Genomic DNA, 56,962 nt, shown 5'->3' on the forward strand with positions numbered 1-56,962 from the left:
CGCCCCGGTCAGTTGCCAATCCCCGGCTTTCAATGTGCGCAAATACCCGTGTTCGGCCTCGAAGTGTTTGAGGAACGAGTGCGCCCGGTTGAGCAGCACGTTGTCTTCGATCAGCTCGAATGCCTCGAGTTGATAACGCCTGTGGGGCTTGCGTTGCGTGGGCGTGAGGTTGGCGAGCAGTCCAAAGCGCTTGCGCGAGTCGAGCAGGTGCCGGTTCAGGTGCTGCGTGGCCAGTTCGACGGAGCCGAAAACCTGCAAGCCATCGGCGGGCGTCCATAGGATTCCCAGGCCCGAATAAGGCGTATCCAACCCGCCGCGCTCGGTCAGCAGAAAACAATTGGCCAGGGGCAGGGAGACTGTTTCACCGTCTGCGGCAGCGGCCAGCTTCAACGCATAGACATCGGGGCGAAAGCCTTTGACCCCCATGCGTTGCTTGCGGTCCGGGTAGGCGGGGTCGTAGGCAAAAACGCTGCTGATGAGATCGCGGGCGGCTGGCGGCAAGGTTTCATTGAGCTCCCTGAGCTCGGCCTCCGCCCGTATCCCCAGGGAAAAAACATTGCTCAGTTTCGGTAGCAGACCCCTCAGTTCGTTACGCAGTGAAACTTCGTTGGACAGCGGCAGTTGCATGAACTCGCTATTGAAGGCGTCTTCGACACTGGTATAGCTCTTGACCTTTCTCTCCAGCGTATCGGCCAGGAAGTTGGACGGTCGCAGATTCCCGTAAAAAGCCGGTTGCGTGCCCCAGTGTCCGTTGGTTTTCTGATCCAACAGGCTTCGGTTGATCAAGGCGCGTATGTCCAGCGCTTTGTCGACGAGGGCGTGGATGTTCACCTCGCCTTGGCGGGACATTTCCAGTGCGTAATGCAGGTTGTCCAACTGTTTGCCAATGACGGCCCCAGCCAAAGCGTCGGAGACGGGCAAACTCACCGATTTGCCCGACATTCTAGGCTCGTCCAGCCGTAGGAAACGGTTGCGTTCCTCCAGGCTCAGAAGGCTATAGAGCGCTTCTTTGCGAGCGGCGTTGGGTGGGTTATCGAGCAGCGCATCCTTGAAGCCCAGATAGTTGTCCACTTTCTGCAGGCCGTGGCTGGGGGTATAGAGGTAGTGGCCTTTGCCGCTGATCATCAAGGCGCCAGCGAGCTCTACGTAGAGCGGCTCATATTCCCAGAGACGAACCGTTTCGATGAACAGGAGCGGTTCGTCCGCCCGGGAGGGCCTGAACAGTCGCAGCAGTTCCCGGCTTTGCGTTTCGGTCAACTGCCGTTTTTCCCGTTGGATGAGAATGGTTGCCCGCAGCGAATCCTGGATGACCTGGGACAGAAACTTTCGGCGAGAAATATGGAAAGGCCCCGTGGCGTCCCAATAGCTCCCGAGGCAGTGGCTGAGCTTGGGAATCAGGTTTCTGGCAGTGCCCCTCAAGATGCTTTCCCACTGCTGGGTATTCTGGGGGGATGCGTTTATCCCAGGGTGAATGAAATCGACGTCATGCCCGGAGGGCCGCCCCTGATTATGAAAGTAGATCAGCACCGCATCGGCCAGCGAGAGGTTTCTGGTCACCTGGTGTGCCTTCGGATCGCCCATGCTGACACCGGTGCTGAATGTCACACGCGCCTGCTTATGATCAAAGTTCGACAGCACTTCACTCAACACCTCGTCGAGCATCGAGGTCAGTGAGGGCAATTTGATCAGTTCATCCACCATGGCCGCGGCATTGAGGTTTTGCGCATGCTCAATGGACTCGACCTGGGTTTTGAAGACATCACCGGTGATGGTCTGACGGGTCTTTGTGAGGGTATTTGTGCTGTTCAGTTCGGCGCGCTGGGAGATCGACAGGAGCCGAAACAGGTCGTCACGCTCTGTCGGGTTCTTCAGCATCGCCTCGACCTGCTGGTCGAGAGATTCAGGGCTGTCGAATTTTGTGAGACCACCCAGCGGCGTGTAGAGGAACGCAGGTGGGGTGTCTGACGCGGCGGCCGTTGGCAAGGTGCTGAGGGTAAAGCAGCCGGCCAGCGGGATCGGGGCCTTGCCCTCGGCTTGCAGGAGAATCGTTTCGACGCACATCGCGGGTGTCTGTGCGGCGCGCAGGGCATGGCTGGACAGGGAAGTGTGATGCAGCCAATCGAGGTCGGCCTGCGTCAGCTCGTGGGGTTCGGTCAACTCGTCCAGGCGCTTGGCGGCCAGTACTGCGGGAAATAAGAGTGGCGTAGTCTCAGTGGTCATCTTTGCTTCTCGATCGGGGCGCCGCAAGGCGGGACACCCGTGGATGAAGCAACCAGACTAAGAAACGACGAATGCGCCAAGGTGGTACATAGTTACCGCACACAGGGCTGCAAGCCTGCCAGGCTGAGAGAGCACCGGGCAGGCTTTGCTCCCACGATGAAGCAGTGTTTAATCACTGGGCTGGTTTCTACGCTGTTGCTACCTCCAACAATCACTCTGGAGCTTCAGATGTCTGCGCTATCCGATCATGCTGGTTCGTCAACCCTGTCCTTTGATGCTTTGGTGAGCCTGCTGGAGAAGATTTTCCTGCGACATGGCACGTCGCCCGAAGTCGCCCGGACCCTGGCCGCAAACTGCGCTGGAGCCGAGCGCGACGGAGCCCACAGCCACGGAGTGTTTCGCATCCCGGGTTATGTCTCGACGCTGAACAGCGGCTGGGTCAACGGTATGGCCGTGCCGGCGGTTGAAGATGTCGCGTCAGGGTTTGTAGCGGTGGATGCCGGCAACGGGTTTGCCCAGCCAGCCCTGGCCGCCGCGCGTCCTTTGTTGGTGGCAAAGGCCCGCAGCGCCGGCATTGCGGTGTTGGCCATTCGCAACTCCCATCACTTCGCCGCCCTTTGGCCGGATGTCGAGCCGTTTGCCTACGAAGGCCTGGTGGCGTTGAGTGTGGTCAACAGCATGACCTGTGTGGTGCCCCATGGCGCGGACCGTCCCTTATTTGGCACCAATCCCATTGCCTTCGCCGCGCCACGGGCCGACGGCGAGCCGATTGTCTTCGATCTGGCCACCAGCGCGATTGCCCATGGCGACGTCCAGATCGCTGCACGCAAGGGCGAATTGTTACCACCGGGCATGGGCGTGGACAGCCTCGGCCAGCCGACCTGCGATCCAAAGGCGATTCTCGAAGGTGGGGCGCTGCTGCCGTTTGGCGGGCACAAGGGGTCGGCGCTGTCGATGATGGTCGAATTGTTGGCCGCGGCCCTGACCGGCGGCAATTTTTCCTTCGAGTTCGACTGGAACAATCATCCCGGGGCCAAGACGCCGTGGACCGGCCAGTTACTGATTGTGATCGACCCGAGCAAGGTCGCCGGCCAAAGCTTTGCCGAGCGTAGCCAGGAGCTGGTCAGGCAGATGCATGGCGTTGGACTTCGGCGGTTGCCGGGGGATCGTCGGCATCGCGAACGCAGCAAATCCAATGAGCAGGGGATTGCGTTGGATGAACAGACGTTGGTGCAATTGCGGGAGCTGGCGGGATTGTAGAACCCGCTTCGCATGAGGCCGAGGGAACTGTGGCGAGGGGATAAATCCCCTCGCCACAGATTCTGTGTTCATTCAGGCCACAGATTCTGTGTCCATTCGGATTTTTGCCATACGCTCAACGCCTTCCGAGCAACAAACCCACCACCAGCCCGAAACCGGCGGAAATCGCCACGGTTTGCCATGGATGACCGCCGATGTAGATTTCAGTGGCGTCGACCATCGGCCGGGTGCGCTCCCGGACATCGGCGACTGAGTCCAGGGCCTGTTGCAGTTTCTGGGAAATCTGGCCCCGCAAGTTTTCAGCGTCTTCGCCGACCAGGGAAGCACTGCTCTTGAGCAGCTTTTCCGATTCTTCAATCAATGCCTTCAGTTCGCTGAACGCTTGATCCTTGATTTGCTCTCCGTTTGCTTGCACGGTGCTTTTGCGAGCCATTGAGATACTCCTTGTTGAGGATGGCAGTGAACAATGGAGTGTTGCGCGCGTGCAAAAGTTGCAGCATGTGGCGCTGGCAGCACATCCCTTCATAAATCGTGGTTAAGCCGTTTCTCCGCAAGGTGTAAGATGGCGCCTATTTACGCAACAGGTAATTCCAATGAGTTTCAATCTGGCTGACAGACCCCTGGCCGAGCGCGCCGCGCTGGAAGACGAAAAATCCCGACTCTTTGAACTGTGGCAAAACAACCTGGGCAAGGCCAAGGGCGATGCTGCCCGGCTGTTTGGCGAGCGCTCCAAGCGCAAGGGCAAGTGGTCTGAGTGGGTGCGCGCCGAACTGGACGGCATGTCGCCGCCGGAGTACGCCAACATGGTGCGCAGTGAAGTCAATCGCCTGATGGCCGCCAACAAGTAAACCCTACGTGAAGGTGGCAACAATGGCCTCGCGAACCTTGCCCACGGCCGGGTCCATTTGTGTGTGGGTTCGCCACCCCAGTTCGATGGGATAACGCGGCAAGGCGAGGGGGCAGGGCAGCAATGCCAGGCCGCTGAGCGAAGCGATGGCCCGGGCGGCATGGGCCGGAATGGTCGCCACCGCCTGGCTGCCCTTGAGCAGGAACGGCAGCGCGGCAAAATGCGTCGTCGAGGCGCACACCCGCCGGCTCAGACCAAGCCCGGCCAGTCCCTCGTCGGTGATCCCGATGAAACCGCCCGACGACACTAGCAAATGTTCGCGGGCTACGAACGCTTCCAAAGACAGGCTCTGCTGGCCCTCCGTCAGGCTGGCCGGGTCCACCAGACAGGCGTAGCCCCCTTCGCCCAATACCTGGCGGCTGAGCAACCGTTCTGCGAAACCACCCGCGGTGATCGCCAGGTCGAGACTGCGCTCCATCAGGGCCCGGCCGACGATCTGGCTATGGGTCTGGCGAAAAATCAAGCGCAGCCCCGGCGCACGTCGCGTCACTTCCTCGATCAAGCGCCGCCCATGGGCAATCTCGAAATCATCGGACAGCCCGACGATGACCGAACGGCCCTCGTAATGGCTGACGTGCGGGTCGACCATCGCCAGGCTCTGGCGACATTTGTCCAGTGCGTCGCTGATCACCGGTTTCAGCTGGTTGGCCCGCAATGTCGGCGCCAGGCCGCGCCCTGTGCGCACGAATAATTGATCGTCATAGAGGTTTCGAAGCCTGCGCAGGGCTGCGCTGATGGCCGACTGGGTCACGCCCAGGCGTAACGCGGCGCGGCTGGCGCTGGATTCATCGTGCAAGGCTTCGAAGGTCTTGAGCAGATTGAGGTCGACGTCGGCGATATTCATAAGGCTCATATCATTTAGCAGTATCTGGGGCTTTATTCATGATCGGCCGACGCCTGAGAATCAGCAACACCTGATGATCAAGGAGTTAAAAGACCATGCCCAAATCCATTGTGGCCGCCCTGCAAATCGGCTCGCTGCCCGACGGCAAAAGCGAAACCCTGGCGCAGATCCTTTCCTACGAAGACGCCATACGCCAGGCCGGCGCCCAGTTGGTGGTGATGCCCGAAGCGCTGTTGGGCGGGTACCCCAAGGGCGAGGCTTTCGGCACTCAGTTGGGTTACCGCCTGCCGGAGGGGCGCGAGGCGTTTGCCCGTTATTTTGCCAATGCCATTGACGTGCCCGGCGTCGAGACCGAGGCGCTGGCCGGGCTGTCGGCCCGTACCGGGGCGAGCCTGGTGTTGGGCGTCATTGAACGTGCCGGCAGCACGCTGTACTGCACGGCGCTGTACTTCGAGCCCGAGGCCGGCCTGGTGGCCAAACACCGCAAGCTGATGCCCACCGGCACTGAGCGGTTGATCTGGGGCAAGGGTGACGGCTCGACCTTGCCGGTGATCGACAGCCAGGTCGGGCGTGTGGGCGCTGCGGTGTGTTGGGAAAACATGATGCCGCTGTTGCGCACCGCGATGTACGCCAAAGGCGTGGAGGTTTGGTGTGCGCCGACGGTGGATGAGCGGGAGATGTGGCAGGTGACCATGCGCCACATCGCCCACGAAGGCCGTTGCTTTGTGATCAGCGCCTGTCAGGTCCAGGCTTCGCCACAGGCATTGGGCATCGACGTCGCCCATTGGCCGGCCGAGCGTCCGTTGATCGCCGGTGGCAGTGTGATTGTCGGCCCCATGGGGGATGTGCTGGCCGGACCGCTGAAAGGCTCGGCCGGGTTGCTGACCGCCGAAATCGATACGGATGAGCTGGTGCGGGCGCGTTACGACTATGACGTGGTCGGGCATTACGCTCGGCCGGACGTGTTCGAACTGGTGGTGGACGAGCGGGCCCGGCCCGGTGTGCGGTTTACCGCCTGATCACCAAGTCGCTGCGGAGCCTGGCAAGTCGAGGGTGCCGCGGTCGACGAAGCGCATGGTGCCGAACAATCCTCCCGCCAGTTTGCCCTTGAGTACATAAGGCAGGTTATTCAGGCTTTGGGTCTGGCTCAGGCCCAGGGTCTGACGCAGCACGGAAAAGGCTGAAATGCTCACCGGCACGCTCAGCACCGCTTCGGAAAATCGTGGAATGGAACCGGCCTGGTCACTGACCCCCGAGGCCAGCGTCCGGCCATTGACCTCCAGGTCCAGGGCCACGCCGTTGTAATCGATGGCGGTTTCGTTGGGGTTCTGCAAGCGCAGCTTCACGGCGAAGCGCATCTCCAGCTCCTGGCTGGGCAATGGCTCGATGCCGACTACGTTGATGTTCAGCGGATCACGGTGCGGGAAGAGGGCGCAGGCGCTCAAACTGAGCAGCATCAGGAATAGGGACAAGTCGAGGATTCTGCGCATGGATAAACTCTCAAAAAGTGGAGAAAAACTCGGGAAACGATTGGGTACGATAACCCCTGTGGCGAGGGAGCTTGCTCCCGCCCGGTTGCGCAGCAACCGTAAAAACTTGGGGCCGCTACGCAGCCCAGCGGGAGCAAGCTCCCTCGCCACAAAAACGCATGTCGCATGGATCATGCTACAGGGTAAATGGCTCCTGACACTTTCTGACACCAGCCTCTGCTAATCTGCGTCAACTTTTTCCTTCCGGATTGCCCATCGTGTCGCGTACCACTCGGCTGCTTACGTTGCTGCAAGTCTTGCGGGGCAAGCGCTGCCCGGTCACCGCGGCGACCTTGGCCGGCGAGCTGAAAGTGTCCGAGCGCACGCTGTATCGTGACATCGCCGAACTCACGGCCCTGGGCGCGCCGATCCAGGGGGAGGCGGGTATTGGGTACGTGTTGCGCAGCGGGCTGTTCCTGCCGCCGCTGATGTTCACTGCCGATGAAATCGAGGCCATTGTGCTGGGCTTGCGCTACGTCGATCAGCGTGGCGATGAGGTGTTGGGCAAGGCCGCCGCCGATGCGTTGGCGAAGGTCGCGGCGGTGCTGGCTCCCGACGTCCGGGACGCCCTGCGCAACCCCACGGTTCTGCCGGGTCCGCCAGGGTATGGTTATCCGCAGAATACAGTGGAACTGAATGTGTACCGCCAGGCCATTCGCACCCAAGCCAAGTTGCACATTGATTATGCCGACGTGAACAAAGTCCCGAGCCAGCGATTGATCTGGCCGCTGGCCCTGGGCTTTTTCAATGAGGCACGGGTGGTGGTGGCCTGGTGCGAATTGCGCGGCGCCTATCGGACCTTTCGCACCGACCGGATTGCCTCTGCCACCGAGCAGGGCGAGCGCTATCCCGGCAGACGCAGTGACTGGCTGCGAGCCTGGTTCAAGCTGATGAAGTTGGATGAATCCGGGCGCTTCACTCCTGACAAAAACTGACACAGGGCTGTTCTAGCATGGTGCCAGATCGATAAAACAAGGAGCCTTGCCATGTCCAATCCCGTCTCTTCCCTGGCCCCGGCCATCGCCGGTTACATTGCGGCCGCCAATGCCCGTGACAGTTCGGCGGTGACGCGGTTCTTCGCCGAGGATGCCCACGTGTTCGATGAAGGCCAGCATCGGGCCGGTACCCAGGCCATCGTCCAATGGATGGAAGACACAGCCCGGCGTTTTCAGCCACGGGTGGAAGTGCTCAATGTGCAACAGCGCACTGGCAAGGTGTTGGTGCAGAATCTGATTTCCGGGACCTTCCCCGGCAGCCCGCTGGAGTTGCGCTATACCTTCCGGCTTGATGAGCAGGGGAAGATCAGTCGGTTGGATATCTCGGTTTAGCGTTTACATTTTTTACAGGCGAACGCTGTTGTGGCGAGGGAGCTTGCTCCCGCTGGGCTGCGTAGCGGCCCCAAGCTTTTGCGGTTGCTGCGCAACCGATCGGGAGCAAGCTCCCTCGCCACAGGGTTACGCGTTGTTTCATAGCGTCGGTGTGATCGCTCACTTCAACGACATGGCATACTCCCCACCTTCGTTTTCCGGACCTGGGCCGTATGACTTTCGACTCTCCCTTGAGTGCCTGGCAGCACGCCATCGAACACCACGGTTTCGTTCAGGACGAAGCCCAGGAGTTGGCCATCATGGCCCTGGAGCAATGCCACCAGGCGTTGCACGAGGGCCGCAAGTCGATCAAGGGCGTTTACCTCTGGGGCCCGGTCGGCCGCGGCAAGACCTGGCTGATGGACCGTTTCCACGAAAGCCTCAAGGTGCCGGCTCGCCGCCAGCACTTTCATCATTTCATGGCCTGGGTGCACCAGCGCTCGTTCCAGCTCACCGGCACGCCGGACCCTTTGCAAGCCTTGGCCCGGGAGTTGAGTCGAGAGGTACGGGTGCTGTGTTTCGACGAGTTGTTTGTCAGCGACATTGGCGATGCCATCATCCTCGGCCGTCTGTTCCAGGTGATGTTCGAGCAAGGCATGGTGGTGGTAAGCACGTCCAACCTGCCGCCGGAGGAGCTTTATGCCAACGGCCACAACCGTGAACGCTTTGTGCCGACCATCACCGCGATCAAGCAGCACATGCAGGTCGTGCCGGTCAACGGATGGCAGGACCACCGCCAGCACCCGGGCACGTTGCAGCAGCGCTACTGGCTGCGCGACCCCGGGCAGGCCGACCCGTTGGCCGATGTCTTCCGCCAGTTGACAGCAGGGCAGAAACTGAGCGGCGAGCCGGTTGAAGTCGGTCATCGTCTGATTGAGCCGATCCAGGCCAGTGACGCGGTGCTTTGGAGCCGTTACCCGGATCTGTGTGAGCAACCGTTCTCGGCCCTGGATTTCATGGCCCTGTGCGACCGTTTCAAGGTCATCCTGCTCAGTGACGTGCCCAACCTGAGTGCCGAGCAGCGTGAAGGGCGCATTGCCCGTGGCACGGAAGACGGTGTCGAGCGGGTTGTGGCCGGGGATCGCGAGCTGCCGCAACTGTCGGTTCACGACGACGGCGTACGGCGTTTCATCGCCCTGGTCGACGAATGCTATGACCGCAAGGTGCCGCTGTACCTGTCGGCCCAGGTGCCGATGGATGAGTTGTACACCGAGGGCTATCTGCAATTCCCGTTTCGCCGTACTCTCAGTCGCCTTCAGGAAATGCAATTGCAACGTTTTGGTCAGCCCAACTGACCTGTATCCCGTATCCCGCCGACAGACTCAAGCCGTCGGTACTAACGAAGTGAGATGGAAGGTCATGGAAGAAGCCAAGGACATCCTTGTACTGCAAGCCAGCTACACCAACCCGGTCCACGCTGAAGCGATCTGTCATGTGCTCAATGGCTATGCGGAGGATCCGATGGGGGGTGGTCATTCGTTGCCGGCGGAGGTGTTGCTGCATCTGCCCGAGGAGTTGGCCAAGCGCCCCCATGCGTTTAGTGTGCTGGCGTTCGTCAATGGCGAACCCGCGGGGCTGGTTAATTGTTTCGAGGGGTTTTCAACTTTTGCTTGCCGGCCACTGGTCAATATCCATGATGTGGCGGTGATGAAGGCTTTTCGCGGGCTAGGGCTGAGCCAGAAGATGTTGCAAAAGGTCGAGGACATTGCCCGCCAGCGCGGTTGCTGCAAGATTACCCTGGAGGTGCTTGAGGGTAATGCCGTGGCCCAGGGGAGTTATGCCAAGTTTGGTTTTGCCGCGGGCATGTTTGACCCGGCCCATGGGCGCATGCTGTTTTGGACGAAGCCGCTTTGAGAGCTTGATGCTTTTGGGCTTTTAGGTTTGTGTGTATATCCGTTTTTTCGGTAACGGCGGCTGGCGGTTCCGCCCTTACGGCGGGTCACTTTCGAAAAGCGCGAAAGTAACCAAAGCGCTTTTGCCCCACCACTCGGTGCCTCGCCTAGGCTCGGCATGCCCGAACGCAGGCATTGCTCCGTGGGCCGCCGCGAAGGGCCATCCATGGCCCAGCGCGGCTATCCCGGCATCCATGCCGGGATGCCCACTACGCAATGCCTGCGTTCGGCCAGCGTGGTTAATGGGGCGTTGAGATCAAGATCAAGATCTAAAGCAAAGCAGAGCGGGGGTATGTCCAGCATCTATGTGGCTGTACCACTGCTATCGCGAGCAAGCTCGCTCCCACATGGGGTTGTGGATGTTCGCGGCATCTGCAAACGGCACAAAAAACTGTGGGAGCGAGCTCGCTCGCGATGAGGCCAGCCCGGCCGACATCACCGTAAACTGACCCTTCCGCTTTCGCGAGCAAGCTCGTCCGCGAGGTGCTCCCGGCTATTTCTGCACAATCTCAGCCACCGGCGCCTTAGGCTTCATCAAGCTGAAATCAATCAGCCCTTTATGCTGGCTTTCATAAGGATTGCCAATCAACAGCGGCCGAGCCTTGAAGTCATCACTGATCAGGCTCTTGCTACGGTCCAGCTCATCAAAGCTCAAGCCCGCCATATCTGCCCAAGTGTGGATCAGGTGAGAGCTGCTATAGGGCCGTGACAGGTCGCCGGCAAAGCTCCAGTCGTGGCTTTCGCGCCACTTGGGCGAGGCCCAGGCCATGAACGGAATGGTGTACATCGGCGCGGTCGGCTTGGCTTCGTTGCGGCCCAGGGTGTTATGGCCCAGCGAATCGAACACGTCTTCACCGTGGTCCGACAGGTACAGCAAGAAACCATCCGGGTCAGTCTTGGCGAAGTCCTTGATCAGGCTGGACACCACGAAATCGTTGTACAGCACCGCGTTATCGTAACTGTTATAGGTCGCGACTTGATCGTCACGTACGCCTGCCGGAACGCCCTGGCGGTCGGTGAATTTGTTGAAGGTCGGTGGATAGCGGTACTGATAGCTCATATGGGTACCGAGCAGATGCACCACGATCAATTTGCGCGGGGCGCTGTCGGCCAAGGCTTTGTTGAACGGCTCGATCACGTCGCCATCGTACTGCGCGGCGTTCTGGTTGCGGTTGTTGTTCAGGTACACCTGCTCATCGGCCTGTTGAGAGAAGGTCGTGAGCATGGTGTTGCGCTTGGTCATGGTCTGCTGGTTGGTGATCCAGAAAGTCTTGTAGCCGGCCTGTTTCATCATGCTCACCACCGATGGCGTGCTCAGGTACAGATCCGGGTTCTCCTCGTCAGCGAACGTCAGCACCTGCTGCAAGGCTTCAATGGTGTAGGGGCGCGGAGTGATGACGTTGTCGAAAACCGAAAGCTGGTCCTTGAGCTTGTCCAGCTCCGGTGTGGTTTCCCTCGGATAGCCGTAGAGGCTCATGCGCTGGCGGTTGGTGGATTCGCCGATGACCAACACCAGGGTTGCCGGCTGGTTGGCCATCGCGTCCTTGAGGTTGCTCAGTGGCTTGATCTTGCTGGCGCTGTGGAGCATGCCTTGCATGTTTTCCAGCTGCTCGCCGTAGCGACGATAAGCCACCAGCATCTGCCACGGCACCGCCGGCTCGATGCGATCTTCGAATTTCTCCAGGCCGCCAGCGAAGGTACCGGCGCGCAGGGTTTGCTTGATCAGCGGATAGCCAACCACGGCCACTACGATCACGACCGCTGCCACCCAGGCCCGGCCTCGGGGCAGGTACACCGGACGCAGGCGAGTCCAGAGCCAGTACCCAACAGCGGTGTGGGCCAGGAAGGCGGCGACCATCCACCAGGCAAAATATTGAGTCATGTACTCGCCAGCTTCAGAGACGTTCGACTCGAACATGATGAAGATGACGCTTTGGGAAAATTCCTGCTGATAGATGAAGAAATAACCCAGGCTGGCCATGGAGCAGGCCCACAGCACCACACCGATCAACGCGGCGAGTACGCGCGTGCGGGTGGGAAATAGCAGCATAGGCGCGAGCCACACGGCACTCATCACGAACGCCTGGCGAAACCCCGTGAAGCCGGAAGTGTCGGTCAGCAGAATGAGCAGTTGGGTAATGCCCGAGAAATACCAGAAAAACAGAAACAGCCAGCCGAACCCGGCCCAGTCGAAACTTTGCGCAGTCGTTTTGCTGCGTTTGAACAAGCTCATCAAGCGCTCCAGCCTTCATTGGCGAAGCCTTTGGCACCCGATTGGCGTCCATAGGCATACGCCGAACTATCTTAAGAGGCCGGGAGTATCGCGGTAGGGGTGTGAAAACTTTGTGAGTTTTTTTGATACAAATTGATGGCTCGGGCGCGAATCGCCCAGAGGAATTTATCTGCGGTGGGGGGGATTTCTCTGTGGCGAGGGGATTTATCCCCGTCGGGTTGCGCAGTAACCCCGATAGGTCGCTGACCAGACCAGACTGGCAGGCCAAATCAAACACGCAGGCTCGGGACCGTTAGGCGGTCCAGCGGAGCGGTGCGACGTTTCGCTGAATTCTCTCGCCAAACGTGCGCATATCGAGCGTGCATGGAAGTGACACCGATGTAGCCGGGGTCACTTCCCGATGCCGTGCCTCTGGGGCGGAGTTACCGAGCCAGCACCTGGCTTTGGTGGGGTAGCTGTGCGTGCTGCAACTGCATGCGCAACTGCATCACTTCATCAAGCAGTAGATCACGCTCTTCCTTCAGTAAGCGTAATTCGTCGCGACGAATGGTCACATAAAGGGTTTGGGGAGGACGTGCGGTAACGACAGGGCCCATTGCTCACCTCGCAAATGGCTACATCAACTATAGAGATGTCGCCAGCTTTTTGGTCGACACCTCTACTATCGGCGCCGATTCTGATTTCTTTTGCTTGTGATTGGAACTTTTTTATTTTTCATGGTCGCTGTGTCTTCGGCCGGATCTTGAGCGTTATCCCTTGTGATCGCCCGAATTACCCGGAAACTATGCAGCAATGCTCTGGACTAACCTCCATTAGTCGATAGTGTTAAATCTTTGACACACCTTTATTTGTAGTAGGGAGCATCAGTACATGCAACTCGGGATTATTGGACTGGGCCGCATGGGCGGCAATATTGCGCGGCGCCTGATGCTCAATGGGCACACCACCGTGGTCTATGACCGCAACGCGGCGTTCGTCGAAAACCTGAGCCAGGAGGGCGCTACCGGTGTGGCGGACCTGCCTGCGTTGGTCGCCGGCCTCGAGAAACCGCGGGCGGTCTGGGTCATGCTGCCAGCCGGTGCACCCACCGAAGACACCATCAATGCCCTCAGCGAATTGCTTGAGCCGGGTGATGTAATCATTGACGGCGGCAACACGTACTACAAGGACGACATTCGTCGTGCCCAGGCCTTGTTGGAAAAGGGCCTGAGCTATATCGACGTCGGTACCTCCGGCGGCGTCTGGGGCCTGGAGCGCGGCTACTGCATGATGATTGGCGGTGACGCCGAAGTGGTGAAGCGCTTGGACCCGTTGTTCGACAGCCTGGCCCCTGGCATGGGCGATATCCCGCGTACCCGCGACCGCAAGTCTGACGATGACCGTGCCGAACGCGGCTATATCCATGCGGGCCCTGCGGGCGCCGGGCATTTTGTGAAGATGATTCACAACGGCATTGAGTACGGCATGATGCAGGCCTTCGCCGAGGGTTTTGACATTCTCAAGACCAAGTCCAGTGAAAGCCTGCCAGCGGAACAGCGTTTCGACCTGAATGTCGCCGATATCGCCGAAGTTTGGCGACGCGGCAGCGTGGTTTCGTCATGGTTGCTGGATCTGACCGCCGACGCGTTGGCCAGCGATCCGAAACTGGACGGTTTTTCCGGTGAGGTCGCCGACAGTGGAGAAGGGCGCTGGACCATCGAGGCGGCCATCGAGCAAGCGGTGCCGGTTCCGGTGCTGTCCAGTTCGCTCTTTGCCCGTTTCCGTTCGCGCCAGCAAAGTACCTATGGCGACAAAATGCTCTCGGCCATGCGCTTCGGCTTTGGCGGCCACGTGGAGACGCCGAAAAAATGACCTCGATCGGCAGCAAATCCAAGGCAGAACCCGCGCCGCCGACCACGCTGTTCCTGTTTGGCGCCCATGGTGATCTGGTCAAGCGTCTGCTAATGCCGGCGCTTTACCACCTCAGTCGTGACGGTTTGCTGGGCGATGGGCTGCGGATCATCGGAGTCGACCACAACGCCATCAGCGATGTGGACTTTGCCAAGAAACTCGAGGACTTCATCCGTCACGAAGCGGCGAACAAGGGCGGCGATGCCGACCGAGCGCTCGACCCGCTGCTGTGGGCCAAATTGGCCCGGGGCATCAGCTACGTCCAGGGTGATTTCCTCGATGACAGCACGTACCAGGCGCTGGCGGCGAAAATCGCCGCCAGCGGCACCGGCAATGCAGTGTTCTACCTGGCGACCGCGCCGCGCTTTTTCAGTGAAGTGGTCAGCCGCCTTGGCGCGGCCGGGCTGCTTCAAGAGCAGGAGGATGCCTTCCGGCGCGTGGTGATCGAAAAGCCGTTCGGCTCCGATCTGCAAACCGCCGAAGCACTGAACGCTTGCCTGCTCAAGGTCATGAGCGAGAAACAGATTTATCGGATCGACCATTACCTGGGCAAGGAAACGGTGCAGAACATCCTGGTCAGTCGTTTCTCCAACAGCCTGTTCGAGGCGTTCTGGAACAACCACTACATCGATCACGTACAAATCACCGCCGCCGAAACCGTCGGCGTGGAAACCCGTGGCAGTTTTTATGAGCACACCGGCGCCCTGCGGGACATGGTGCCCAACCACTTGTTCCAACTGCTCGCGATGGTGGCCATGGAGCCGCCGGCCGCCTTTGGCGCAGACGCGGTGCGCGGGGAAAAAGCCAAGGTGGTGGGGGCGATTCGGCCCTGGTCAGTGGAACAGGCGCGTGCCAACTCGATACGCGGTCAGTACACCGCCGGTGAAGTGGCTGGCAAACCGGTCAACGGTTACCGCCAGGAAGCCAACGTGGCCGCCGACAGCAGCACCGAAACCTACGTTGCCCTCAAGGTCATGATCGATAACTGGCGGTGGGTGGGCGTGCCGTTTTACCTGCGTACCGGCAAACGCATGAGCGTGCGGGACACGGAAATCGTCATCTGCTTCAAACCGGCACCCTACGCGCAGTTTCGCGACACCGAAGTCGACGAATTGCAACCTACCTACTTGAGAATCCAGATTCAACCCAATGAAGGCATGTGGTTCGACCTGCTGGCCAAACGGCCGGGGCCGGCACTCGACATGGCGAATATTGAATTGGGCTTTGCCTATAAGGACTTCTTCGAAATGCAGCCGTCCACGGGTTACGAAACCCTGATCTACGATTGCCTGACCGGCGATCAGACACTGTTCCAGCGCGCCGACAACATTGAAAACGGCTGGCGTGTCGTACAACCATTCCTCGATGCCTGGCAGCAGGACGCCACAGTCCAGCCCTACAAGGCCGGGGAAGACGGTCCATCGACCGCCAATGACTTGCTGACCCGCGATGGCCGCGTCTGGCATGGCCTCGGATGAGTGATCAGTTGAAGCACCCCATCCGCTTTTTGCTCAGCGACATGGACGGCACATTGCTGCTGCCCGACCACAGCCTCAACCAGCGCACCATCGAAGCCGTTCGCTCATTGCGTGAGGCCGGTGTGCTGTTCAGCCTGGCCACTGGGCGTCCGCCCCGGGCCATGTTGCAGCAGATCGAAGCCCTGGGCGTCGACCTGCCCACGGCAGCGTTCAATGGCGGTACGCTGGTGCATCCGGACGGCAGTTTTCTCGCCGTCCATTACCTGCCACCTGAGGCGGCCCTGACCACCCTGGCGTTGTACGCCGATCAACCCGGGATCGAGGTCTGGGTATTTGCCGACGGCGACTGGCTGGTGCGTGACGCCAACGGTCCGATGGTGCCGGTGGAAACCCGCGGCCTGGGCTATCCGCCAGTGCAGGTCGAGAGCTTCGAGCCCTACCTGGAACGAATCGACAAGATCGTCGCCACCAGCGCCAATACGGATTTGCTGGTTGAGCTGGAGGCCCGTTTGCACCCGCTGCTCAAGGGCCAGGCCCAAGTGTCGCGTTCGCAACCGATCTACCTGGACGTGACCGCGATGCAGGCCAACAAGGGCGAAGCGCTGTCGACCCTGGCGAAGTTCCTGGGGGTGCCGCTGGAGCACACGGCGGCCATGGGCGACGGTGGCAATGACCCGGCGATGTTCCATCGCGCGGGCTTGTCGATTGCCATGGGGCAGGCGGAGGAGGCGATCAAGCGTCAGGCCGATGTCATTACTGCAGCCGTTACCGAAGATGGCGCGGCCCTGGCGATCGAGCGGTACATTCTGCCGAAATAGAATGCCCTGGCTTTTGTGGCGAGGGAGCTTGCTCCCGCTGGGGCGCGAAGCGCCCCTCAAGCCAGCGAGTCCTATGTGTCAGGCTTCAGATTGCAGCGATGAGGGCTGCTGCGCAGCCCAGCGGGAGCAAGCTCCCTCGCCACGGAGGGCATTCCTACAGCCAGTACGTCACCGCATACCAGCCCAAGCCACCCATCACCACGGTGTAGGGCAAGGCCATCCAGACCATCCGGCCATAGGACAGGCGAATCAGCGGTGCAATCGCCGAGGTCAGCAGGAACAGAAACGCGGCTTGTCCGTTCGGCGTGGCGACGCTGGGCAGGTTGGTACCGGTGTTGATGGCCACCGCCAGGGTTTCGAACTGTTCGCGGCTCATGTGCCCGGAGACGAAGGCCTGCTTGACTTCGGTAATGTAGATGGTCGCGACGAACACGTTGTCGCTGATGGCCGACAGCAGGCCGTTGGCAATGAACAGCATGCCCGGTTGTTGATCGGCGGGCAGGGCCAGGACCCATTGAATCAACGGCGTGAACAGCTGCTGATCATGAATGACCGCCACCACCGCAAAGAACACCACCAGCAACGCGGTGAACGGCATGGCGTCCTTGAACGCATTGCCGAGCCGGTGCTCGTCGGTGATGCCGGTGAACGCGGTGATCAGCACGATGACCATCAGGCCGATCAGGCCGACTTCGGCGATGTGCAGCGCCAGGCCCACGATCAGAATCAGCGCGGCAATACCCTGGACGATCAGGGCCGCACGTTGACGTGAGGTGCGTTCGCGATTGTCCTGCTCGGCGTAGTCGGCCAGGACCGCGCGTACGTTTTCCGGCAGCAGCGTGCCATAACCGAACCAGCGCAGCTTTTCCAGCGCCACGCAGGTCACCAGCCCGGCTATCAGCACGGGTATTGAAACGGGCGCAACCTTCAAAAAGAACGCCAAGAAATGCCAATCCATCTCATGGCCGATCAGCAGGTTCTGCGGTTCTCCTACCAAGGTGCATACGCCGCCCAACGCGGTGCCTACGGCGCCATGCATCAGCAAGCTGCGTAGAAACGCCCGGAACTGATTGAGATCTTCATGATGACGCGACGGCAGGTCGTGGTCCTCATCGACGTCGCTGTCCTGGCGCGGATCATTGCCCGAGGCCACACGGTGGTACACCGCATAGAAGCCCACCGCGGCGCTGATGATGACCGCTGTGACCGTCAACGCATCCAGGAACGCCGACAGGAAGGCCGAGAGGAAGCAGAACATCAACGACAGCATCGCTTTGGAGCGCACACCCAAAAGCAGCCGGGAGAACAGAAACAGCAGCAGATCCTTCATGAAGTAAATCCCGGCCACCATGAACATCAGCAGCAGGATCACCGGGAAGTTATGCAGCAGTTCGTCGTACAGCGCCTTCGGAGTGGTCATGCCCAGCAGCAAGGCTTCGACCAGCAACAGTCCGCCGGGCATCAGCGGGTAGCATTTCAGGGCCATGGCGAGGGTGAAGATGAACTCCACGACCAGCATCCAGCCGGCAACCACCGGGCCCAGGGTCCACAGCACCACGGCATTGAGAATCAGGAAGGTGACAATGCACGCCTTGTACCAGCGCGGTGAATGCCCAAGAAAGTTGTGCGCGAAAGCCTGAGCCATTGAACCGGACATCGGCTGCTCCTTTTAATTAGAAGCGCGCAACTTGCCGTAAGAAATGCGGAATATCAAGCGTAGGAATAAATACCGCCACCCGTGGCAATTCGGCTTAGGCCCAATACCGTGTAACCACCGCTCGATAACTGCCATGGAGCGAATAGCCCCCTGCCAGGATTTTCCCGTCAGCCTGCACGGCGACGGAGGTGGCGGTGTCCAGGCTGTAGCCGAGTCGCGTGCGAACCCAGCCTTCGCCCAGGCCAAAGTCGGGGTCGAGCCTGGCGTCTGGCAGGTGCCGGGCCAGAATGAAATCGGCCTCGATGCCGCCGATGGTGGCGCCGACGGTCACCAGTTTTCCGTCCGGCTGAACCTGGGCGGCGGTCCATTGGCTGGCGTTGTGTCCGATCTCCAGGAGCCGGCATTGGCCCTGGTTGCTGTGACGGTCGGGTTTGCCGTCCTGGCGCACTTTGAAGGACAGGCAGTGCATCGGATCGCGGCTGCTGCCGAACGCCTGCAAATCTCCGTTTTTATGCTGGACGACCTGGCTGATCATGACGCTGTGCCCTTGCGTCATGATCGACAGAATACCGTCCTCGCCGAAGCTGTCATCGAGTTTGCCGTTGGGGTCGTAGCGGGCCATCAAGCCATGTTGGGGCAAGTCGATGGCGCCACCCACCACGATGTTGCCATCGGCCTGGAGTGTCAGGCAGCCCAGCCAGGTGTTTTTCAGTAAGCGCCGGACCATCACAAAGCCGCGACTGTTAAACGAGGTATCCAATGCGCCATCGGGCAACAACCGGATCAGGACGCCGACATGGTCAGACAGTTGGTAATGATGGTTGGCCAGCAGGAGTATCCGGCCATCGGCCTGCACGCACATGTCACAGGCTTCAAGACCCGGTACGCCGGGTGGTAACCATGGGTCGCGCAGGCCTTGGGAGAGATTGCCGCAGAGCCGGATGACCTGTCGCCCGGCGTTGCCGAAGCTTTGGACGGCACGGCCCTGGGGATCGAACAACGCCAGGGCTGGAAGGGTGTGGTCGGTGCTTTCGTAATGCAGGCCTGACAACAAGATATGCCCGTCGGGCAGTTCAATCACTTTGCCCGCGGTTGCTTCGAAGTCGTGTTCAAAAGAGCCGATTACGCAGCCGCAGGTGCCGAAGTCCGGGTCGGTCGAGCCGTCGTGATTAAGCCGTGCCAGCCCGAACCGGCTGCCGTGGGCCGTATCGACCCTGGCCGCCACCAGAATCCGTCCGGCGTGGTCGATGGTCAGCCCCGTGGTCAGGCTTGAGGTGCTATCGGCGAAATGAATCCAGGCTTTACCGCTACCGGCAAAGCCTGGATCAAGTTGCCCGGCCTGAGCTGCAGGCAAAGGGAGCGCAAACGCGGATTGATCTAGCATGCATGCCTCTCCTTGCGCGTCGACCAGCCCGGAAGGGCGCGACGACTGCATGAGGGCAACATTCAATCCTTGAACGAGACAGTGCACAACTGTCAGGTTCTACAGAAACAGGGGCGATTCGTGCCATAACGATGGCTTTTCGACCCAATACCAAGTCTTCAATCAATAACAGGCTTCTATCGCCGTGTTATTCAGGCATGGACCACGATTGCAGTTTGTAACCTTCCTGGCTTAATTCAGCACGGGCCTGTTTCAACAGGTTGGCCAATTGAGCGGGGTCGGTATAGGCGCTGCTGGGAATCTGAGTGCGGCCAATATGAGTATTGGTGCGGTCGATGACGGTCAGGCTCAGTTCGCCGTTACCGTCTTGTGGAGCCCAGGCCACGCATTGGAAAGGACGGAATGCGCGGTCGGCAATCAAAAGAGCTTCGTTGATACGGAGCGGGGCGTTCATGGCATTTTCTCTTAAGTGTGCCCAATCAAATGATCTGCCGTCGGTTGGGCGTACCGTGCGGCTGGTTACTTGTACTGATGTCCGCAACAGGGGGGCAGGTCACACAATCTTTAAATAAATTTCGACTTTCTTTCAGACAAGGCTCGCGGGCTTTTGTTTGAAAGCTGCATGAAAGATTTAACGGGCAGTAACTAACGAACGCTTGCTTATAACCGTTTTAGGGTCATCTCGATAATCAATTGATACAAGGATGTGTCAAGTTCTTGCTACTGTTACATTCAGGTTCGCCAAAGGACTGTTTCTACTCATATTTCTTAATTTTGGCGCCAAGGATCAGTCATGATCGAAGCCAGTACGTCCCGCCGTCTGCTCGTGGTCGATCCTTGCGATGATTGTCATCGCCTGTTGCCGGGTTTACGTGCCATCGGCTGGGACGTCGACAGCTGCTCGCTCGAACATGCCGGTGATCGAACCTGCGATGTGGGGCTCTTGCGGTTGCAACCTTTTCACCTGGAGCGCCCGGAAGCGGTCAAGGAATTGATCAGCCGCAGCGGCACCGAGTGGATCGCTGTGCTCAGCCAGGAAGTGCTGCGCCTACAAAACGTGGGTGATTTTGTCTGCGAATGGTTTTTCGACTTCCATACCTTGCCGTTCGACGTTTCCCGGGTCCAGGTAACGCTGGGGCGGGCGTTTGGCATGGCCCGCTTGAGGGGGCAGGGCTCGATTCACATCGATCAGCCCGAACATGAATTGCTGGGCGATAGCAAACCGATTCGCGAGTTGCGTAAGTTGCTGAGCAAACTGGCGCCTGCCGAGTCGCCGGTGTTGATTCGCGGCGAGAGCGGCACTGGTAAGGAGCTGGTGGCGCGCACACTGCACTTCCAGTCCCATCGTCGCAATAAACCGTTCATTGCCATCAACTGCGGGGCCATCCCGGAACACCTCATCCAGTCCGAGTTGTTCGGTCACGAAAAGGGCGCCTTCACCGGCGCTCACCAGCGCAAGATCGGGCGAATTGAAGCAGCCAACGGTGGCACCCTGTTTCTGGATGAAATCGGCGATTTGCCGTTGGAGCTACAGGCCAATCTGCTGCGCTTTTTGCAGGAGAAACATATCGAGCGGGTCGGTGGTAGCCAACCGATTGCGGTGGATGTACGGATATTGGCGGCCACTCATGTGGATTTGGAGGCGGCCATCGAGCACAAGCGTTTCCGCGAGGATCTCTACTATCGCCTGAACGTATTGCAGGTAGCGATGGCGCCATTGCGTGAACGCCATGGCGACCTGTCGATGCTGGCCAGTCATTTTTCCCATTTCTACAGCCAGGAAACCGGCCGCCGGCCTCGAAGTTTCAGCGAAGATGCGTTGGTGGCGATGGGCAAGCATGATTGGCCAGGCAATGTACGGGAATTGGCCAACCGCGTCCGTCGCGGCCTGGTGCTGGCTGAAGGGCGACAGATCGAAGCCCGCGACCTTGGCCTGGCCAGTCAGCACGGCGTCGTTGCACCGATGGGCACCCTCGAGGACTACAAGACCCGCGCCGAGCGCCAGGCGTTGAGCGATGTGCTCAATCGACATAGCGACAACCTGAGTGTGGCGGCCAGGGTGCTGGGTGTGTCCCGGCCGACTTTTTATCGTCTGCTGCACAAGCATCAAATTCGCTAAGCCAAGCCTGCCTTGCACATTCCATAAATGTGGGAGCGAGCTTGCTCGCGATAGCGGTCGTTCAGTGACGTGATTGTGACTGATACACCGCTATCGCGAGCAAGCTCGCTCCCACAAGGGCCTTGTCAGGCCCTGACCTTGCGCTAGAAGTAATACGGAAACTTCAGGCTAAAGGTGAAATCTGGCGCATCGTCGGTCAGCCCGATGGACAGGTTGGGCACGATGGTCAGGTTGTCGCTGGCTGCCACGGTCATGCCGATGTTGAAGTAGCCGGCATTGGCGTCGCTGGAGACCACCGATTCCCAATCCCCGCCGTCCTGCTTGAGCTTGCTTTTCTTCTGTATCAGGTCGGAAACCGAGAACGACATGCTCATCTTCTCGTTCAAGGCAAAGGCGATGCCCGCGCCAAGCTGGAAGCTGTCGCCGATGCGCACCTTGCCCGGTATCTTCTGGTTGACGGTTGAGCTGATGTCGTCGAACGACTCTTCAAGGTTATGGGTATAGGACAGGGTGCCGAACAGCACGGCCGGGTCGAAGGTCTTGACCAGCGAGAGGCCGGGGGTGATCGACCAGACGCCGTTGCCGGTGGGCAGATCGTCAGGCACGAACAGGTTGGTGTTGGCCTGGGATTGGCGCAACTTGATGCCAAACGGCTCCTCGCCGGTAGGCGCCTTGACGCGCAGGGTGACCACCGCGTCCGGGGTGTTGATCGATTCATCCATGAACTTGTAGGCAACGCCGAAGTTGACGTCGCCGATGGTGGGATCGCGGGTAACGGTTTCTTCGCTGGTGACGCCGGCGGCTCCATTATTGGCGCCTCCCGACTGGTAGGTGGATTCGCGGTAGACCACCGGCACGTTAAGGTCGAACTGCCAGCGATTGTCGAAGTTGTAGCGGCCGGTCAGGTCCAGCGTCCAGGTGTCGGCCTTGATCCGGTCCAGGTTGATGTTGCCCAGGAAAATCGAATCCAGGGCCAGGAAACCGTTGAGGATCAGTTGCCGCGTGTCGTAGCGCGAATAGGTCACGCCGGTTTCAAAGCTGAATTTACCGCCGCCAAAGAAGCCGCTGGCCTCGTCATAGAGGTTAGAAACGCTCTGGGCCGGTTGAGAATCATCGGCCAGGGATTGCCCATAGCCGCTGCCGCCGGCGGCTGCCGCACCGCTGCCGGCCACGGTCTGGTTGCCTTTCATGTCGGCTGGGGATTTGGCCAGGCGCTTGGGCGGTGGAGCGGCGGGTTGATCCTCCACCTGGCGGACCCGCTGTTCGAGCACCGCCAGGGCTTTTTGTTGGACCTCGTATCGTTGCTTGAGCTCGAGTAGTTCCTGTTTCAGGGCCTCGATGTCAGCGTCCGGTGCCGCTTGCAACACGGTCGCCGGGAACAACGTGCTTAAACATATTACAGCGCGCAACGATACGGATCGATACATGAAATATGCCGTCCTTAATTGCCCAATAGTCGCAAATCAGCGTAGTTCAATAACCGAGGTTACGAAGGCCGCGCAGTTGGGTCAGATTGCAGTCCAGTGCGCCGGCACTGGCGCCGTTATTGTTCAGCACCACGTTAAGTTGCGTCATGTTGTTGACCAGGTTGCTGTTGCCCAGCAGGCGGGTGTTTTGCAGCAAGCCGCCTTGGGCGACTTGCTGCAGGGCGTTGCCTTGGTTATGGCTGGCCTGGATCGCCATTTGTACGCCGCTGCCGGTGGCGGTGACCGCAACGCTGCCGGCGGCATTGCTGCCGCTGATGGTCTGGCCCTTGGTCAACAACTGGCCTTGGGATGGCGCCAATGCGGGCGCGTGGCTGCTCTCCTTCACGTTGATGCTGACGTTGTTGTAGGCGGTGTTGCCGTCGCCGGCGGCACGAACGCTTTGGGTCACGCCCTGGCCGCTACCAAGGCCCGCGCCACCGGTGATGTTGCCGCTGCCCTGTTCCGGGGTGCTGCCGTTGCCGGTTTGCTTGATGGTCGAGACGTAGAACTCGGGTTTGACGGTGGAGGCTTGGATTTGCATGGAACTGCTGGCGCCGATCAGGTCACCGCTGGCGTTGCGCCAAGTGCTGCTCATGACAATGCCGAAGCTGATGACTCGGCCGGGCATGACATAACGACCGCGCAGCTCGGCGAGCTCCTGGTCCTTGACTTCGATGGGTTTGAATCCGGCATGGGCATAGCCCGAGGCGGTCGCAGCCAGGCAGGCGAGCGACAGCCAATATGAAGTTTTCATGTGTTGCTCCCGGAGCGTCCTGCCCCTAGTGGTACTTATTTGTTATTGGCAGTAGTCGGCGATTAAAAGAAGTCGCTCTGTATGAAGCCGAAATCCATCAGTTCTGCATCCTTGACCGGGTTGAAACCGTCCAGCTTGTTACGTGCCGTCAGCGGTTGCGGAGGGCTGCGTAACGCGTTGGTCTTGTCATAACCCGGACCGACGATGGCAAAGACGATGCCGTTCCAGCTTTTGACGAAGTCCTCGTGGGAGTAACGTTTGTGACCCAGCACCGGGTCGCCGATGTAGACCCATTGCTTGTCGGCTCGCTGCAACACCACGAAGTGCTTGTAGCCGCGTATTTCCATCAGGACCACCACTGGAATCGTCACCGCCTCGAGTTTCTCAGGCGGTATCCGGTAGCCCCGGGCGCGCATGCCGATGGTTTCCACGTAGCGTTTCATGTCCAACATGGAAAACCCTTGGGTGCGAACCAGGTTCTGGTCGGCATTGATCAGCATGCCCTTGATGACGTGTTCTTCATCGACGTCCAGCCAATAGGCCTGGCGCAGCACCGTGGCCAGCGCGGCGGCGCCGCAACTGAAATCGGTTTTCTGCTCGACGATGTCGCTGAACTTACGCTCGCGCACGCTTTGCACCGGTTTGTAGACCAGCATGCCACCAGGCAGGGCAGCGACTGGCATCTGCGCGGCTTCAGCTACGCAGGCCATGCAGAGCAGCAGGGAAAGGGCAATCGTACGCATGATCGATACGCCTTGAGGGAACCCTGGAAAAAAAGCCCCGTTTCCGGGGCTTCGTTTCATGCGCGCTTACATGCAAGCCTTGCAGCCGGCTGCGATGGACAGCGAGTTGCTTTGCTGGTTGCCCACGCCTGCCGACACGTTGGCGCCGCCGTTGCCGGAGAAGCCGTTCATGGAGTTGGTCATGGTGGCGTTATTGATCACAGGGTTTTTCCAACCGTCACGGGTCAGCACTTGCTGGGTGTTGCTGCCGGCCAGTTCGAAAGTGCCCACGGCGGAGAACTTGAACTTGTCGTCATCGTGACCGCCGCCGTAGCCACCTTTGTTGCCCCAGCCACCGTGGTCATCGTCTTCGACGGTGCCGGTGCCTTTGGCCTTGAAGGTGCCAGAAGCGGCGTAGGTGCTGGTGAGGGTGTCGGTTTTGTAGGTCCGCACGCCTTTGTTGTCGACCACCAGGCCAGTGGAAGACTGGTCGGCCGAGGCGGAGGCTTGTGCGACGCGCCCCCCGGATACGGCGATGGCCAGGTTGTTTTTCTGTTGGTTGAAGTTACCGGCGGTCACGTTGATACCGATGTTGCCGGAGCCGTTATTGCCCGCGTTGGTGAGCGAGGCGTTGTTTTGAGTCGAGTTGTTTTTAACGTAGTTGTTGTTATTGACTTGAGTGGCGCTGGAGGCGGCAACCGCCGAGCCGAAGATGAAGCTTTCGTCTGCGGTGGCCAGGGCGGCGGCGTTGTCTTGCTGGTTGCCATCGCCGGCGGCAATGTTAGCGCCCATGTTACCGTTGCTGCCATTGAGCGAGTCAGTGGATTCAGCGGTGTTGCGGGTGGCCTGGTTGGTCACCACGTTGCCATCGCTGTTCTGCTCATCCAGCACCGTAGCCCCAGCGCCGGCATTGATGGAGAGCAGTTGATCCAGCGTTGGCCCTTGCTGATGGCCATTGCCATGGCCGTGGCCATTGCCGTGCCCGTTACTGTTTCCTCCAGCCTGTGCAGCCATTGCCATGACAGCGGCGAGAGCGAAAACCAATGGTTTGAGTGCCATTGTAGGTTTCATGGTGTTTCTCCTTGCGTGTCGTTGGTTAAGTGTCAGTGTTTTCTTATGCTTGCTGTACCGGGTCAGTCAGCGACCCGGATGCTCAGGGTGTTGGCCATTCGGTTCCCCACCCCGGCACTCTGGTTCACCTGAATCACCCCTCGGCTGCCGGTGAAGGCCTGGTCGCTGGTGACGACCTGGCGGCTGCCGGTTGGGGTGCCAGTTGCTCCTGAGTTCGGTAACAACGCCACGTTCTGTTGAGAAAGGGCGCTGTCGTCAATGCTCTGCGGTTGGGCACTGATGCCCACTCGCATGACATTGGCCATCTGGTTGTTGGCCCCGGCGGACTGGTTGACGCCCAGCACTCCGTTGCCGTTGGTGAAAGCGTTGCCGCCAATACGAGCGGTTGCGTTCATGGAAGGGTTGGCCTGCGTGTCGAGGCGTTGCTGCACGCTGGTGGTGGCGTGCGCGTGGGTACCAATGGCGATGGCGCGGGTGTTGGTCTGCTGGGTCTGGTCGCCCGCTGCCTGGTTGATGTTGAAGTTGCCGGTGTAATGGCTGCCGGAGTCCTGCAGATTGGCGTTACTGACCACCGCCACACCTGGATCGGCGAGCGCAATGGAAGAGCCAAGCAGGGCGAGTAGCAACAGGGCAGGCTTCATGTCACTGGCCTCCCGCCAGCCGACCCAGTGGGGCCAGGCCGGAACTCAGTGAGCGATTGATGGTGCCGGAGATCGCGCCACCGCTACCGCCACCGTGAGCGGCATTCATGCCTGGCATGCCGTTAGGGTTGGTGACGACATTCAGGCCCTGCACGCCGGTGTTCGGATTGACGGTGTTGCGGATCGACGAGCCGCTGGCGACGCTGGCGAATTCGCCGTCACTCAGTTCGGTGCTGGTGGTCGCTTGATTGATTCGATCGGAGGGGTTGGCGTTGACGGTGGTCGGGTAGGGGTCTTTGCCTCCGTTACGACCGATGTGAATGGGTTGCACGTCACGGTTGAGCACAATGACGCCGTTGCCCTCGGCCTGCACGGGTAGGCTGAGCGTTGCGCTGGCAGCGCAGCCGATCAACAGCAGGCAGGTCAAACTTCTCTCGAAAGTCCCCACGGCATCGATTCCTTCTTCGGTGGGCTGGCCCTGGTCCAGCGTTGCGAAGTGAGGCAGAGCAGGTGTTGTGCCGCTTTTTAAAAAACTTTAATAATCAGTGGGTTGGGTTTTTTTGATGGCGTCCGCGATGCGGATCTGTTTCATCCGTGAGACAGGGGCACGGTAGCTAATGGCCGTGCGCTATCGCTTGGCTCTGGAGCAGGGCCTGCCGGAGGGGTGTTTCAATAACTTAACAACAGCGATGACAATTCCGTTGATACGCTCTGGAGCCGGGTTTGCCGCGGTTGGGCTGTATCACGAATGAAACAACACGGTCTGGGTGACGATCAGGACTGAAGCAGTCGGGTTACAGCTGCAAATACCTGATCCCGGCGTTGCGCCCAGTCACCTTCAATCACCTGGAGGGGTTGTTGATGTCGGACCAGCCAATCCTTGAGCGCTTGGAAAAACTGCATCCGCTCTTCCAGCGCAGGCTGGCATCGCAGGCCGTCACCGGTCCATTCGACCTGTTCGGGGCTCAGCAGCAGGTGCACGTCGTAATGGCGCGCCAGCAAGGCCGGCTCGAGCCAGGCTGGGCAATCATCGAACAGGGTCTGGCTCCAGAGGATATTGCTCAGTAGATGAGTATCGAGGACCAGCAACGCCGGATGACGGACACGGGCGGCGTCCTCCCAGGCCAATTGGCCGCTGGCGATGTCGGTGATGTCGGCCAGGCAGGTGTCGCGCTGGGTCTGCTCCATGAAGTGGCGAACGTATTCATCCACCCGCAAACCGCCGAAATGCGCCTGCAATTGTGCCGCCAGCCAGCTCTTGCCGCTGGATTCCGGGCCGGTAAGCACCACCACCTTCATGCGCGCAGGGCCGGGTCGGCGCGCCATTCCCGCCAGCCTTGCACGGCCAACAGGGTGAACAGGGCGTAGAGCGCGGCGGTCAGGTGCAGGCCTTTGTAGATGAACAGGCCAACGAAGATGATGTCCAGAGCGATCCACAAAGGCCAGCATTGCACGCGTTTCTGCGCCATCCACCACTGGGCCACGAGGCTGAAGCCGGTGAGCGCGGCGTCGAGCCAGGGCTGGGCGGCGTCGGTCCAGTGCGCCATGGCGGCGCCCAACAGCAAGCTGCCTGCGGCACCGATGGCCAGGCCGAGCAACACCGACGGTCCACCCAGGCGCGTCACCTGGCGCCCCTCGTGATGTCGCCCGGCGCGGGTCCATTGCCACCAGCCATAGAGCTGCAGCACGGCGTAGATCACCTGCAGCAACATGTCCGAGTACAACTTCACCTCGAAGAAAATCCAGCTGTACAGCAACACCATGACCAGGCCGATCGGCCAGCACCAGGGGTTCTGCTTGACGGTCAACCAGACAGCAATCACGCCGAGGGCTGCGGCAAACAGTTCAAGCCCGGACATGGCGGTTCCTTGGGGAAGTAGAAGAGGGCGGGGATTGTAAACGTTATGGCGTGGGCAGCTCCAACTTCAATGTTGAATGTGCCGTGGCGAGGGAGCTTGCTCCCGCTGGGTTGCGTAGCGGCCCCTTTTTTGTGAGTGCTTCGCACTCAAGCGGGAGCAAGCTCCCTCGCCACAATGAATCACAACAGTCTTAAGTAAACATACAAGGAGCTTTTGCCGTTAGACCCGGAACTGCTTGAGCAGCCCGTTCAACTCTTCGCTCAGCGCCTTGAGGCGTGTGCTCGCCAGGCTGGACTGTTCGGCCGCGATGGCAGTGCTGTGGGACAGACCTGCCGCTTGGGTGACGTTCTGGTTGATGTCTTCCACCACATGGGCCTGTTGCAGGGTGGCGCTGGCGATGGACGCATTCAGGCTGTTGAGGTTGCGCAGGGCCTGGCCGATGGCATTGAGGCTGGCCCCGGCAAGACCGGCCTGTTCGATGGTCAGCTGCGAGGCGCGGCTGCTGTCGCTGATGACTTTCACCGCGGCTTCGGAATGGTTCTGCAGGCGTTCGATCATCGCTTGGATTTCAGCGGTGGACTTTTGCGTGCGCTGGGCCAGCAACCGCACTTCATCGGCCACCACCGCAAAGCCCCGGCCTTGCTCACCGGCACGAGCGGCCTCGATGGCGGCGTTGAGGGCCAACAGGTTGGTCTGCTCGGCAATGGAGCGGATCACCTCCAGCACACTGCCGATCTGGGTGCTTTCGCTCGCCAGGGTGCGGATCACTTCCACGGCTTGATCGATGGTCTGGGAGAGGCGGTCGATCTGTTGCAAGCTGCCGTCGATATTGACCTGGCCTTGCTGGGCCTGGGATTCGGCGTCTCGCATTTCGCTGGCGGCGTGTTCGGCGTTTTTCGCCACGTCCTGCACGCCATAGGTCACTTCATTGATTGCAGTGGCCACCAGTTCCATCTGTTGCGACTGCTGCTGGCTGCGCTCCTGGGCCTGGGCGGCGTCGTTGCCCAACTCGTTGGAGGATTGTCCCAGCGCGCCGGCTGAGGCTTGCAACTGGGTCACCACTTGCCGCAGCTTGGCGGTGAAGGCGTTGAAGTGCCGCGCCAGTTGCGTGACTTCGTCCTGGCCGTGGGTGTCGAGGGTGCGGGTCAGGTCACTTTCGCCGCTGGCGATGTTGGCCATGGCGTTGACCGTTTCCTGCAGGGGGCGAACGATGCTGCGCACGATCAGGGTCAGCAGCAAGCCCATGAGCAGGGTGATGACCAGGCCGATCACCGTGGCCTTGATCACTTGCGATTGGAATTCGGCCTGCACGTCATCCACGTACACGCCCGAACCGATGATCCAGCCCCACGGCTCGAACAGTTTGACGTAGGAAGTCTTGCCCACCGGCGCCTCGGCACCCGGTTTAGGCCAGAGGTAGTTGATCATGCCGGCGCCCTTGGACTTGGCGATGGCAACCATCTCATTGAACAGCGCATAACCGTTTGGATCGCGGATCGCCGAGAGGTTCTGGCCTTCGAGTTTCGGGTTGGCCGGGTGCATGACCATGACCGGCGTCAGGTCGTTGATCCAGAAATAATCAGTCTCGTTATAGCGCAGGCCACGCACGGCGCTGAGGGCCTGTTTTTGCGCAGCGTCGCGAGTCAGGGTGCCGGCCGTTTCCAGGCTATGGTAGTAGGTGAGCACGCCACTGGCGGTCTGCACCACATGCTGGGTTTTCTGCACCTTGGCTTGATAAAGGTCGCTGTGGATCTGTGCAAGCATCAAGGCGCCCAACGTGAACAACATCACGATGGCCACGATCAGGATGAGCCACAAGCGTCGGCTGATCGACACACTGCGCAAGCTATTCATACGCTGTCACTCCGGTTTCTTGTTCTTGTCATAACGATGGCCGGCACCTTAGCGCCTGCCAGGAACGCGTGATTGACCTGAGTCACAACGCGGCAGCGTTATCAGGGCTTGTCTGATAGGATTTCGGCCCCGCAGCGAAAAACCTGAGCCCGAGTTGATTTTTCATTGGTCTTTTTTGAACGGTCGCCGTTATCTTGCTCCCGCTGCGTGCACCTGCATAACACTTGATTAGCAATGAGACCTGCACAAACAAGGTCTTTTTTGGGGGATGAATGGATTTGTGGACCGCCTTTTCGGCACTGATTCTTGGCGTGGTAGAGGGCTTGACGGAGTTTCTGCCGATTTCCAGCACGGGGCACCAGATCATTGTCGCTGACTTGCTCGAGTTCGGCGGCGAGCGCTCGATGGCGTTCAACATCATCATCCAACTGGGCGCGATCCTGGCCGTGGTCTGGGAGTTTCGGCGCAAAATCTTCGACGTGGTGCTGGGTTTACCCACTCAACCCAGCGCACGCCGGTTTACCGCCAATCTGCTGATCGCATTCCTGCCCGCCGTGGTATTGGGCGTGCTGTTTGCCGACCTGATCCACGAGTACCTGTTCAACCCGATCACCGTGGCCGCAGCACTGGTCGTGGGCGGCCTGGTGATGCTCTGGGCGGAGAAGCGCCAGCACCAGGTGCACGCCGAAACGGTGGACGAAATCACCTGGAAGGATTCGCTGAAAGTCGGTCTGGCCCAATGCATTGCGATGATCCCCGGCACCTCCCGTTCCGGCGCGACCATTATCGGTGGGCTGCTGTTCGGGCTGTCGCGCAAGACTGCGACCGAGTTCTCGTTCTTCCTGGCGATGCCGACCATGGTCGGCGCGGCCGTCTACTCGGGCTATAAATACCGCGAATTGTTCGTGCCGGCGGACTTCCCGGTGTTCGCCATCGGATTTGTCACGGCCTTTATTTTCGCCATGATTGCGGTCAAGGGCCTGCTGCGCTTCATTGCCAGCCATAGCTACGCGGTGTTCGCCTGGTACCGGATCGCCTTTGGCCTGTTGATCCTCGCCACCTGGCAGTTCGGTTGGGTGGACTGGACGGCTGCCAAGCCATGACCGATTCGGGCGTCCGCAAACACGCCGCGCGCGATGCCAGTGGGGCCGTGCAGCATCTGCGGCTCAAGCTGACGGTGTTTGCCCTGCTGTGTGCCTTGCCGCTGTTCGGGTCGCTCGTGCTCGGGCTGCGGGCGGTATCGTGGGTGCCGATGACCGCTTACGGGGTCGTCAGTGCGGTGGCATTCCTGCTGTACTGGAGCGACAAGCGCAAGGCCCGCACCGACGCCTGGCGGACCCCGGAGAACGTACTGCATGCCGTGGAGCTGGCAGGCGGCTGGCCGGGGGCATTGCTGGCCCAGCAGGTGTTTCGCCACAAGACCCGCAAAGTGTCGTTTCAAGTGGCGTTCTGGTTCATCGTGCTGCTGCACCAGGTGTTCTGGATCGACCAGCTGTTCCTGGGCGGCCATCTGCTGACGTTGTTCTGAGGGTCGCTACAGTAGCAAGCCGACCTGCGTGCGCTTGGGCAATTTGCTGACCACCAGTTGGTGAGAACGTTGCAGCAAGCCACGCAGTTCATCGGCACCCAACGGGTAGGGCACTTCCATGATGACCCACTGGGCCCGTGCCAGATAAGGCGCCGGGTGAATGCCCGGGCGGTCGCAATGACCGAGGAACAGATCCTTGTCGACCTTGAACGCCAAAGAGTCGCCCCGCAGGCCCTGCAAGGCGAACATCTTGTTCCCGGCGATGGAGAACACCCGTACACCGCCCCATTTGTAGTCTTCCCGGGCGCCAGGCAAGCCCAGGCAAAACCGCGCGACGTCCTCTTCGCTCAACCTCATATCGTTCTGTCTCCACAGCTCTCAAAAGCTTCCACCAAATGGTCGATCCATGCGCGCACCGCCGGCAGCACGCCGCGACGGTGCGGGTAGACTGCCTGCAGCCAGCCATCGGGCAGCGACCATCCGGGCAGTAATTCCACCAGTGTGCCGTCCTGCAATTCCTCCTCGCAATACATGCTGGGCAATAAGGTAAAACCCAGGCCTGCAAGGACACAGGCTTGACGCACGACGAAGTCATCGATGCCCAGGCGTGCTTCAAAGGCCAGTTCGACACTCTGTCCGTCGGTCTTGAGCAGGCGCAGGTGCACCAGGCGATCAGCCTCCAACGCACCCAGCACGGGCAATTGCTTGAGATCCTCTGGGGTTTCGATCCGGCGTCCTTCGACGAGCGCCGGGCTGGCGACCATGATCAGCCGCGCCTGGCGCAGGCGCCGGGTCATCAGCTGCGGGTCTTCGTCGCCGAGGTCGCGCACGCGCAGCGCTACATCAATGCCTTCGCTGACCAGGTCCACACGGCGGTTCATCAGGCTCATTTCCAACTGCACCTGGGGAAACTTCGCCAGGAATGTCGCGATCACGCCGGGCAGGATCTGGTGCGCCAAGCCTACAGGGCTGGAGACGCGCAGACGTCCCCGGGGTTCGCTGGACATGCTCGCCACCGTTTCATCGGCCATCTCGGCTTCCAGTAGCATGGCCTGGCAATGGCGCAGGTAGCGTTCGCCGACCGCTGTCAGCTTCAACTGGCGCGTGGTGCGCTGCAGCAGGCGGGCATCGAGGCGTTCCTCGAGCTCGGCGATACGCCGCGAGAGCCGCGACTTGGGAATGCCCAGCAGGCGCCCGGCGGCGGCGAATCCACCGGCTTCGACGACTTTGGCGAAGTAGTACAGATCGTTGAGGTCTTGCATGTCGCGCTCGATTGTCCTGTCAGTGGAACGAACTATCGCATTTTTGCGGGCTTATCGGTTATTGGTTTCATCCATAGGATTGTCCCCAATTGATCGCTAGGTCGCGATCCTCACTTGGAGAGCATTCACATGAAACTTCTGCACATCGATTCGAGCATCCTCGGCGACAATTCCGCTTCCCGCCAATTGAGCCGTGAAGTGGTCCAGGCTTGGCAAGCCGCCGAGGCGGATGTGGTCGTGACCTACCGTGACCTGGCCGCTGACGCCATCAGCCACTTTTCCGCCCAGACCCTGGTCGCGGCCGGGACCAGCGCCGAGCTGCGCGACGCCGCCCAACGACACGAAGCTGAACTCAGCGCCACCACGATGGCCGAATTCCTGGCCGCCGATGCCATCGTCATCGCCGCGCCCATGTACAACTTCACCATTCCGACCCAGCTCAAGGCCTGGATCGACCGCATCGCCGTGGCCGGGCAGACATTCCGCTACACCGAAGCAGGTCCGGAAGGTCTGTGTGGCGACAAGAAGCTGGTGATCGTTTCTACTTCGGGCGGGCTGCATGCCGGCCAGCCAAGCGGAGTGGCCCATGAAGAATATCTGAAGGTAATGTTCGGTTTTCTCGGCATCACCGACATCGAGTTCGTCCGCGCCGAGGGCCTGGCTTACGGTGACGACATGCGCACCAAGGCCATGAGCCAGGCCAAGGCGCAGATCGGCGGGCAATTCGCCGCTGCGTAAGGCTTGTGTAAAAACTCCATGCCCTTCGGGCAAGCTGCGTAAAACTCTGTATTCTGGTCGTCGTGGACGGCCAGGGTGCGGAGTTTTTTGCGTCTGGCATCAGGCTTTTGTGGCGCAGGTTATGCACGGCCAAGGCGGCAGGCAACAGGATCCCCTGTTTGCTGGTGAGGATTAGATTCGATGACACGTATTGGTGCAGGGCTACTGCTGTGCTTGCTCGGCAGCCTGGCTTCAGTGCAGGCCGCACCGGCGCCGCATCCACATTGGAGCGCCGGGTTCCATGAACTGAGCTTTCTCGATCCGCTGGATCAGCAGCCGATGCACGCCATTGCTTTTTATCCCTCCATCGATAAGGAACAGTCCAGCCAGTTGGGGGGCTACCAGATCGACGCCGCGCCAGAGGCCCAGATCGCCATCGGCCGTTTTCCGTTGCTGATGTTGTCCCATGGCAACACCGGTACACCACTGGCCCTGCATGACCTGGCCACCTCCCTGGCGCGCAAGGGATTTGTGGTGGTGGCGGTGATTCATCCCGGCGACAACGCCCAGGACCATAGTCGGCTCGGTACCCTCAGCAACCTGTATGGCCGGCCGATCCAGATTTCCGAAGCCATCACCGCGACGCTGAATGACCCGATGCTCTCGCCGTTCGTCAATGCAGGGCAGGTGGGGGTGATCGGTTATTCCGCCGGTGGCGAAACCGCGCTGATCCTGTCCGGTGCGACGCCGGATCTCAATCGCCTGCGTCATTACTGCCAGGAGCGGCCGGATGACCGTGACGCCTGTAACACCCAGGGTGAACTGATCGCTGATCGTGACGACCTACAGCCGGTGGCCGACCCTCGCGTTCGGGCGTTGTTGCTCATGGCACCGTTGAGCTTGAAGTTCGGTCGTCATACCCTGGCTGACGTGCATGTACCGGTGTTGTTGTACAGCGGGGATGGGGACAAGCTGGTGGCCTTTGATAAGAATGCTGCGGCGTTGGCTCGCAAACTGCCCACGGCACCGGATTTCAAGACCCTGGCGGGGGCGGGGCATTTTGTGTTTCTGGCGCCGTGTACCGATGAGCAGATTGCGGCGATGCCGGCGCTGTGTACGGATGCTGATGGTGTTGATCGTAAGGACATTCATCGCACTATGATTTCGGAGGCTAGCCGGTTTTTCAGTGATGCCTTGGGTAAATCGACCCGGGCGGGGTTGAGGACGGCTGATCAATGATCGGTGGATTTGAGGCTGATTCTTTGTTCTGAGGTTTGTGTGTATATCCGTTTTTTTGTAACGGCGGCTGGCGGTTCCGCCCTTACGGCGGGTCACTTTCGAAAAGCGTGTACGGACCGGACACATGGTTGACACCTGTGCGGAGACATAGTGGACACATTATGCGCCGTAGTCAGGGTTATTCACGTCGAAGGTCCGTAAAAAGTGATGGCAGAAATAGACGTCAAACAAGCCATCGCTTTCAGCGTTAGGGCGTATTGCGATGTGCTGTCCTACCAGTCCTTTGGCGATGCTGAAGTAGCGTTTCTGGAAGCGAAATCGACTGTGATACACCTTGGCCAACACATCATCCGGACCATATTCAAACTCTGACAGTTGCTGCGGATACGCCCAGGGGCTGCTCCGATAGCGGTCCATAGGCACCTTGTAGCCCAGCGCCTGATGGGGGCGCTGCAGGTTATAAACCTCACGCCATCGATCAAAAGCCGATTGAGCGTCCATTAGCGTGGAAAAATGACGCCCATCCAGCACCTCTGCTTTGAGTGAGCGGTGGAAACGTTCGATCTTTCCATTGGTTTGAGGATGGCGAGGACGGCTGAAACTGATCCGGATCCCCAGGCGAATCAGCCAGATACTCAGCTCTGTCACTTCACCCGGATTGCGTGGCGAGCCCCAAGGTGGGCCGTTATCGACGTTGATACGCGCCGGCAAGCCATAGCGTTGAAAAACCTCGATCATCCTCTCCTTCACCGTGGCTCCCCGTTCGTTGTCACAAGCCTCAATGGCTAGGCTGAACCGAGAGTGATCGTCCAGCAGGGTCAGGGGATGGCATCGACCTTGTTGCAGCGCAAAATGCCCTTTGAAATCCATCTGCCAAAGATCATTAGGCGCGTCGTGTTCAAATCTCAGCGTTGCCGATTGCTCTCTCTGAGAAGGCTGGATCAGGCCGTGCCGGTGCAAGACATTGGTGACGGTGCTGGGGGCGATACGCTTTTCCAACAGGCTGCTAATCGTGCGTCCGCCCCATGCCGGATGGGCCTGCCTAAGGGCGACGACTTGTGCCTCCATGGCGGCCTGGGTCAGTTTGGGGCTGGTCGCGGGTCTGCGGGACTTCTCTTGCAGACCCTGCTGACCATGCGCCTTGTAGCGATCTAGCCACTTGTAGGCTGTTTGCGGGCTGATGCCGAATCGTCGACACAGCTCACGTTTATTGCTGCCGGGTTGCCGTGCTAAGGCAACGAACTCTTCTTTCAGGCTCATGGCGTCTCTCGTGGTCCAGGGCATGATGGCTTTCCGGCGAAATTGGCTCGCTGGAAAGTGTCCACCATGTCCCCGCACACCCGTCAACCATGTGTCCGGTCCGTACAAAAAGCGCGAAAGTAACCAAAGCGCTCATGCCCCACCACTCGGTGCCTCGCTAGGGCTCGGCATGCCCGAACGCAGGCATTGCTCCGTGGGCCGCCGCGAAGGGCCATCCATGGCCCAGCGCGGCTACCTCGGCATCCATGCCGAGGTGCCCACTGCGCAACACCTGCGTTCGGCCAGCGTGGTTAATGGGGCGTCGAGATCAAAAGCAAGATCAAGATCAAGATCAAAAGCAAAGCAGAGCGGGGGTATGTCCAGCCTCTGTGTGGCTGAACCACTGCTATCGCGAGCAAGCTCGCTCCCACATGGAGTTGTGGGTGTTCACAGCATCTGCACACGACACAAAAAAACTGTGGGAGCGAGCTTGCTCGCGATGGCGTCAGCACAGCCAACATCACCACAAACTGACCCTCCGCTTTCGCGAGCAAGCCCGCTCCCACAGGAGGAACGCATTCACGCTAAGCCAGGTCGGCTATAAGGCCGCCTCGCGTACGCTTTTGATCGTGGGCGCCCCGTTAAACCACGCTGGCCGAACGCAGGTATTGCGCAGTGGGCAACCCGGCATGGATGCCGGGTTAGCCGCGCTGGGCCATGGATGGCCCTTCGCGGCGGCCCACGGAGCAATGCCGGAGTGAGGGCACACCGAGCCTAGGCGAGGTGCCGAGTGGTGGGGCAAGAGCGTTTTGCTTACTTTTCGCCGGGCCGCGCAGGCTTCTCAAAAGTGAGCCGCTGTAAGAGCGGAACCCTAAGAAGCCGTTACCGCAGCAATGGATATGCACCCAAAACTACGCCCACAAATAAAGCCGCGCAACTATCGACCTCCCCCCGAAAAAACAGCAATCAATAATCGGCTCTGACGGCTCGACGCCGCAGCAGCAAAGTCAATCCCAACCCAATGATCGACAACAACGCAGCACAGAAAAAGATCGACGAATACCCAAGGTTCAAAGCCACCGCCCCCATCAACGGACCGGCAATCGCCAAGGCCAGGTCAAAGAACACCGCATAGGCACTCAACCCGGCACCCCGACTGGTATTCGGCACCTGCTTGATGGCCTCCACCCCCAACGCCGGATACACCAGCGACAGCCCGAAACCAGCCAGCCCCGCGCCGATCAGCGCGAACGCAGTGGAAGGCGCCAGCCAAAGCAACACCAGCCCCAGGGTTTCAATGCTCATGCAGACAATGGCCGAACTGAAACCACCGAAGCGGGCGATGCTGGAGATGAACAATAACCGCGCCAGAATGAAGCAGACCCCGAAGACCGTCAGGCACCAGGCCGCGCCGGTCCAGCCGCGACTGACGTAAAACAACGTGATGAACGTGGTGAGCGTGCCGTAGCCGATCGAGGCCAGGCTCAGGCTCGCCCCGTACGGCGCGATGCGCCCGAACACGGCCCAAAAAGGCAGGCGCTCGCCGCGAATCACCGGCACCGACGGCTTGTTGCGAATCATCAACAGCGCCGCACCGGCCAGCAACGACAAGGCGACGCCCAGGCTGGCGAAGCCCAGCTCACCGACCATCACCACCCCCAGCGGCGCGCCGATGGCGATGGCCCCGTAAGAGGCGATGCCGTTCCAGGAAATCGAGCGGGCCGTGTGTTCCACGCCGACCTGGCCCATGCACCAGCTGATCGTACCCACGCCAATCAGGCCTTGGGCCACGCCGAGCAACAAACGGCCGGCAATCAGAATCAGCAGGCTGGGTAGCGGGAAGCTTTGCAGTAAGGTCGAGATCAACGTCAGCACGCCGCTGAGCACAATCCCCGACAAGCCGTAGACGATCGCCCGCTTGGTGCCGACGCTGTCCGACAGTCGCCCGGCCATGGGCCGGCTGAGCAGTGTCGCCAGATACTGTGAGCCGATGGTCAGCCCGGCCACCACCGCGCTGAAGCCCAACTGTTCGTGGACATACCCCGGCAACACGGCAATCGGCAGGCCGATGCAGAGGAAGGCGATGAAGGTGTAGAAAACGATGGAGACGATCTGCAAGGTGATCGACAGGGAGCTGGGGGCGGAGGAGGGCGTGGGCATGGGGCTCGTTCGCGGGCGGCGGTAAGAGAGCCTCATCATGGCGCGAGGTGGGGATAAAAGAAAGCAGGCTAACTAAATGTGTTTGGGAGACTGGGTGTTCAGGCTGGATTGATGTGGGATGTGCTACCGCCATCGCGAGCAAGCTCGCTCCCACAGGTTTTCTACCCTTGAAATACAAAAAGCCCCGTCACAACGGACAGGGCTTTTCACTTGCAGCTTGAAGCTTATCGCTCAGTTCTGCTCTTAGAACACCACACCCTGACTGCGCAGGTAATCGTCATAGGTGCCGCTGAAATCGACGACGCCGTCGGCGCTCAGCTCGATGATGCGGGTAGCCAGGGACGATACGAACTCGCGGTCGTGGCTGACGAAGATCAGCGTGCCCGGGTAGTTTTCCAACGCCAGGTTCAGCGCTTCGATGGATTCCATGTCCAAGTGGTTGGTCGGTTCGTCCATCACCAGCACGTTGGGCTTTTGCAGGATCAGCTTGCCGAACAGCATGCGACCCTGTTCACCACCGGAAATGACCTTGACCGACTTGAGGATCTCGTCGTTGGAGAACAGCATGCGGCCCAAGGTGCCACGCACCAGTTGTTCGCCACCCTGGGTCCATTGGCCCATCCAGTCGAACAGGTTGACGTCGTCTTCGAAGTCGTGGGCGTGGTCCTGGGCGTAGTAGCCCAGTTCCGCGGCGTCGGTCCATTTCACGGTACCGGCATCCGGTTCCAGTTCATTGACCAGGGTGCGCAGCAACGTGGTCTTGCCGATGCCGTTCGGGCCGATGATCGCCACGCGCTCGCCGGCTTCGACGGTGAAGCTGAAATCCTTGAACAGCGGCTTGCCGTCAAAGCCTTTGGCCATGCGCTCGACGATGACTGCCTGGCGGTGCAGCTTCTTGGTCTGCTCGAAGCGAATGAACGGGCTGACACGACTCGATGGCTTGACCTCGGCCAGTTGGATCTTGTCGATCTGCTTGGCACGGGAGGTGGCTTGCTTGGCTTTCGAGGCGTTGGCCGAGAAACGGCTGACGAACGATTGCAATTCGGAAATCTGCGCTTTCTTCTTGGCGTTGTCCGACAGCAGTTGCTCGCGGGACTGGGTCGCCACGGTCATGTACTCGTCGTAGTTGCCCGGGAACAGGCGCAGCTCGCCGTAGTCCAGGTCCGCCATGTGGGTGCAGACACTGTTCAGGAAGTGACGGTCGTGAGAGATGATGATCATCAGGCTCGAACGCTGGGTCAGCACGTTTTCCAGCCAGCGGATGGTGTTGATATCCAGGTGGTTGGTCGGTTCGTCGAGCAGCAGCACTTCCGGGTCGGAGAACAGCGCCTGGGCCAGCAGTACACGCAGTTTCCAGCCTGGCGACACTTCGCTCATCGGGCCGAAATGCTGCTCGATGCCAATCCCAAGGCCCAGCAGCAGTTCGCCGGCGCGGGATTCGGCGGTGTAGCCGTCCATCTCGGCAAATTCGGTTTCCAGCTCGGCCACGGCCATGCCGTCTTCTTCGGTCATTTCCGGCAGCGAATAGATGCGATCGCGCTCGGCCTTGACCTTCCACAGTTCCTCGTGACCCATGATCACGGTGTCGATCACGGTGAATTCTTCGTAGGCGAACTGGTCCTGGCGAAGTTTACCCAGGCGCACGTTCGGCTCGAGCATCACCTGGCCGCCGGACGGTTCGAGGTCGCCGCCGAGGATTTTCATGAAGGTCGACTTGCCGCAACCGTTGGCGCCGATCAGACCGTAGCGGTTACCCGCGCCGAACTTGACAGAGACGTTTTCGAACAGTGGCTTGGCGCCAAACTGCATCGTGATGTTAGCTGTAGAGATCAAAGGTTTATCCTGCGGAACATTCAGAGTAGCTAAGGGTGCGGCAGTACCTGTTCAGTACCTGTTTGCGCGGGTCCCGACCGCGCAAAGGCGTCGCGGTCGCAAGCGCAAGGGTCCATCCGGCATAAGAGGACAGCAGCATACGGAGCGCCTGGCCCGAATAGACGTGCGCCGAAGCCGTGGTTTGCGGTATCGGCCAAAGGGGGCGCGTGATGTTTGGCGGCGATTGTACTGATCTGGCCGCATTAACGATAGGGTATTGCCCGGGCAAGACAGTTTTTCACATTTGAAGGGTAACTTTCGGTTACAAACTCTGGCTAAAATGCCACCTCATTCGATGCCTTTCCCCTTTGCCGCTTGGCTGGCCGGGGAAAATAGCCCCATTTCACTCCTGATGTGTGACGGAATCCGTGAAGCTCATCATTGTCGCGATCTATATCTTGTCCATCGGCTATGTGCACCTGCGCGGGCGCGTGCGACATGGACTGGCACGCCAGTTGAGCGACCACTCGTCCTTTCTCGCGCCGATCAATTGCCTGCTGTACCTGTGTTCCAGGTTTCCCGGCAAACCGTTCCTGAATCCGGCGGACTTCCCAGACTTGAGCCCGTTGCAAGCCCATTGGGAAGAGATCCGGGCTGAAGGCCAAAGCTTGCTGCAGGCGGGGGAGATCAAGCGTTCCAGTCAGTACGATGACGTCGGCTTCAACTCGTTCTTCAAGACCGGCTGGAAGCGGTTTTACCTGAAGTGGTACGGCGACAGTCATCCTTCGGCCATGAAGCTGTGCCCGCGTACCACGGAACTGGTGCAGAGCATCGGTTCGATCAAGGCGGCGATGTTCGCGCAGCTGCCACCGGGTTCGAAGCTGGTGCGACACCGCGACCCGTATGCGGGGTCCTACCGCTATCACCTGGGCTTGGAAACGCCCAACGACGCCGGCTGCTACATCAATGTCGACGGTGAGCATTACCATTGGCGCGATGGCGAAGCGGTGATGTTCGATGAGACATTCATTCATTACGCCGAGAACACCACCGCCGATAACCGCATCATTCTGTTCTGCGATGTGGAACGGCCCATGACGTTTCGCTGGGCCACTGCGTTCAATCGCTGGTTCAGCCGCACAGTGATGGCCGCCGCCGGTGCGCCCAACGATGCCGGCGACAAGACCGGTGGCTTGAACCGGGCGTTTTCCAGGCTCTATAAAATACGGCTCCAGGGTAAAGCGCTGAAGAAGCGCAACCGCAAGCTGTATTACCTGCAGAAATGGGCGTTCTTCGGCGGGTTGCTGGCGATTTTTGTCTGGATCTGAGTCACGTTCCATCAGTGATTGGTTTTTGCGCCTCCAGTTGTTCCCACATCCGCGCGGTGATCCGTTGTCGATGGTTGTAGCCTTCCCAAGGATCGGCGCCCAGGCCCTTGGCCCGATCAAGGGCCGTATAGATGTCCCATTGCTGGGCGTTGCGCAAACCGTCCAGTTCGGCACGGGCAATCGGGACGGATACCGGCAGGCCTGGCCGGGCTCGTACTGAGTAGGCGGTCACGGTGCTGGCGCCCCGGGCGTTGCGCAGGTAGTCGACGAATATTTTCCCGACGCGGTTTTTTGGCCCCATGGTCGCGGTGATCCGTTGCGGCATCTGCCGGGTCAGGAACTGAGAGATCGCCTTGGCAAACGCCTTGGTGCTGTCCCAGCCTTCACTTCGCGCCAGCGGCACGATGACGTGCATGCCTTTGCCGCCACTGGTCTTGAGAAAGGCTTGCAAACCCAGCTCGTCGAGCAGCGACAGGGTCAGGCGAGTCGCCTCGAGCATGGCGCGCCAGGGCAGGGATGGGTCGGGATCCAGGTCCAGGACGAACTGGTCTGGCGTTTCGATCCGGCCGTGGGTGGCCGTCCAGGTGTGCAATTCGAGCGTGCCCATTTGTGCCGCGCTGATGAGCGATTGCACGCTGTCGATTTCCATCAGGGCGGCATGGCCAGGGTCCAGCGCCGGATCCAGTTGTTTGATATGGGGAATGTCCAGGCGATCTGCGTGTTTCTGGAAAAACTGCTCCTCACCGATCCCGTCCGGAGCTCGCAACAGGGCAACGGGGCGCTGCTTCAGATGGGGCAGGATCCACGGGGCGATGTCGGCGTAATACTGCGCCAGCTCGGCTTTCTGGACGCCGCTGACACTGTCGATGACGCGCTCGGGATGGGTAATCGTCACGCCACCGACCTCCACGGCGCGGGCTTTGCTGCGGCGCTGAGGGTTGGGGGGCGGGTTTTTTATCGGCAAGGGCTGTTCGCGGATAACCCTGTTGGTGGGTGTGGTGGCCGGCAGGTCCAGGAAAACCGCCTGGCGCACCACGCCGTCACGGGTCCATTCGGCGAATTCGACTTCGCAGACCTGAGTCGGCTCTACCCAATGGACACTGCGGCTCTGTGTGGCGTTGAGCGGTGTGGCCAGCGGCGGCGTGTCACGCTCTTGGGTACAGAGTTGCTCATGTAACTGTTTGAGCTGGGATTGAGTGAATCCTGTACCGACCCGGCCGGCATACACCAGCCCCGACGGCCCGTTGACCGCCAGCAACAGCGCGCCGAAACCGTTGCGCTTGCCTTGCGCACGGGTAAACCCGACGATCACGAAGGCTTGGCGCAGGCGACACTTGAGCTTCACCCAATCGGCGCTTCGTCGGGACATATAAGGGCTGCCCAGGCGCTTGCCGACCACGCTGTCCAGTGAGAGGGCGATGGCGCTTTCGAGCATATCGTGCTGGCTGGCGGAAAATGCCTCGGAAAACCGCAGGCGCTTGCTGGCGTTGTTCTTCAGGACCTTCCTAAGTGCCGCGCGGCGTTCTTCCACCGGCTTCTGGCGCAGGTCGACACCATTGAGAAACGGCGCATCGAACAGGAAATACACCATGTCGACGCTGCGGCCGATCTCGAACGCCTGGCGCAGGGCGGCGAAGTCAGAGTGTCCGGTATCGTCCAACAGGACCAACTCACCGTCGAGCCAACTGTCCCCCAGGTTCAACTCGGCCAGGGCGTCGGCGTGCAGCTTCAGCCGGTCGGTCCAGTCCTGCTGAGTACGATTGAGCAACCGCACTTTGCCGTGTTCGATGCGGGTCAGCAGTCGATAGCCATGGAATTGCACTTCATAGAGCCACTCACCGGACGGAGGTTGTTCCACGGGCGTGGCCAACTGCGGCGATATACGTGCGGGAAGGCGGTTTTCGTCGGCGGTCCTGGCCCGTTGGGCGCGATGGGGCGACGATGGCTTGTTCTGCTCGGCATCGGACAGGCGGGCGTATTCACTCTCGGCATTGGCCATGACAGATTCCTTTGTATGACGGGCGCCCGGGTCTAGCCCCGAGAAGCCTTGGTGGCTTTTTTAGCAGGAGTGGACTTGCCGGTCTTCGTCGGTTTTGCAGCGGTTTTTGCGGCGGGCTTGTCCGCCGCCTTGCCTTTGCCACCCAGGCTGCGCTTGAGCAGTTCGGTGAGGTCGATGACATCGGCGGTCTTGCGTTGCTCTTCGCCCGGGTCGGTTTCCACCGCTTCGAGTCGGCCTTCGTTGGCCTTCTTCTCCACCAGTTCCATGATTTTGTCTTCGAAACTGTCGCGGTATTGTTCCGGCTCCCAGTCGGCGCTCATGTCCTGCACCAGGCGCTTGGCCATGTCCAACTCACCCTTGGCCAGGGTTGGATGAGTGACCTCGTCGCCCAGTTCCAGGATGTCGAGGTCACGCACTTCCGCCGGCCAGCGCAGCATCACCAGCACCAGGGCCGATTCCAGGGGCATGAGGGCCGCCAGGTGCTGGCGGGTGTGGAGCACGACGTGGGCCAGGGCCACTTTGTTGGTCTTGACCAGGGTTTCACGCAACAGCGCGTAGACTTTGCCGCCGCGCTTGTCCGGCGCCAGGAAGTACGGGGTGTCGATGTTTTGCAGCGGGATTTTTTCGCTGTCGACGAAGGAAAAAATATCGATGGTCTGGGTGGATTTGGGGTGGGCGGAGCGGATTTCCTCTTCGCTGAGCAGCACATACTGGCCTTTTTGATATTGCACGCCTTTGACGATGTCTTCCTTGGTCACTTCCTTGCCCGTGACTTTGTTGACCCGCTTGTAGCCCACCGGGTCCATGCTGCGCTTGTCCAACCAATCGAAATCCACACCCTGGGACGAGGTGGCCGACACCAGCGCCACAGGAATGTGGACCAGTCCGAAACTGATTGCGCCTTTCCAGATTGCCCGTGCCATGGTGGAGTTTCCTTGCCGGTGAATTCGTCTTTCTGGTGACCCTGGGGCCCTGGGAAAAGTTTCCACCGTGTGCTGCCTGATGCGCTGTGGAAGGCGGCTTGGAGACGCTTGGTTACATGTTCCAGGGGATTTTTTACTTAACAACGGCGAACCTGCGGCGTAGCGTGTTTTCGATATGCCTGAATCCATGAGGAGCTCCGATGAACAGGCTAATGTTCGCCATCATGACGCTACTGCTGACCACCGCTGCCCAGGCCGCTGTGCCTGGCGAGGGTGCCGTGCTCGTGGCCCAGAATCTGCCCGGCAACAACAACCCCTATAACAGCCCGACTCGCCGGGCCAATCCCAACAGCATGCAGGGCACCCAGCCCAATGTGCCGACGATCCGCAATAACCCGACGATTCCGACTCCTCGTCCACCGACCCTGGAAAACGGCGGCATTGGCAATGGCTACCCGCGTTCCGGCAAGCCGCCGGCTTCGCCACGACCCACTCTCGAATACACGCCGCCGCCCAGGAGCACGAATAACGGCAATCGCTAGGCGCTGAATCCTGGCTGTTTCTTTTCACACCACAGAAGGAAGTGTGCATGTTGCGTAAAACACTCCTGGCCGCCCTTTGCGCCAGCGCTGTTCTAACCCTTGCCACGCCGGTTTCTGCCGCGCAAACCCAGTCAATGAAAAGCGAGGAGGGCACCCTGGAGGTGACCACCGTGGTCAAGGGCCTGGAACACCCCTGGGCGGTGGCGTTCTTGCCGGATCAGCAAGGCATGCTGGTCACGGAGCGTCCCGGCAACCTGCGACTGGTGAGCCCCGATGGTCAATTATCGGCGCCGTTGAGTGGCGTTCCCAAGGTCTGGGCCAAGGGCCAGGGAGGCTTGCTGGATGTCGCGCTGTCGCCTGATTTCAAGCAGGATCGTACTGTCTACCTGTCCTATGCCGAGGCCGGTGAAGACGGCAAGGCCGGCACCGCCGTGGGCCGCGGGCAGCTGTCAGAAGACATGAAGCGGTTGAACGGTTTCGACGTGATCTTCCGCCAGCAACCCAAGCTGTCTACAGGCAACCACTTTGGATCACGCCTGGTTTTCGACCGGGACGGTTACCTGTTCATCACCTTGGGGGAAAACAACGACCGTCCGACGGCCCAGGACCTGGACAAGTTGCAAGGCAAGATCGCGCGCATCTATCCCGACGGCAAGGTGCCGGACGATAACCCCTTTGTCGGCCAGAAAAACGTACGGCCCGAGATCTGGGCCTACGGCATACGCAATCCCCAGGGAGCTGCCCTCAACCCCCGCAACGGTACGCTGTGGGAGAACGAGCATGGGCCCAAGGGCGGCGATGAACTGAACATCATCGAGCGCGGCAAGAATTACGGCTGGCCGCTGGCGACCCATGGCGACAACTACTCCGGTTCCCCGATTCCCGAAGCCCAGGGCAAGACGGCGCAAGGCACCCTCGGTCCTCACCATGTCTGGCCGGTGTCGCCGGGGCTCAGCGGCATGGCGTTCTACGACAGTGATCGTTTCAAGGCCTGGAAACACAACGTATTCATTGGTGCGCTGGTGTCCAAGAACCTGATTCGCCTGCAATTCCAGGGTGATAAGGTCGTGCACGAAGAGCGTTTGCTCGGCGAACTCGACGAGCGTGTCCGTGACGTTCGCCAGGGGCTGGATGGTTACCTGTATGTGCTGACGGATGAAGGCGACGGGGCGTTGTATAAAGTCGGCCTCAAATGACGCGATGCGAGCCACAGGACCCCACAGAGGCGGCACTTGATATTTGCCATTGACTTGCTGCCAACGCAACGCTAGTTTTCAGCCATGACTTTTACCGTACTGCGCAGCCAGCCAAGCATTATTACCGCCATTCCTTATTTGGCGGGCTAGCTGACGACTGCACCCAACCCGCCCTAGAGGCGGGTTTTTTCTTTCTGTCTCCGGGGTTGCATCCAACCAGGAGACCGCCATGACCGCTACCCGTACCGAACAAGCCCTGCTGGAACACTACGTCAAGAAAATCCTGGCCGCGCCGGTGTACGAACTGGCCGTGCGCACGCCGCTGCAAGCCGCGCCTGCGTTATCCGAAGCCCTGGGGAACCGGATCCTGCTCAAGCGTGAAGACCTGCAGCCGACCTTTTCCTTCAAGATCCGCGGCGCCTACAACAAACTGGTCCAGTTGACCCCGGCGCAGCGGGCCCGTGGCGTCATTACCGCATCGGCTGGCAATCATGCCCAAGGCGTGGCGCTGGCGGCGCGGGAACTGGGTATCTCGGCGAGTATTGTCATGCCCGTGACCACCCCGCAACTCAAGGTGCTGGGCGTGCGCAACCGGGGTGCTGAAGCATTGCTGTACGGGGAGAGTTTTCCGTTTGCCTTGGAGCATGCGCTGGACCTGGCCCGGCAGACCGGGCGGGAGTTCGTGTCGCCTTTCGATGATCCGGATGTGATCGCGGGGCAGGGCACCGTGGCCATGGAAATCCTGCGCGAGCACCCCGGCAGGCTGGACGCCATTTTTGTCCCGGTCGGTGGCGGTGGGCTGATTGCCGGCATCGCAGCCTACGTCAAGTACCTGCGTCCAGAAGTCCGCATCGTCGGTGTCGAGTCGCAACACTCCGCTTGCCTGCAGGCGGCGTTGGAGGCCGGAGAGCGGGTGACGCTACCGAGCGTGGGAACCTTCGCCGATGGTGTGGCCGTCGCGCAGATCGGCGCCCACGGTTTTGAGATCTGCAGCTTTTGTGTCGATGAGGTCATGACGGTTACCAACGACCAACTCTGCGCGGCGATCAAGGACATTTATGACGACACTCGCTCAATCACCGAGCCCTCGGGCGCCCTGGCGGTGGCGGGCATCAAGCAATATGTGGCCCGAACCGGCGCCCAAGGCCAGACCCTGGTGGCCATCGATTCCGGTGCTAACATTAACTTCGACAGCCTGCGACATGTGGCCGAGCGCGCGGCCGTAAATGCAGTTTGTCGGCCGATTCACACTTTTCTCGAAGCAGGCGACGGATGCCCTCTCACCCCGTTGCAATAGGGTCTACTCTAGCTTGCGACAGGAAGAAATCGATTGCAGTTTGCATGGTTTTATTCTCGTTTCCATGCATTCTGCACGACCGGTCCGGCGCCAGGCAAAGTTAAGTGATTGATTTGGATCAAGTCAGGGCGTCGTGAATTCAGGCATATTATTTGCGGGATAATCCAAGAGTTCATTTCACGGGCTCATTGATTAGAAACGCCAAAAACGAACGAACGGCACGGCATTCGTAGTCCCAGTCCGCATGGAAGAAAACGGACGAAAATACCGCCGTTGTACATAAATTGGCCGCCTCAACAGGAGAGAGTTGCCATGTTTTTATCTGCCCTCGAAATGCGAAACATCATTGAAAGCAGCTTGCTGCCCAAGCGCTCGCAATGCACGTTGTCACCCGATCTGTCGATGACCATCAAAATCTACGACGATCATGAAACCGACCGCGTGGCCCTGGTAAAAACTGGCATCGATGCGCAAAAACTCACGGGTTGCCGCGCAATCAACGATTTGATTGCCGAACTGCGCACCGAACTCGATCAGAACCACGGTCAGAACCAGCACCACAGTCCTGTCGGTAACCATTTTCATCAGCTTCATCGGATGACCGGGCGCTAAATACACGCCCTGTTCAATCACATCGACGCCTGGCCCGGTCATTGTCCGAGCCGGGCGTTTCTTTGTCCGCTACCCGAAGCGGCTTGGGTTCGTCAGTTCAATTGTTGCCGGTAAGGCAGGTCTGGCCCAGTCTTTGCGCAGGTCATGGCTGCGGCGCGTATGGCGAAGTCGAGCATGCTGCTGATCTGCTCCCGGCTCAGGGTGTTCAGGCCTTCGACCGTATCCAGTTGCTGTTCAGTGAGCCAGGTGATCAATGCGGCCTGGAAGGTGTCGCCTGCACCCACGGTGTCGGCGATTTTCACCGGGCAGGCGGGCATCGACCACGAGCCGTGTTGGCGACTGAACACCGTCGCGCCTTGGCCGCCGCGGGTCAGGAATACCAGCTGGCAACGGTGCTGCAGCCAGCCATCAATGACCGCTTGTGGCTCAAGCTCGGGGTAGAGCAGGCTCAGGTCTTCGTCGCTGACCTTGATCAGGTCGGCATACTGCACCAGCGTTGCGATCCGCGAGCGCCACAGGTCGATATCCGGCTGTGGGTTGAGGCGCACGTTCGGGTCCAGGCTGATCAGGCGCTTGCCGCTTTCGCGCTGCACCAGGGCCAATAGGGTGTCGGCGATTGGCTGGACCACCAGGGAGAACGAGCCGAAATGCAGGCCGCGCACCTCGGGGCCCAGTGTCGGCAGATGTGCCGGGCTCAGTTGCCGGTCGGCACAGCCCTCGCCGCGAAAGCTGTAGTGGGGCGAACCGTTGGCGCCTACCGCGACCATCGCCAGGGTCGTCGGCGCATCGAAGTCCAGCAGGTATTGGGCGCTGACGCCTTCGTTGAGCAGCACTTGTTGCAAGCGGCGGCCAAGGTAGTCGGTGGACAGCCCGGCAAACAGCGCCGACTCGACACCCAGGCGCCGCAAGCCGACCGCCACGTTGAACGGTGAACCGCCGGCAATGGCCTTGAAGTTCACTTGCGAGGCGGCTCCGCCCGCTTCGTTTTCACTGAAAAAATCAAACAGCGCTTCACCACACACCAGATACATAGTTGAACGCTCTCAAAGGGTTGCGACGTGTTGTCGATAAAGTTCATACGCTTGTTGGGCGACCGCCACGTGCTCGGCGATGGGCCGGGTTTCACTGCCCAGGTCGAGCTTGACGCAGCGCTCGCACAGGTCGGCCAGGTCTTCTTGTGCCCCTGAATGGCACCATGCGGCCTGAATCGCCGCGCCCAAAGCGGCGGCTTCGCTCTGTTCGGTGCAGATGACTGTCGTGTTCATGATGTCGGCGACGATCTGCCGCCACACCGGGCTCTTCGAGCCTCCACCAATCAAGCGGATGCTCTGGGCCTCGAGCCCGTTGGCCCGCAACAGGTCCAGGCCGTAGCGCAAACCGAAGGTCGTGCCTTCGACCACGGCCCGGCACAGATTGGCCCGGGTCAGGTTGGTGGTCGTCAGGCCCAGCAGGCTGCCGGTGGCATGGGGTAGGGCGGGAACGCGCTCACCGTTGAGAAACGGCAACATGCATACGCCCTCGGCGCCAATCGGCGCCTGGGCCACCAAGGCATTGAACGTGCCGATGTCCAGGTCCAGCAGCTCGCGAATCGCGCCAGTGGCGTTGGTCAGGTTCATGGTGCAGATCAGCGGCAGCCAGCCGCCGCTGGATGAACAGAACGCCGCCACCGACGGTTCCGGGCTGACCGCAGGTTCTGCGGCATAGGCGTATACCGTGCCGGAGGAGCCCAGGCTCATGGTGATCACGCCGGGCTGGATATTGCCTGTACCAATGGCACCCATCATGTTGTCACCGCCGCCGCTTGCCACCACGGCATTGGGGTTGATGCCCAGGTGCGCGGCAATGGCCGGCAGGATCCGACCGACCGGTTGGTGAGCGTCGATCAGTTCCGGCAACGCCGATTGCAAGCGGCCGCTGGGGTCGATGTGTTGCAGCAACGCGACGTCCCATTGACGGGTGCGCACGTTGAAATAGCCGGTGCCCGAGGCGTCGCCGTATTCGCTGCAGTGGCGGCCGGTGAGCCAATGATTGAGGAAGTCGTGGGGCAGCAGGATGCTGGCGATGCGGGCGAAAACCGCTGGATGCTGCTCGCGGGTCCACAGCAGCTTGGACACGGTGTAGCCAGGGGCAATGACCACACCCAGGCGTTCCAGGGAGCCGCTTTCGCCCCCCAGGTGCGCCAGCAGCCGATCGTTTTCCGGGGCGGTTTCGGTGTCGCACCAGAGCTTGGCCGGGCGCAGGACCTGGCCCTGGTCATCGAGCAACACCAGGCCATGCTGCTGGCCGGAGACGCCGACGCCGAGGATGGCCTGGCCATCGACCCCGGCGGCGGCCAGCGCCTGATGGGTCGCTTGGGTGAACGCGTCCAGCCATTGCTGGGTGTCTTGTTCACGGCATCCGTTGGGGCCGCTGATCATGTCGTGTGCAGCGGCACCCAGGCCCAGGACCTGGCCGCTGGCGGCGTCGAGGATCAGGGCCTTGGTGCCTTGGGTGCCGCAGTCGATGCCCAGGAACAGTTGTTGGTTTGCCATAGAAATCCTTGATATCAATGAACCGTCAGCACAGAACTGTTTGGACCGGGACATGGAACCTGTGGCGAGGGGATTTATCCCCGCTGGGCTGCGAAGCAGCCCTGACACTGACTACTCGGTGTGTCATATTCACTGAGTTGTTCATGTCTTGGGGACGCTTCGCGTCCCAGCGGGGATAAATCCCCTCGCCACAAAAAGCGACCGCATCCTAGCCTTAGTCTGCGTCAGCCAACACGCGCTCAAGCGTTCGCGTGACGCCATGCTCGCGCAAGCTATTACAGCACCATTCGAATGCTGCCACGAACTCCGGTGAACGGGGGATCGCCGTACCAAAGATTTCTTCCACTTCCAGCATCCGCTGGGTCACCAGGGCATCGTCAGCCACCAGCGCCTGACAGAACGCCGCCCGTGGATCGGGGATCGAATACGTCACGCCATTCTCGTCCACGCCCTTCAGGTACACGGCCCAGGCGGCCACCACCAGCGCCGCGCGCCGGGTTTCAGCGCCGTCGGCAATCAGCCGGTTGATGGTGGGCACGGTAAATTTTGGAAACTTCGACGAGCCGTCCGAACAAACCCGTTCCAACTGGTCGGCAATCGCCTGGTTGGAAAAGCGCTCCACCAGGGTGTTCTTGTAGTCGGTCAGGTCGATACCCGGCACCGGCGCCAGTTGCGGCGTCACGTCCAGGTCCATGTAGGCCCGAATATAACGCACGAACAGCGGGTCATTCATGGTCTCGTGGACGAAGCGATAGCCCTTGAGAAACCCCAGGTAAGTCAGCGCCAGGTGACTGCCGTTGAGTAGCTTGATTTTCATCTCTTCATAGGGCGAAACGTCATCGGTGAACTGCACCCCGACCTTTTCCCAGGCCGGGCGCCCGTTGACGAATTTGTCTTCCAGCACCCATTGCACGAAGGGTTCGCAGACCACCGGCCAGGCATCGTCGATGCCATGTTCGTCATGCAGTTGCAGGCGATGGGCGCTGCTGGTCATGGGCGTGATGCGGTCGACCATGGCGTTGGGGAAGCTGACGTTATGTTCGATCCACTGGACCAGCTCAGCGTCGCGCAAGGCGGCGAAGGCCAGCAGCGCCTTGCGGGTCACGGCGCCGTTGTGGGGCAGGTTATCGCAGGACATCAGGGTGAACGCTGGGGTGCCGGCGGCGCGGCGCTTGGCCAGGGCTGCACAGAGGAAGCCGAAGACAGTCTTCGGTTCGTTCGGGTGGGCCAGGTCATGCTGGATCTGCGGCAGGTGGGCCATGAACTCGCCGTTGCTGTCGTCGATGCAGTAGCCGCCTTCGGTGATGGTCAGCGAGACGATGCGGATCTGCGGGTCGGCCAGTTTGTCGATCAGCGCCTGGGCGCCGTCTTCGGCCAGCAGCATGTCGGCGATGGCACCGATCACCCGGACTTCGGTGTCGTCAGTGTCGCCCAATTCATACAGCGTGAAGAGGTAGTCCTGGCCGGCCAGGTCATCCCGGGCGCGACGGTCTTCGGCCCGCAAGCCGACGCCGCAGATGGCCCAGTCCAGGTCTGCACCGGTGTTCATCAGCGCATCGGTGTAATACGCCTGGTGAGCGCGGTGGAAGCCGCCGACACCGATGTGGGCGATGCCCTGGCGAATCTCGCTCAAGGAATAGGCGGGCAGGGCGACCTCGGGGCTGAGGTTGTGCAGGTTCTGTCGGTTGAGTTTCATCACAAGTCTCGGTAATCAGGCGGCGGCGCGCAGCGCACGGGTGACCGCCACGCCCTCGGCATCGAATAGATGGCAGTGTTCGGCGTCCAGGTGCAGGCTCAATTGCTCGCCAAAACGGCTCGCCAGGTCGCCGCGAACGCGCATGGTCAAGGCTTCGCCGGACGCGGTCACGACGTGGCAGAAAGTGTCGCTGCCCAGTCGCTCGCTCACATCGGCGGTGACTTGCAACGTGCAATCACCCGGTTGCGCCAGGTTCAAGTGCTCCGGACGAATCCCCAGGGTCACTGCGCCGCCAACGCTCAGGCTGGCGCCGCTCAATGGCAGGCTGATACGGGTGCCGGCATCCAGCAGGACTTCACAACCCTGGCCTTCAAGCCGCGTGACCTTGCCTTTGAGAAAGCCCATTTTGGGCGTGCCGAGGAATCCGGCGACAAACAGGTTGGCCGGTTGGTGATACAGATCGAGCGGCGAGCCGACCTGTTCGATGCGCCCGCCATTGAGCACCACGACCTTGTCGGCCAGGGTCATGGCTTCGACCTGATCGTGGGTCACGTAGATCATGGTCGCCTGCAGTTCCTTGTGCAGCCGGGCCAGTTCCAGGCGCATCTGCACGCGCAGTGCGGCGTCGAGGTTGGACAACGGTTCGTCGAACAGGAAGATTTTCGGATTGCGCACGATGGCCCGGCCAATCGCCACACGCTGGCGTTGGCCGCCGGACAGTTGCTTGGGCTTGCGCTCAAGCATCGGCCCCAGCTCAAGGATGCGCGCCGCTTCGTTGACCTTCTTCTCGACCTCGGCCTTGGGCACGCCGGCCAGGTCCAGGGCGAAGGACATGTTCTTGCGCACACTCATGTGCGGGTACAGGGCGTAGGTCTGGAACACCATCGCTAGGTCGCGCTTGGCCGGGCTGACTTCGGTGATGTCCCGGCCGTCCAGCTCGATGGTGCCGTCGCTGACCTCTTCAAGGCCGGCGATCAGCCGCAGCAGCGTGGACTTGCCGCAGCCTGACGGGCCGACAAACACCACGAACTCGCGGTCGTTCACCTCAAGGTCGATGCCCTTGATGATGGAGAAGCCTTCGAAACCCTTTTGCAAATTCTTGATTTTCAGATTGGCCATGATGATGGGCCTCCACTTCTGATGATTGTGTAAGGCGCGTTATTTCACGGCGCCGAAGGACAAACCGCGCACCAGCTGTTTCTGGCTGATCCAGCCAAAAATCAGGATCGGCGCGCAGGCCAGGGTCGAGACGGCGGACAACTTGGCCCAGAACAAACCTTCGGGGCTGGAGTAGGACGCGATCAGTGCCGTCAATGGCGCGGCTTTGGACGAGGTGAGGTTCAGTGACCAGAAGGCCTCGTTCCAGCACAGGATCAGCGACAACAGTACGGTAGAGGCCAGGCCACCCTTGGCGATTGGCAGTAGGACGCGAACCATCTCCTGCCACAGCGTGGCGCCATCCAGGCGCGCGGCTTCGAGGATGTCGCGAGGAATGTCCTTGAAGTAGGTGTAAATCATCCAGACCACGATCGGCAGGTTGATCAACGTGTAGATGATGATCAGCGCAATCCGTGTATCCAGCAGGCCAAAGCTCTTGGCCAGCAGGTAGATCGGCATCAGCACGCCCACTGGCGGCAACATCTTGGTGGAGAGCATCCACAGCAACGTGCCTTTGGTGCGCTGGGTTTCATAGAACGCCATGGAGTAGGCCGCCGGCACCGCAATCAGCAGGCAAAGGGCGGTGGCGCTGAAGGAAATCACCACCGAGTTCCAGGCGAAGCTGAAGTAATTGCTGCGCTCGTTGATGTGCAGGTAGTTCTCCAGCGTCGGCGTGAAGATGAACTGCGGCGGCGTGGCGAACGCGTCGATTTCGGTCTTGAAGCTGGTCAGCACCATCCAGAAGATCGGGAAAAAGATCAGGATCGCGATGGCCCAGGCCAGCGTGCCCAGCAGCAGGCTTTGCAGGCGACGGGATTGTTGAAGAGTCATGGCGACGGCCTCAGTTCTTGTCAGTGAGGTTTTTGCCAATCATCCGGACCAGGATGATGGCGGCGATGTTGGCGATGACCACGGCAATCAGGCCACCGGCCGAAGCCATGCCGACGTCGAACTGCACCAGTGCCTGGTTGTAGATCAGGTAGGCCAGGTTGGTGGAGGCGTAGCCAGGGCCACCGTTGGTGGTGGTAAAAATCTCGGCGAACACCGACAGCAGGAAAATCGTCTCGATCATCAGTACCACGGCAATCGGGCGAGCCAGGTGCGGCAGGGTCAGGTGCCAGAAAATCGCGATGGGACCGGCTCCGTCCAGGCGCGCGGCTTCCTTCTGTTCCTGGTCGAGGGACTGCATGGCGGTCATCAGGATCAGGATCGCAAAGGGCAGCCATTGCCAGCTCACGATGATGATGATCGACAGCAGCGGGTAGTGGGCCAGCCAATCCACCGGCTGCGCGCCGAACAATTTCCACACCGAGGCGAGGATCCCCGAGACCGGGTGGAAAATCAGGTTCTTCCAGATCAGCGCGCCCACGGTGGGCATGATGAAAAAGGGCGAAATCAGCAGCACCCGTACGATGCCGCGTCCAAAGAACTCGCTGGCCTCCAGCAGGGCACTGATCAATACGCCGAGCACGATACTGATCAGCAACACGCTGCCCACCAGCAGCAGGGTGTTGGTGGCGCCGGGCATGAAGCCCGAATCGGTCAGGAAGTAAGTGAAGTTCTCCAGCCCCACGAATTCGTTTTCGCCGGGGTAGAGCAGGTTGTAGCGGATCATCGAGAAATAGACGGTCATGCCCAGCGGCACGATCATCCACAACAGCAACAAGGCGACCGAAGGGCTGACCAGGAACCAGCCGGGGTTCGCCAGACGGACCTTGCGGGTCGGAGGGGCAATCTCGAGGGGGGCTTTGGCGGTTGTCGTTGAACTATTCATGGCATTGAACCGATTTTGTGCAGGCCTACAAAAATCCCCTGTGGGAGCGGGCTTGCTCGCGAATAGGGCAGCACATCCAACATCAATGTGACTGATAGATCGCTTTCGCGAGCAAGCCCGCTCCCACAAAAGGCGGAGCGGCGGCGCGGGTTACTTGGGATACCCAGCGCGTTTCATCTCGCGTTCGGTGGTGGACTGCGCGGCGGTCAACGCCTGGTCCACAGTCTGCTGGCCGGTCAGCGCGCCCGAAAAGAATTTGCCCACCTGGGTGCCGATGGCCTGGAACTCGGGAATCGTCACCAACTGGATGCCGACGTAGGGCACTGGTTTGAGGGTTGGTGCTTTCGGGTCGGCGACTTTCAACGACTCCAGGGTCACCTTGGCAAACGGCGCGGCCTTCATGTAGTCGTCGCTGTAGGTCGAGGTGCGTGTGCCTGGCGGTACGTTGGCGATGCCGTCGGTCTTGGCGACCAATTGACCGTACTCCTTGGATGTCGCCCACGTGGTAAAGACCGTGGCCGCGTCCTTGGCTTTGGAGCTGGTCGGGATGGCCAGCGACCAGGAGTACATCCACGAGGTGCCCTTGTCGGTTTTTTCGTGGGGGGCGAAGGTGAATCCAACGTGATCGGCCACCTTGCTCTGGGTCTTGTCGGTCACGAACGAGCCGGCGACGCTGGCATCGACCCAGATCGCGCATTTGCCGCTGTTGAACAGCGCCAGGTTTTCGTTGAAACCGTTGCTGGAAGCGCCCGGCGGGCCGGATTTTTTCATGTTGTCGACGTAGAAATTCAGCGCGTCTTTCCACTCGGGCCCATTGAATTGCGGCTGCCACTTCTCATCGAACCAGCGTGCGCCATACCCGTTGGCCAGGGTGGTGATCAGCGCCATGTTCTCGCCCCAACCGGCCTTGCCCCGCAGGCACAGGCCATATTGTTCCTTGGTCTTGTCGGTGAGTTTTTCCGCGAACTCACCGATCTGGGTCCAGGTCGGGTGTTCGGGCATGGTCAGCCCGGCGTCCTTGAACAGGTCGGTGCGGTAATAGGTGATCGAGCTTTCGGCATAGAACGGCAGGGCGTAAAGCGAGCCCTTGACCGACAGGCCTTCGCGTACGGAGGGGAATATATCGTCGAGGGCGTAGCTGGCCGGCAGGTCCTTCATCGGTTCCAGCCAGCCCTTGGCACCCCAGAGTGCGGCTTCGTACATGCCAATGGTCAGCACGTCGAACTGCCCACCCTGGGTGGCAATGTCGGTGGTCAGGCGTTGACGCAGTACGTTTTCTTCGAGCACCACCCAGTTCAGCTTGATGTCCGGGTGCTCGGCCTCGAAGGTTTTCGAGAGCTTTTGCATACGGATCATGTCGCTGTTGTTGACGGTGGCAATAGTGAGGGTCTGTGCGCCGAAACTGACGCTGCTGAGGGTCATGCAGGTGGAGACAAGCAGAGCTTTTACCGAAGGTTTCATCGCGCACTCCTTTTCCGCGCCCAGAAGGCTGCAGAAGGACAGTTATTGTTTTTGTGTCTTCCGGATGAAGGGAAGAATGTGCGCTGATTACAGCCCTCTATGGACGGCGTGACAAATCATCCGTCGCACTTATGCTGATACTTTTTTGCACTGATGAAAGTTTCTGGCGGGGAATTCATCTGTGGCGAGGGGATTTATCCCCGCTGGGGCGCGAAGCGGCCCCCCTGGGGTTTTCTGATCCGCCTCCATGATAGATACATTTTTGGGGCCGCTTCGCAGCCCAGCGGGGATAAATCCCCTCGCCACAAGGGATCGTGCAAGGTGTCAGCCCTGGTTCTGCTCGGTCAACCGCTGCACCGCCAGCCGCCGATAGTGGGACGGGGTCATGCCCTTGAGCTGCTGGAAGCGCCGGTTGAAATTGGAAATGTTGTTAAACCCCGACTCGAAGCACACGTCCGTCACCGGTTTATCACCATCGGCCAGTAACTCGCAGGATTTACTGATGCGCAGCCGATTGACGAAT

53 protein-coding genes (2 of these 53 running past the window's edge) are annotated in these 56,962 nt (G+C 60.2%); 20 read left to right on the forward strand and 33 right to left on the reverse strand.

Annotated features, from left to right (window positions below):
- Positions 1–2,220, reverse strand: the beginning of a protein-coding gene (locus tag CD58_RS12895; protein ID WP_025213409.1) for a dermonecrotic toxin domain-containing protein. 2,616 nt of this gene lie to the left of the window's left edge; 2,220 of the gene's 4,836 nt are visible here — the first part of the coding sequence; it begins with the start codon at positions 2,218–2,220; the stop codon falls past the left edge of the window.
- A gap of 228 nt (positions 2,221–2,448) precedes the next feature.
- Here CD58_RS12895 and CD58_RS12900 point away from each other — a divergent pair, with 228 nt between their 5' ends.
- Positions 2,449–3,480 (forward strand): Ldh family oxidoreductase, encoded by a 1,032-nt coding sequence (locus CD58_RS12900; RefSeq protein WP_025213410.1) that lies wholly within the window; start codon positions 2,449–2,451, stop codon positions 3,478–3,480.
- Positions 3,481–3,595: 115 nt separating this feature from the next.
- On the opposite strand, the gene CD58_RS12905 is transcribed toward CD58_RS12900, so the two are convergent.
- Positions 3,596–3,913, reverse strand: a complete 318-nt coding sequence (locus CD58_RS12905) for a DUF883 family protein (RefSeq protein WP_025213411.1) — start codon at positions 3,911–3,913, stop codon at positions 3,596–3,598.
- A gap of 160 nt (positions 3,914–4,073) precedes the next feature.
- On the opposite strand from CD58_RS12905, the gene CD58_RS12910 reads away from it, so the two are divergent.
- Positions 4,074–4,328, forward strand: a complete 255-nt coding sequence (locus tag CD58_RS12910; protein ID WP_025213412.1) for a hypothetical protein — start codon at positions 4,074–4,076, stop codon at positions 4,326–4,328.
- Between the two features lie 3 nt (positions 4,329–4,331).
- On the opposite strand, the gene CD58_RS12915 is transcribed toward CD58_RS12910, so the two are convergent.
- Positions 4,332–5,240: a LysR family transcriptional regulator gene (locus CD58_RS12915; protein WP_025213413.1), complete on the reverse strand. Its 909-nt coding sequence runs from the start codon at positions 5,238–5,240 to the stop codon at positions 4,332–4,334.
- Between the two features lie 86 nt (positions 5,241–5,326).
- Between CD58_RS12915 and CD58_RS12920 the strand changes: the two genes are divergently transcribed.
- Complete coding sequence (locus CD58_RS12920) at positions 5,327–6,250, forward strand: carbon-nitrogen hydrolase family protein (protein ID WP_025213414.1); 924 nt, start codon at positions 5,327–5,329, stop codon at positions 6,248–6,250.
- Here the strand turns inward: CD58_RS12920 and CD58_RS12925 are convergent, their stop codons facing one another.
- Complete coding sequence (locus CD58_RS12925) at positions 6,251–6,721, reverse strand: LEA type 2 family protein (RefSeq protein WP_025213415.1); 471 nt, start codon at positions 6,719–6,721, stop codon at positions 6,251–6,253.
- Positions 6,722–6,978: 257 nt separating this feature from the next.
- Here CD58_RS12925 and CD58_RS12930 point away from each other — a divergent pair, with 257 nt between their 5' ends.
- The 4 genes from CD58_RS12930 to CD58_RS12945 all read left to right on the forward strand — a co-directional run bounded on the left by CD58_RS12930 (position 6,979) and on the right by CD58_RS12945 (position 9,981).
- The gene (locus tag CD58_RS12930; protein ID WP_025213416.1) at positions 6,979–7,695 is read left to right on the forward strand and encodes a helix-turn-helix transcriptional regulator; all 717 of its coding nucleotides are present in this window, start codon (positions 6,979–6,981) and stop codon (positions 7,693–7,695) included.
- A gap of 51 nt (positions 7,696–7,746) precedes the next feature.
- On the forward strand, positions 7,747–8,088 hold the full coding sequence (locus tag CD58_RS12935; protein ID WP_025213417.1) for a nuclear transport factor 2 family protein: 342 nt from the start codon (positions 7,747–7,749) through the stop codon (positions 8,086–8,088).
- Positions 8,089–8,300: 212 nt separating this feature from the next.
- Entirely contained in the window at positions 8,301–9,422 is a 1,122-nt protein-coding gene (gene zapE / locus CD58_RS12940) for a cell division protein ZapE (RefSeq protein ID WP_025213418.1), read from the forward strand.
- 64 nt (positions 9,423–9,486) lie between these two features.
- Complete coding sequence (locus CD58_RS12945; protein ID WP_025213419.1) at positions 9,487–9,981, forward strand: GNAT family N-acetyltransferase; 495 nt, start codon at positions 9,487–9,489, stop codon at positions 9,979–9,981.
- A gap of 531 nt (positions 9,982–10,512) precedes the next feature.
- Here the strand turns inward: CD58_RS12945 and CD58_RS12950 are convergent.
- Both CD58_RS12950 and CD58_RS31220 read right to left on the reverse strand, forming a co-directional pair.
- Positions 10,513–12,252: a phosphoethanolamine transferase CptA gene (locus tag CD58_RS12950; RefSeq protein WP_025213420.1), complete on the reverse strand. Its 1,740-nt coding sequence runs from the start codon at positions 12,250–12,252 to the stop codon at positions 10,513–10,515.
- A 422-nt stretch (positions 12,253–12,674) separates the two neighbouring features.
- Positions 12,675–12,848, reverse strand: coding sequence for a DUF6026 family protein (locus tag CD58_RS31220; RefSeq protein WP_200868914.1), 174 nt, complete (start codon positions 12,846–12,848; stop codon positions 12,675–12,677).
- A gap of 250 nt (positions 12,849–13,098) precedes the next feature.
- Here CD58_RS31220 and gnd point away from each other — a divergent pair, with 250 nt between their 5' ends.
- Genes gnd through CD58_RS12965 form a run of 3 tightly spaced genes read left to right on the forward strand, consistent with a single transcriptional unit; the run spans position 13,099 to position 16,438 of the window.
- Entirely contained in the window at positions 13,099–14,103 is a 1,005-nt protein-coding gene (gene gnd, locus CD58_RS12955) for a phosphogluconate dehydrogenase (NAD(+)-dependent, decarboxylating) (protein WP_268747315.1), read from the forward strand.
- Positions 14,100–15,620: a glucose-6-phosphate dehydrogenase gene (gene zwf, locus CD58_RS12960; protein WP_025213422.1), complete on the forward strand. Its 1,521-nt coding sequence runs from the start codon at positions 14,100–14,102 to the stop codon at positions 15,618–15,620. Before gnd ends, zwf begins: the two co-directional genes overlap by 4 nt.
- Entirely contained in the window at positions 15,617–16,438 is an 822-nt protein-coding gene (locus tag CD58_RS12965) for a Cof-type HAD-IIB family hydrolase (protein WP_025213423.1), read from the forward strand. Before zwf ends, CD58_RS12965 begins: the two co-directional genes overlap by 4 nt.
- Before the next feature lie 154 nt (positions 16,439–16,592).
- On the opposite strand, the gene nhaB is transcribed toward CD58_RS12965, so the two are convergent.
- The 3 genes from nhaB to CD58_RS12980 form a co-directional block, all read right to left on the reverse strand.
- Positions 16,593–18,095 (reverse strand): sodium/proton antiporter NhaB, encoded by a 1,503-nt coding sequence (gene nhaB / locus CD58_RS12970; RefSeq protein ID WP_025213424.1) that lies wholly within the window; start codon positions 18,093–18,095, stop codon positions 16,593–16,595.
- Between the two features lie 94 nt (positions 18,096–18,189).
- Positions 18,190–19,479, reverse strand: a complete 1,290-nt coding sequence (locus CD58_RS12975) for a hypothetical protein (RefSeq protein ID WP_025213425.1) — start codon at positions 19,477–19,479, stop codon at positions 18,190–18,192.
- A 187-nt stretch (positions 19,480–19,666) separates the two neighbouring features.
- Positions 19,667–19,933 (reverse strand): hypothetical protein, encoded by a 267-nt coding sequence (locus tag CD58_RS12980; protein ID WP_003181216.1) that lies wholly within the window; start codon positions 19,931–19,933, stop codon positions 19,667–19,669.
- A gap of 339 nt (positions 19,934–20,272) precedes the next feature.
- On the opposite strand from CD58_RS12980, the gene CD58_RS12985 reads away from it, so the two are divergent.
- Complete coding sequence (locus CD58_RS12985; RefSeq protein ID WP_025213426.1) at positions 20,273–21,598, forward strand: sigma-54 dependent transcriptional regulator; 1,326 nt, start codon at positions 20,273–20,275, stop codon at positions 21,596–21,598.
- Positions 21,599–21,741: 143 nt separating this feature from the next.
- Here the strand turns inward: CD58_RS12985 and CD58_RS12990 are convergent, their stop codons facing one another.
- From CD58_RS12990 to CD58_RS13030, 9 genes are all read right to left on the reverse strand, one after another.
- Positions 21,742–23,025, reverse strand: coding sequence for a transporter (locus tag CD58_RS12990; protein WP_025213427.1), 1,284 nt, complete (start codon positions 23,023–23,025; stop codon positions 21,742–21,744).
- A gap of 46 nt (positions 23,026–23,071) precedes the next feature.
- On the reverse strand, positions 23,072–23,818 hold the full coding sequence (locus CD58_RS12995; RefSeq protein WP_025213428.1) for a hypothetical protein: 747 nt from the start codon (positions 23,816–23,818) through the stop codon (positions 23,072–23,074).
- A gap of 62 nt (positions 23,819–23,880) precedes the next feature.
- Entirely contained in the window at positions 23,881–24,561 is a 681-nt protein-coding gene (locus CD58_RS13000; RefSeq protein WP_025213429.1) for a C39 family peptidase, read from the reverse strand.
- A gap of 66 nt (positions 24,562–24,627) precedes the next feature.
- A complete protein-coding gene (locus CD58_RS13005; protein ID WP_025213430.1) occupies positions 24,628–25,611 on the reverse strand; it encodes a hypothetical protein in 984 nt (327 codons plus the stop codon).
- Positions 25,612–25,673: 62 nt separating this feature from the next.
- A complete protein-coding gene (locus CD58_RS13010; protein WP_025213431.1) occupies positions 25,674–26,252 on the reverse strand; it encodes a hypothetical protein in 579 nt (192 codons plus the stop codon).
- A gap of 1 nt (position 26,253) precedes the next feature.
- A complete protein-coding gene (locus CD58_RS13015; RefSeq protein ID WP_025213432.1) occupies positions 26,254–26,700 on the reverse strand; it encodes a hypothetical protein in 447 nt (148 codons plus the stop codon).
- Between the two features lie 326 nt (positions 26,701–27,026).
- Entirely contained in the window at positions 27,027–27,551 is a 525-nt protein-coding gene (locus CD58_RS13020) for an AAA family ATPase (RefSeq protein WP_025213433.1), read from the reverse strand.
- Positions 27,548–28,111 carry a nicotinamide riboside transporter PnuC gene (gene pnuC / locus CD58_RS13025; RefSeq protein ID WP_025213434.1) on the reverse strand — a complete coding sequence of 188 codons (564 nt, stop codon included), beginning with the start codon at positions 28,109–28,111 and terminating at the stop codon, positions 27,548–27,550. Before pnuC ends, CD58_RS13020 begins: the two co-directional genes overlap by 4 nt.
- 219 nt (positions 28,112–28,330) lie before the next feature.
- Complete coding sequence (locus CD58_RS13030) at positions 28,331–29,965, reverse strand: methyl-accepting chemotaxis protein (RefSeq protein WP_025213435.1); 1,635 nt, start codon at positions 29,963–29,965, stop codon at positions 28,331–28,333.
- 272 nt (positions 29,966–30,237) lie between these two features.
- Between CD58_RS13030 and CD58_RS13035 the strand changes: the two genes are divergently transcribed.
- On the forward strand, positions 30,238–31,068 hold the full coding sequence (locus CD58_RS13035; RefSeq protein WP_025213436.1) for an undecaprenyl-diphosphate phosphatase: 831 nt from the start codon (positions 30,238–30,240) through the stop codon (positions 31,066–31,068).
- A complete protein-coding gene (locus CD58_RS13040; RefSeq protein ID WP_025213437.1) occupies positions 31,065–31,493 on the forward strand; it encodes a DUF1294 domain-containing protein in 429 nt (142 codons plus the stop codon). Before CD58_RS13035 ends, CD58_RS13040 begins: the two co-directional genes overlap by 4 nt.
- Before the next feature lie 6 nt (positions 31,494–31,499).
- On the opposite strand, the gene CD58_RS13045 is transcribed toward CD58_RS13040, so the two are convergent.
- Positions 31,500–31,850 carry an MmcQ/YjbR family DNA-binding protein gene (locus CD58_RS13045; RefSeq protein ID WP_038436635.1) on the reverse strand — a complete coding sequence of 117 codons (351 nt, stop codon included), beginning with the start codon at positions 31,848–31,850 and terminating at the stop codon, positions 31,500–31,502.
- The gene (locus CD58_RS13050; RefSeq protein ID WP_025213439.1) at positions 31,847–32,755 is read right to left on the reverse strand and encodes a LysR substrate-binding domain-containing protein; all 909 of its coding nucleotides are present in this window, start codon (positions 32,753–32,755) and stop codon (positions 31,847–31,849) included. The genes CD58_RS13045 and CD58_RS13050 overlap by 4 nt, the downstream gene beginning before the upstream one ends.
- Positions 32,756–32,884: 129 nt before the next feature.
- On the opposite strand from CD58_RS13050, the gene CD58_RS13055 reads away from it, so the two are divergent.
- Together CD58_RS13055 and CD58_RS13060 are read left to right on the forward strand one after the other, a co-directional pair.
- Entirely contained in the window at positions 32,885–33,493 is a 609-nt protein-coding gene (locus tag CD58_RS13055; RefSeq protein ID WP_025213440.1) for an FMN-dependent NADH-azoreductase, read from the forward strand.
- Positions 33,494–33,673: 180 nt separating this feature from the next.
- Complete coding sequence (locus tag CD58_RS13060) at positions 33,674–34,711, forward strand: alpha/beta hydrolase family protein (RefSeq protein ID WP_025213441.1); 1,038 nt, start codon at positions 33,674–33,676, stop codon at positions 34,709–34,711.
- A gap of 159 nt (positions 34,712–34,870) precedes the next feature.
- Here CD58_RS13060 and CD58_RS13065 read toward each other — a convergent pair whose 3' ends face one another.
- The 3 genes from CD58_RS13065 to CD58_RS13075 all read right to left on the reverse strand — a co-directional run bounded on the left by CD58_RS13065 (position 34,871) and on the right by CD58_RS13075 (position 39,943).
- On the reverse strand, positions 34,871–35,995 hold the full coding sequence (locus CD58_RS13065; RefSeq protein WP_025213442.1) for an IS481 family transposase: 1,125 nt from the start codon (positions 35,993–35,995) through the stop codon (positions 34,871–34,873).
- A gap of 921 nt (positions 35,996–36,916) precedes the next feature.
- Complete coding sequence (locus CD58_RS13070) at positions 36,917–38,110, reverse strand: MFS transporter (protein WP_025213443.1); 1,194 nt, start codon at positions 38,108–38,110, stop codon at positions 36,917–36,919.
- Positions 38,111–38,353: 243 nt separating this feature from the next.
- Complete coding sequence (locus CD58_RS13075; protein WP_003181279.1) at positions 38,354–39,943, reverse strand: ABC-F family ATPase; 1,590 nt, start codon at positions 39,941–39,943, stop codon at positions 38,354–38,356.
- 407 nt (positions 39,944–40,350) lie between these two features.
- Here CD58_RS13075 and lpxO point away from each other — a divergent pair, with 407 nt between their 5' ends.
- The gene (gene lpxO, locus CD58_RS13080) at positions 40,351–41,250 is read left to right on the forward strand and encodes a lipid A hydroxylase LpxO (RefSeq protein WP_025213444.1); all 900 of its coding nucleotides are present in this window, start codon (positions 40,351–40,353) and stop codon (positions 41,248–41,250) included.
- 1 nt (position 41,251) lies between these two features.
- Here lpxO and ligD read toward each other — a convergent pair whose 3' ends face one another.
- Both ligD and CD58_RS13090 read right to left on the reverse strand, forming a co-directional pair.
- Positions 41,252–43,249: a DNA ligase D gene (gene ligD, locus CD58_RS13085; RefSeq protein ID WP_025213445.1), complete on the reverse strand. Its 1,998-nt coding sequence runs from the start codon at positions 43,247–43,249 to the stop codon at positions 41,252–41,254.
- A gap of 32 nt (positions 43,250–43,281) precedes the next feature.
- Complete coding sequence (locus tag CD58_RS13090; protein WP_025213446.1) at positions 43,282–44,172, reverse strand: Ku protein; 891 nt, start codon at positions 44,170–44,172, stop codon at positions 43,282–43,284.
- Between the two features lie 200 nt (positions 44,173–44,372).
- Between CD58_RS13090 and CD58_RS13095 the strand changes: the two genes are divergently transcribed.
- From CD58_RS13095 to CD58_RS13110, 4 genes are all read left to right on the forward strand, one after another.
- On the forward strand, positions 44,373–44,714 hold the full coding sequence (locus tag CD58_RS13095) for a hypothetical protein (protein WP_025213447.1): 342 nt from the start codon (positions 44,373–44,375) through the stop codon (positions 44,712–44,714).
- 47 nt (positions 44,715–44,761) lie between these two features.
- Positions 44,762–45,910, forward strand: a complete 1,149-nt coding sequence (locus tag CD58_RS13100; RefSeq protein ID WP_025213448.1) for a PQQ-dependent sugar dehydrogenase — start codon at positions 44,762–44,764, stop codon at positions 45,908–45,910.
- 229 nt (positions 45,911–46,139) lie between these two features.
- Entirely contained in the window at positions 46,140–47,207 is a 1,068-nt protein-coding gene (gene ilvA, locus CD58_RS13105; protein WP_025213449.1) for a threonine ammonia-lyase, biosynthetic, read from the forward strand.
- A gap of 312 nt (positions 47,208–47,519) precedes the next feature.
- Positions 47,520–47,819: a DUF1652 domain-containing protein gene (locus CD58_RS13110; RefSeq protein WP_025213450.1), complete on the forward strand. Its 300-nt coding sequence runs from the start codon at positions 47,520–47,522 to the stop codon at positions 47,817–47,819.
- Positions 47,820–47,911: 92 nt separating this feature from the next.
- On the opposite strand, the gene CD58_RS13115 is transcribed toward CD58_RS13110, so the two are convergent.
- The 8 genes from CD58_RS13115 to CD58_RS13150 all read right to left on the reverse strand — a co-directional run.
- Positions 47,912–48,850, reverse strand: coding sequence for a carbohydrate kinase family protein (locus CD58_RS13115; RefSeq protein WP_025213451.1), 939 nt, complete (start codon positions 48,848–48,850; stop codon positions 47,912–47,914).
- Between the two features lie 12 nt (positions 48,851–48,862).
- The gene (gene xylB / locus CD58_RS13120; protein WP_025213452.1) at positions 48,863–50,350 is read right to left on the reverse strand and encodes a xylulokinase; all 1,488 of its coding nucleotides are present in this window, start codon (positions 50,348–50,350) and stop codon (positions 48,863–48,865) included.
- Positions 50,351–50,564: 214 nt separating this feature from the next.
- The gene (locus tag CD58_RS13125; RefSeq protein WP_025213453.1) at positions 50,565–52,046 is read right to left on the reverse strand and encodes a mannitol dehydrogenase family protein; all 1,482 of its coding nucleotides are present in this window, start codon (positions 52,044–52,046) and stop codon (positions 50,565–50,567) included.
- Between the two features lie 15 nt (positions 52,047–52,061).
- Entirely contained in the window at positions 52,062–53,165 is a 1,104-nt protein-coding gene (locus CD58_RS13130; RefSeq protein WP_025213454.1) for an ABC transporter ATP-binding protein, read from the reverse strand.
- A gap of 39 nt (positions 53,166–53,204) precedes the next feature.
- Complete coding sequence (locus CD58_RS13135) at positions 53,205–54,035, reverse strand: carbohydrate ABC transporter permease (protein ID WP_025213455.1); 831 nt, start codon at positions 54,033–54,035, stop codon at positions 53,205–53,207.
- A 10-nt stretch (positions 54,036–54,045) separates the two neighbouring features.
- Positions 54,046–54,978 carry a carbohydrate ABC transporter permease gene (locus tag CD58_RS13140; protein ID WP_025213456.1) on the reverse strand — a complete coding sequence of 311 codons (933 nt, stop codon included), beginning with the start codon at positions 54,976–54,978 and terminating at the stop codon, positions 54,046–54,048.
- Between the two features lie 150 nt (positions 54,979–55,128).
- Positions 55,129–56,439, reverse strand: coding sequence for an ABC transporter substrate-binding protein (locus tag CD58_RS13145; protein ID WP_025213457.1), 1,311 nt, complete (start codon positions 56,437–56,439; stop codon positions 55,129–55,131).
- Between the two features lie 324 nt (positions 56,440–56,763).
- On the reverse strand, positions 56,764–56,962 hold the end of the coding sequence (locus tag CD58_RS13150; RefSeq protein WP_025213458.1) for an AraC family transcriptional regulator. It continues 707 nt past the right edge of the window; 199 of the gene's 906 nt are visible here — the last part of the coding sequence; the start codon falls outside the window, past its right edge; it ends in the stop codon at positions 56,764–56,766.

The sequence above is a fragment of the Pseudomonas brassicacearum genome (assembly GCF_000585995.1).
Taxonomy (GTDB): domain Bacteria; phylum Pseudomonadota; class Gammaproteobacteria; order Pseudomonadales; family Pseudomonadaceae; genus Aquipseudomonas; species Aquipseudomonas brassicacearum_A.

Bases quoted from the DNA above. Each gene is read 5' to 3' on its own strand.
- CD58_RS12900 (WP_025213410.1), top strand. From the start codon at position 2,449: ATGTCTGCGCTATCCGATCATGCTGGTTCGTCAACCCTGTCCTTTGAT.
- CD58_RS12905 (WP_025213411.1), bottom strand. From the start codon at position 3,913: ATGGCTCGCAAAAGCACCGTGCAAGCAAACGGAGAGCAAATCAAGGAT.
- CD58_RS12910 (WP_025213412.1), top strand. From the start codon at position 4,074: ATGAGTTTCAATCTGGCTGACAGACCCCTGGCCGAGCGCGCCGCGCTG.
- CD58_RS12915 (WP_025213413.1), bottom strand. From the start codon at position 5,240: ATGAGCCTTATGAATATCGCCGACGTCGACCTCAATCTGCTCAAGACC.
- CD58_RS12920 (WP_025213414.1), top strand. From the start codon at position 5,327: ATGCCCAAATCCATTGTGGCCGCCCTGCAAATCGGCTCGCTGCCCGAC.
- CD58_RS12925 (WP_025213415.1), bottom strand. From the start codon at position 6,721: ATGCGCAGAATCCTCGACTTGTCCCTATTCCTGATGCTGCTCAGTTTG.
- CD58_RS12935 (WP_025213417.1), top strand. From the start codon at position 7,747: ATGTCCAATCCCGTCTCTTCCCTGGCCCCGGCCATCGCCGGTTACATT.
- zapE (WP_025213418.1), top strand. From the start codon at position 8,301: ATGACTTTCGACTCTCCCTTGAGTGCCTGGCAGCACGCCATCGAACAC.
- CD58_RS12945 (WP_025213419.1), top strand. From the start codon at position 9,487: ATGGAAGAAGCCAAGGACATCCTTGTACTGCAAGCCAGCTACACCAAC.
- CD58_RS12950 (WP_025213420.1), bottom strand. From the start codon at position 12,252: ATGAGCTTGTTCAAACGCAGCAAAACGACTGCGCAAAGTTTCGACTGG.
- CD58_RS31220 (WP_200868914.1), bottom strand. From the start codon at position 12,848: ATGGGCCCTGTCGTTACCGCACGTCCTCCCCAAACCCTTTATGTGACC.
- zwf (WP_025213422.1), top strand. From the start codon at position 14,100: ATGACCTCGATCGGCAGCAAATCCAAGGCAGAACCCGCGCCGCCGACC.
- CD58_RS12965 (WP_025213423.1), top strand. From the start codon at position 15,617: ATGAGTGATCAGTTGAAGCACCCCATCCGCTTTTTGCTCAGCGACATG.
- nhaB (WP_025213424.1), bottom strand. From the start codon at position 18,095: ATGTCCGGTTCAATGGCTCAGGCTTTCGCGCACAACTTTCTTGGGCAT.
- CD58_RS12975 (WP_025213425.1), bottom strand. From the start codon at position 19,479: ATGCTAGATCAATCCGCGTTTGCGCTCCCTTTGCCTGCAGCTCAGGCC.
- CD58_RS12980 (WP_003181216.1), bottom strand. From the start codon at position 19,933: ATGAACGCCCCGCTCCGTATCAACGAAGCTCTTTTGATTGCCGACCGC.
- CD58_RS12985 (WP_025213426.1), top strand. From the start codon at position 20,273: ATGATCGAAGCCAGTACGTCCCGCCGTCTGCTCGTGGTCGATCCTTGC.
- CD58_RS12990 (WP_025213427.1), bottom strand. From the start codon at position 23,025: ATGTATCGATCCGTATCGTTGCGCGCTGTAATATGTTTAAGCACGTTG.
- CD58_RS12995 (WP_025213428.1), bottom strand. From the start codon at position 23,818: ATGAAAACTTCATATTGGCTGTCGCTCGCCTGCCTGGCTGCGACCGCC.
- CD58_RS13000 (WP_025213429.1), bottom strand. From the start codon at position 24,561: ATGCGTACGATTGCCCTTTCCCTGCTGCTCTGCATGGCCTGCGTAGCT.
- CD58_RS13005 (WP_025213430.1), bottom strand. From the start codon at position 25,611: ATGAAACCTACAATGGCACTCAAACCATTGGTTTTCGCTCTCGCCGCT.
- CD58_RS13010 (WP_025213431.1), bottom strand. From the start codon at position 26,252: ATGAAGCCTGCCCTGTTGCTACTCGCCCTGCTTGGCTCTTCCATTGCG.
- CD58_RS13020 (WP_025213433.1), bottom strand. From the start codon at position 27,551: ATGAAGGTGGTGGTGCTTACCGGCCCGGAATCCAGCGGCAAGAGCTGG.
- pnuC (WP_025213434.1), bottom strand. From the start codon at position 28,111: ATGTCCGGGCTTGAACTGTTTGCCGCAGCCCTCGGCGTGATTGCTGTC.
- CD58_RS13030 (WP_025213435.1), bottom strand. From the start codon at position 29,965: ATGAATAGCTTGCGCAGTGTGTCGATCAGCCGACGCTTGTGGCTCATC.
- CD58_RS13035 (WP_025213436.1), top strand. From the start codon at position 30,238: ATGGATTTGTGGACCGCCTTTTCGGCACTGATTCTTGGCGTGGTAGAG.
- CD58_RS13040 (WP_025213437.1), top strand. From the start codon at position 31,065: ATGACCGATTCGGGCGTCCGCAAACACGCCGCGCGCGATGCCAGTGGG.
- CD58_RS13045 (WP_038436635.1), bottom strand. From the start codon at position 31,850: ATGAGGTTGAGCGAAGAGGACGTCGCGCGGTTTTGCCTGGGCTTGCCT.
- CD58_RS13050 (WP_025213439.1), bottom strand. From the start codon at position 32,755: ATGCAAGACCTCAACGATCTGTACTACTTCGCCAAAGTCGTCGAAGCC.
- CD58_RS13055 (WP_025213440.1), top strand. From the start codon at position 32,885: ATGAAACTTCTGCACATCGATTCGAGCATCCTCGGCGACAATTCCGCT.
- CD58_RS13060 (WP_025213441.1), top strand. From the start codon at position 33,674: ATGACACGTATTGGTGCAGGGCTACTGCTGTGCTTGCTCGGCAGCCTG.
- CD58_RS13065 (WP_025213442.1), bottom strand. From the start codon at position 35,995: ATGCCCTGGACCACGAGAGACGCCATGAGCCTGAAAGAAGAGTTCGTT.
- CD58_RS13070 (WP_025213443.1), bottom strand. From the start codon at position 38,110: ATGCCCACGCCCTCCTCCGCCCCCAGCTCCCTGTCGATCACCTTGCAG.
- ligD (WP_025213445.1), bottom strand. From the start codon at position 43,249: ATGGCCAATGCCGAGAGTGAATACGCCCGCCTGTCCGATGCCGAGCAG.
- CD58_RS13090 (WP_025213446.1), bottom strand. From the start codon at position 44,172: ATGGCACGGGCAATCTGGAAAGGCGCAATCAGTTTCGGACTGGTCCAC.
- CD58_RS13095 (WP_025213447.1), top strand. From the start codon at position 44,373: ATGAACAGGCTAATGTTCGCCATCATGACGCTACTGCTGACCACCGCT.
- CD58_RS13100 (WP_025213448.1), top strand. From the start codon at position 44,762: ATGTTGCGTAAAACACTCCTGGCCGCCCTTTGCGCCAGCGCTGTTCTA.
- ilvA (WP_025213449.1), top strand. From the start codon at position 46,140: ATGACCGCTACCCGTACCGAACAAGCCCTGCTGGAACACTACGTCAAG.
- CD58_RS13110 (WP_025213450.1), top strand. From the start codon at position 47,520: ATGTTTTTATCTGCCCTCGAAATGCGAAACATCATTGAAAGCAGCTTG.
- CD58_RS13115 (WP_025213451.1), bottom strand. From the start codon at position 48,850: ATGTATCTGGTGTGTGGTGAAGCGCTGTTTGATTTTTTCAGTGAAAAC.
- xylB (WP_025213452.1), bottom strand. From the start codon at position 50,350: ATGGCAAACCAACAACTGTTCCTGGGCATCGACTGCGGCACCCAAGGC.
- CD58_RS13125 (WP_025213453.1), bottom strand. From the start codon at position 52,046: ATGAAACTCAACCGACAGAACCTGCACAACCTCAGCCCCGAGGTCGCC.
- CD58_RS13130 (WP_025213454.1), bottom strand. From the start codon at position 53,165: ATGGCCAATCTGAAAATCAAGAATTTGCAAAAGGGTTTCGAAGGCTTC.
- CD58_RS13135 (WP_025213455.1), bottom strand. From the start codon at position 54,035: ATGACTCTTCAACAATCCCGTCGCCTGCAAAGCCTGCTGCTGGGCACG.
- CD58_RS13140 (WP_025213456.1), bottom strand. From the start codon at position 54,978: ATGAATAGTTCAACGACAACCGCCAAAGCCCCCCTCGAGATTGCCCCT.
- CD58_RS13145 (WP_025213457.1), bottom strand. From the start codon at position 56,439: ATGAAACCTTCGGTAAAAGCTCTGCTTGTCTCCACCTGCATGACCCTC.